56 protein-coding genes, 5 tRNA genes, 1 riboswitch and 1 other annotated feature (2 of these 63 only partly in view) are annotated in these 57,671 nt (G+C 37.3%); of the genes, 51 read left to right on the top strand and 10 right to left on the bottom strand.

Annotated elements, in window-relative coordinates; translation table 11 throughout:
- Nucleotides 1–147 precede the first annotated feature (147 nt).
- Nucleotides 148–846, bottom strand: a complete 699-nt coding sequence (locus tag T529_RS0103360) for a LytR/AlgR family response regulator transcription factor (RefSeq protein WP_033162212.1) — start codon at nucleotides 844–846, stop codon at nucleotides 148–150.
- 654 nt (nucleotides 847–1,500) lie between these two features.
- Between T529_RS0103360 and T529_RS0103365 the strand changes: the two genes are divergently transcribed.
- The 20 genes from T529_RS0103365 to T529_RS0103465 all read left to right on the top strand — a co-directional run bounded on the left by T529_RS0103365 (nucleotide 1,501) and on the right by T529_RS0103465 (nucleotide 24,169).
- Nucleotides 1,501–2,331, top strand: a complete 831-nt coding sequence (locus T529_RS0103365; protein WP_033162213.1) for a hypothetical protein — start codon at nucleotides 1,501–1,503, stop codon at nucleotides 2,329–2,331.
- Between the two features lie 638 nt (nucleotides 2,332–2,969).
- The gene (locus tag T529_RS0103375; RefSeq protein WP_033162215.1) at nucleotides 2,970–3,776 is read left to right on the top strand and encodes a hypothetical protein; all 807 of its coding nucleotides are present in this window, start codon (nucleotides 2,970–2,972) and stop codon (nucleotides 3,774–3,776) included.
- On the top strand, nucleotides 3,766–4,410 hold the full coding sequence (locus T529_RS0103380; RefSeq protein ID WP_033162216.1) for an ABC transporter ATP-binding protein: 645 nt from the start codon (nucleotides 3,766–3,768) through the stop codon (nucleotides 4,408–4,410). Before T529_RS0103375 ends, T529_RS0103380 begins: the two co-directional genes overlap by 11 nt.
- Entirely contained in the window at nucleotides 4,403–5,098 is a 696-nt protein-coding gene (locus T529_RS12465; RefSeq protein WP_051646830.1) for a hypothetical protein, read from the top strand. The genes T529_RS0103380 and T529_RS12465 overlap by 8 nt, the downstream gene beginning before the upstream one ends.
- Nucleotides 5,099–5,296: 198 nt before the next feature.
- Nucleotides 5,297–5,520, top strand: a binding site (T-box leader).
- Between the two features lie 68 nt (nucleotides 5,521–5,588).
- Complete coding sequence (locus tag T529_RS0103390) at nucleotides 5,589–6,620, top strand: bile acid:sodium symporter family protein (RefSeq protein ID WP_033162217.1); 1,032 nt, start codon at nucleotides 5,589–5,591, stop codon at nucleotides 6,618–6,620.
- A gap of 62 nt (nucleotides 6,621–6,682) precedes the next feature.
- Complete coding sequence (locus T529_RS0103395; protein WP_033162218.1) at nucleotides 6,683–7,468, top strand: carbon-nitrogen hydrolase family protein; 786 nt, start codon at nucleotides 6,683–6,685, stop codon at nucleotides 7,466–7,468.
- A gap of 79 nt (nucleotides 7,469–7,547) precedes the next feature.
- Nucleotides 7,548–8,696 carry an AI-2E family transporter gene (locus T529_RS0103400; RefSeq protein WP_051646831.1) on the top strand — a complete coding sequence of 383 codons (1,149 nt, stop codon included), beginning with the start codon at nucleotides 7,548–7,550 and terminating at the stop codon, nucleotides 8,694–8,696.
- Nucleotides 8,686–10,017 (top strand): MATE family efflux transporter, encoded by a 1,332-nt coding sequence (locus tag T529_RS0103405; protein WP_033162219.1) that lies wholly within the window; start codon nucleotides 8,686–8,688, stop codon nucleotides 10,015–10,017. The genes T529_RS0103400 and T529_RS0103405 overlap by 11 nt, the downstream gene beginning before the upstream one ends.
- 79 nt (nucleotides 10,018–10,096) lie before the next feature.
- Nucleotides 10,097–10,414 (top strand): thioredoxin, encoded by a 318-nt coding sequence (gene trxA / locus T529_RS0103410; protein ID WP_033162220.1) that lies wholly within the window; start codon nucleotides 10,097–10,099, stop codon nucleotides 10,412–10,414.
- A gap of 113 nt (nucleotides 10,415–10,527) precedes the next feature.
- Entirely contained in the window at nucleotides 10,528–11,073 is a 546-nt protein-coding gene (locus T529_RS0103415; RefSeq protein WP_033162221.1) for a glutathione peroxidase, read from the top strand.
- Between the two features lie 136 nt (nucleotides 11,074–11,209).
- Nucleotides 11,210–13,228: a polyphosphate kinase 1 gene (gene ppk1, locus T529_RS0103420; protein WP_033162222.1), complete on the top strand. Its 2,019-nt coding sequence runs from the start codon at nucleotides 11,210–11,212 to the stop codon at nucleotides 13,226–13,228.
- Nucleotides 13,229–13,243: 15 nt separating this feature from the next.
- Complete coding sequence (locus T529_RS0103425) at nucleotides 13,244–14,314, top strand: 6-phosphofructokinase (RefSeq protein ID WP_033162223.1); 1,071 nt, start codon at nucleotides 13,244–13,246, stop codon at nucleotides 14,312–14,314.
- A 73-nt stretch (nucleotides 14,315–14,387) separates the two neighbouring features.
- A complete protein-coding gene (locus T529_RS0103430; RefSeq protein ID WP_033162224.1) occupies nucleotides 14,388–15,647 on the top strand; it encodes an RNA-binding domain-containing protein in 1,260 nt (419 codons plus the stop codon).
- Nucleotides 15,648–15,692: 45 nt separating this feature from the next.
- Nucleotides 15,693–16,607 carry a patatin-like phospholipase family protein gene (locus T529_RS0103435; protein ID WP_238560776.1) on the top strand — a complete coding sequence of 305 codons (915 nt, stop codon included), beginning with the start codon at nucleotides 15,693–15,695 and terminating at the stop codon, nucleotides 16,605–16,607.
- Nucleotides 16,608–16,611: 4 nt separating this feature from the next.
- Entirely contained in the window at nucleotides 16,612–17,553 is a 942-nt protein-coding gene (locus T529_RS0103440; protein ID WP_033162226.1) for a calcium/sodium antiporter, read from the top strand.
- Nucleotides 17,554–17,650: 97 nt separating this feature from the next.
- A complete protein-coding gene (locus T529_RS0103445) occupies nucleotides 17,651–18,502 on the top strand; it encodes a MurR/RpiR family transcriptional regulator (protein WP_033162227.1) in 852 nt (283 codons plus the stop codon).
- Nucleotides 18,503–18,602: 100 nt separating this feature from the next.
- The gene (gene pfkB / locus T529_RS0103450; RefSeq protein WP_033162228.1) at nucleotides 18,603–19,517 is read left to right on the top strand and encodes a 1-phosphofructokinase; all 915 of its coding nucleotides are present in this window, start codon (nucleotides 18,603–18,605) and stop codon (nucleotides 19,515–19,517) included.
- Between the two features lies 1 nt (nucleotide 19,518).
- Nucleotides 19,519–21,426: a PTS fructose transporter subunit IIABC gene (locus tag T529_RS0103455; protein ID WP_033162229.1), complete on the top strand. Its 1,908-nt coding sequence runs from the start codon at nucleotides 19,519–19,521 to the stop codon at nucleotides 21,424–21,426.
- 80 nt (nucleotides 21,427–21,506) lie between these two features.
- Nucleotides 21,507–22,673, top strand: coding sequence for an MFS transporter (locus T529_RS0103460; protein ID WP_033162230.1), 1,167 nt, complete (start codon nucleotides 21,507–21,509; stop codon nucleotides 22,671–22,673).
- A 137-nt stretch (nucleotides 22,674–22,810) separates the two neighbouring features.
- On the top strand, nucleotides 22,811–24,169 hold the full coding sequence (locus tag T529_RS0103465) for a sodium-dependent transporter (RefSeq protein WP_033162231.1): 1,359 nt from the start codon (nucleotides 22,811–22,813) through the stop codon (nucleotides 24,167–24,169).
- Between the two features lie 28 nt (nucleotides 24,170–24,197).
- Here T529_RS0103465 and T529_RS0103470 read toward each other — a convergent pair whose 3' ends face one another.
- Nucleotides 24,198–24,752 (bottom strand): pentapeptide repeat-containing protein, encoded by a 555-nt coding sequence (locus T529_RS0103470; RefSeq protein ID WP_051646832.1) that lies wholly within the window; start codon nucleotides 24,750–24,752, stop codon nucleotides 24,198–24,200.
- Nucleotides 24,753–25,054: 302 nt separating this feature from the next.
- Here T529_RS0103470 and T529_RS0103475 point away from each other — a divergent pair.
- From T529_RS0103475 to T529_RS13045, 6 genes are all read left to right on the top strand, one after another.
- Nucleotides 25,055–25,131: transfer RNA gene (locus T529_RS0103475), tRNA-Ile, on the top strand.
- A gap of 15 nt (nucleotides 25,132–25,146) precedes the next feature.
- Nucleotides 25,147–25,222 (top strand) — tRNA-Ala (locus T529_RS0103480).
- Nucleotides 25,223–25,342: 120 nt separating this feature from the next.
- Nucleotides 25,343–25,419, top strand: a tRNA-Ile gene (locus T529_RS0103485).
- Nucleotides 25,420–25,437: 18 nt separating this feature from the next.
- Nucleotides 25,438–25,514, top strand: a tRNA-Ile gene (locus T529_RS0103490).
- A gap of 15 nt (nucleotides 25,515–25,529) precedes the next feature.
- Nucleotides 25,530–25,605 (top strand) — tRNA-Ala (locus T529_RS0103495).
- 55 nt (nucleotides 25,606–25,660) lie between these two features.
- Nucleotides 25,661–25,810, top strand: coding sequence for a hypothetical protein (locus T529_RS13045; protein ID WP_156032147.1), 150 nt, complete (start codon nucleotides 25,661–25,663; stop codon nucleotides 25,808–25,810).
- A 20-nt stretch (nucleotides 25,811–25,830) separates the two neighbouring features.
- On the opposite strand, the gene T529_RS0103500 is transcribed toward T529_RS13045, so the two are convergent.
- Complete coding sequence (locus T529_RS0103500; protein ID WP_033162232.1) at nucleotides 25,831–26,985, bottom strand: aminotransferase class I/II-fold pyridoxal phosphate-dependent enzyme; 1,155 nt, start codon at nucleotides 26,983–26,985, stop codon at nucleotides 25,831–25,833.
- Nucleotides 26,986–27,160: 175 nt separating this feature from the next.
- Here T529_RS0103500 and T529_RS0103505 point away from each other — a divergent pair, with 175 nt between their 5' ends.
- From T529_RS0103505 to T529_RS13050, 13 genes are all read left to right on the top strand, one after another.
- On the top strand, nucleotides 27,161–27,820 hold the full coding sequence (locus T529_RS0103505) for a LytTR family transcriptional regulator DNA-binding domain-containing protein (RefSeq protein ID WP_033162233.1): 660 nt from the start codon (nucleotides 27,161–27,163) through the stop codon (nucleotides 27,818–27,820).
- Nucleotides 27,821–27,852: 32 nt separating this feature from the next.
- Nucleotides 27,853–27,933, top strand: a riboswitch (ZMP/ZTP riboswitch).
- A gap of 95 nt (nucleotides 27,934–28,028) precedes the next feature.
- A complete protein-coding gene (locus T529_RS0103510) occupies nucleotides 28,029–29,699 on the top strand; it encodes a formate--tetrahydrofolate ligase (RefSeq protein ID WP_033162234.1) in 1,671 nt (556 codons plus the stop codon).
- Nucleotides 29,700–29,719: 20 nt separating this feature from the next.
- Entirely contained in the window at nucleotides 29,720–31,192 is a 1,473-nt protein-coding gene (locus T529_RS0103515) for a UDP-N-acetylmuramoyl-L-alanyl-D-glutamate--2,6-diaminopimelate ligase (protein ID WP_033162235.1), read from the top strand.
- 11 nt (nucleotides 31,193–31,203) lie between these two features.
- On the top strand, nucleotides 31,204–31,689 hold the full coding sequence (gene purE, locus T529_RS0103520) for a 5-(carboxyamino)imidazole ribonucleotide mutase (protein WP_033162236.1): 486 nt from the start codon (nucleotides 31,204–31,206) through the stop codon (nucleotides 31,687–31,689).
- A 32-nt stretch (nucleotides 31,690–31,721) separates the two neighbouring features.
- Nucleotides 31,722–32,432, top strand: coding sequence for a phosphoribosylaminoimidazolesuccinocarboxamide synthase (gene purC, locus T529_RS0103525; RefSeq protein WP_033162237.1), 711 nt, complete (start codon nucleotides 31,722–31,724; stop codon nucleotides 32,430–32,432).
- Between the two features lie 9 nt (nucleotides 32,433–32,441).
- Complete coding sequence (gene purM, locus T529_RS0103530; RefSeq protein WP_033162238.1) at nucleotides 32,442–33,467, top strand: phosphoribosylformylglycinamidine cyclo-ligase; 1,026 nt, start codon at nucleotides 32,442–32,444, stop codon at nucleotides 33,465–33,467.
- The gene (gene purN, locus T529_RS0103535; protein ID WP_033162239.1) at nucleotides 33,461–34,054 is read left to right on the top strand and encodes a phosphoribosylglycinamide formyltransferase; all 594 of its coding nucleotides are present in this window, start codon (nucleotides 33,461–33,463) and stop codon (nucleotides 34,052–34,054) included. Before purM ends, purN begins: the two co-directional genes overlap by 7 nt.
- Nucleotides 34,051–34,632: an IMP cyclohydrolase gene (locus tag T529_RS0103540; RefSeq protein WP_033162240.1), complete on the top strand. Its 582-nt coding sequence runs from the start codon at nucleotides 34,051–34,053 to the stop codon at nucleotides 34,630–34,632. Before purN ends, T529_RS0103540 begins: the two co-directional genes overlap by 4 nt.
- A gap of 8 nt (nucleotides 34,633–34,640) precedes the next feature.
- Nucleotides 34,641–35,894, top strand: a complete 1,254-nt coding sequence (purD, locus tag T529_RS0103545) for a phosphoribosylamine--glycine ligase (RefSeq protein WP_033162241.1) — start codon at nucleotides 34,641–34,643, stop codon at nucleotides 35,892–35,894.
- Nucleotides 35,895–35,905: 11 nt separating this feature from the next.
- The gene (locus tag T529_RS0103550; protein ID WP_033162242.1) at nucleotides 35,906–39,664 is read left to right on the top strand and encodes a phosphoribosylformylglycinamidine synthase; all 3,759 of its coding nucleotides are present in this window, start codon (nucleotides 35,906–35,908) and stop codon (nucleotides 39,662–39,664) included.
- A gap of 1 nt (nucleotide 39,665) precedes the next feature.
- Complete coding sequence (purB, locus tag T529_RS0103555) at nucleotides 39,666–41,048, top strand: adenylosuccinate lyase (protein ID WP_033162243.1); 1,383 nt, start codon at nucleotides 39,666–39,668, stop codon at nucleotides 41,046–41,048.
- An 85-nt stretch (nucleotides 41,049–41,133) separates the two neighbouring features.
- Nucleotides 41,134–41,676, top strand: coding sequence for a TetR/AcrR family transcriptional regulator C-terminal domain-containing protein (locus tag T529_RS0103560; protein WP_033162244.1), 543 nt, complete (start codon nucleotides 41,134–41,136; stop codon nucleotides 41,674–41,676).
- Between the two features lie 138 nt (nucleotides 41,677–41,814).
- Nucleotides 41,815–41,982, top strand: coding sequence for a hypothetical protein (locus T529_RS13050; RefSeq protein ID WP_156032149.1), 168 nt, complete (start codon nucleotides 41,815–41,817; stop codon nucleotides 41,980–41,982).
- A gap of 61 nt (nucleotides 41,983–42,043) precedes the next feature.
- Here the strand turns inward: T529_RS13050 and T529_RS0103565 are convergent, their stop codons facing one another.
- Nucleotides 42,044–42,307 (bottom strand): hypothetical protein, encoded by a 264-nt coding sequence (locus T529_RS0103565; protein ID WP_033162245.1) that lies wholly within the window; start codon nucleotides 42,305–42,307, stop codon nucleotides 42,044–42,046.
- A 148-nt stretch (nucleotides 42,308–42,455) separates the two neighbouring features.
- On the opposite strand from T529_RS0103565, the gene fucO reads away from it, so the two are divergent.
- The 11 genes from fucO (at nucleotide 42,456) to T529_RS0103620 (ending at nucleotide 52,174) form a co-directional block, all read left to right on the top strand.
- Entirely contained in the window at nucleotides 42,456–43,607 is a 1,152-nt protein-coding gene (gene fucO, locus T529_RS0103570; protein ID WP_033162246.1) for a lactaldehyde reductase, read from the top strand.
- A gap of 173 nt (nucleotides 43,608–43,780) precedes the next feature.
- Entirely contained in the window at nucleotides 43,781–45,067 is a 1,287-nt protein-coding gene (locus tag T529_RS0103575) for a hemolysin family protein (protein WP_033162247.1), read from the top strand.
- 87 nt (nucleotides 45,068–45,154) lie between these two features.
- Nucleotides 45,155–46,465, top strand: a complete 1,311-nt coding sequence (gene rlmD / locus T529_RS0103580; RefSeq protein WP_033162248.1) for a 23S rRNA (uracil(1939)-C(5))-methyltransferase RlmD — start codon at nucleotides 45,155–45,157, stop codon at nucleotides 46,463–46,465.
- 42 nt (nucleotides 46,466–46,507) lie between these two features.
- Nucleotides 46,508–47,443 carry a DNA recombination protein RmuC gene (gene rmuC / locus T529_RS0103585; protein WP_033162249.1) on the top strand — a complete coding sequence of 312 codons (936 nt, stop codon included), beginning with the start codon at nucleotides 46,508–46,510 and terminating at the stop codon, nucleotides 47,441–47,443.
- A gap of 100 nt (nucleotides 47,444–47,543) precedes the next feature.
- Complete coding sequence (locus T529_RS0103590; RefSeq protein WP_033162250.1) at nucleotides 47,544–48,848, top strand: RnfABCDGE type electron transport complex subunit C; 1,305 nt, start codon at nucleotides 47,544–47,546, stop codon at nucleotides 48,846–48,848.
- On the top strand, nucleotides 48,845–49,948 hold the full coding sequence (locus T529_RS0103595) for an RnfABCDGE type electron transport complex subunit D (RefSeq protein ID WP_051646833.1): 1,104 nt from the start codon (nucleotides 48,845–48,847) through the stop codon (nucleotides 49,946–49,948). The genes T529_RS0103590 and T529_RS0103595 overlap by 4 nt, the downstream gene beginning before the upstream one ends.
- A complete protein-coding gene (locus T529_RS0103600; RefSeq protein WP_033162251.1) occupies nucleotides 49,932–50,453 on the top strand; it encodes an RnfABCDGE type electron transport complex subunit G in 522 nt (173 codons plus the stop codon). Before T529_RS0103595 ends, T529_RS0103600 begins: the two co-directional genes overlap by 17 nt.
- Nucleotides 50,454–50,464: 11 nt before the next feature.
- A complete protein-coding gene (gene rsxE, locus T529_RS0103605) occupies nucleotides 50,465–51,133 on the top strand; it encodes an electron transport complex subunit RsxE (protein WP_033162252.1) in 669 nt (222 codons plus the stop codon).
- A complete protein-coding gene (locus T529_RS0103610; protein ID WP_033162260.1) occupies nucleotides 51,133–51,705 on the top strand; it encodes an electron transport complex protein RnfA in 573 nt (190 codons plus the stop codon). Before rsxE ends, T529_RS0103610 begins: the two co-directional genes overlap by 1 nt.
- Nucleotides 51,705–51,872, top strand: a complete 168-nt coding sequence (locus T529_RS12730) for a hypothetical protein (protein WP_162172986.1) — start codon at nucleotides 51,705–51,707, stop codon at nucleotides 51,870–51,872. The genes T529_RS0103610 and T529_RS12730 overlap by 1 nt, the downstream gene beginning before the upstream one ends.
- Nucleotides 51,869–52,174 carry a (Fe-S)-binding protein gene (locus T529_RS0103620; RefSeq protein WP_033162254.1) on the top strand — a complete coding sequence of 102 codons (306 nt, stop codon included), beginning with the start codon at nucleotides 51,869–51,871 and terminating at the stop codon, nucleotides 52,172–52,174. The genes T529_RS12730 and T529_RS0103620 overlap by 4 nt, the downstream gene beginning before the upstream one ends.
- A 71-nt stretch (nucleotides 52,175–52,245) precedes the next feature.
- Here the strand turns inward: T529_RS0103620 and T529_RS12470 are convergent, their stop codons facing one another.
- Both T529_RS12470 and T529_RS0103630 read right to left on the bottom strand, forming a co-directional pair.
- Nucleotides 52,246–53,430 (bottom strand): C40 family peptidase, encoded by a 1,185-nt coding sequence (locus tag T529_RS12470; protein WP_051646834.1) that lies wholly within the window; start codon nucleotides 53,428–53,430, stop codon nucleotides 52,246–52,248.
- Between the two features lie 98 nt (nucleotides 53,431–53,528).
- The gene (locus T529_RS0103630) at nucleotides 53,529–54,845 is read right to left on the bottom strand and encodes an RsmF rRNA methyltransferase first C-terminal domain-containing protein (protein ID WP_033162262.1); all 1,317 of its coding nucleotides are present in this window, start codon (nucleotides 54,843–54,845) and stop codon (nucleotides 53,529–53,531) included.
- A 157-nt stretch (nucleotides 54,846–55,002) separates the two neighbouring features.
- Between T529_RS0103630 and T529_RS0103635 the strand changes: the two genes are divergently transcribed.
- Nucleotides 55,003–56,310 (top strand): V-type ATP synthase subunit I, encoded by a 1,308-nt coding sequence (locus tag T529_RS0103635; RefSeq protein ID WP_033162255.1) that lies wholly within the window; start codon nucleotides 55,003–55,005, stop codon nucleotides 56,308–56,310.
- A 91-nt stretch (nucleotides 56,311–56,401) separates the two neighbouring features.
- On the opposite strand, the gene T529_RS13600 is transcribed toward T529_RS0103635, so the two are convergent.
- Nucleotides 56,402–57,061, bottom strand: coding sequence for a DDE-type integrase/transposase/recombinase (locus tag T529_RS13600; protein WP_081823051.1), 660 nt, complete (start codon nucleotides 57,059–57,061; stop codon nucleotides 56,402–56,404).
- On the bottom strand, nucleotides 56,968–57,225 hold the full coding sequence (locus T529_RS13720) for an IS3 family transposase (RefSeq protein WP_156032150.1): 258 nt from the start codon (nucleotides 57,223–57,225) through the stop codon (nucleotides 56,968–56,970). Before T529_RS13720 ends, T529_RS13600 begins: the two co-directional genes overlap by 94 nt.
- Nucleotides 57,226–57,398: 173 nt before the next feature.
- Nucleotides 57,399–57,671, bottom strand: the 3' portion of a protein-coding gene (locus T529_RS12480) for a helix-turn-helix domain-containing protein (RefSeq protein WP_051646836.1). It continues 9 nt past the right edge of the window; only the last 273 of its 282 coding nucleotides appear in the window; the start codon falls outside the window, past its right edge — the gene reads right to left on this strand; the stop codon is at nucleotides 57,399–57,401.
- Nucleotides 57,656–57,671: part of a transposase coding region (locus T529_RS13055; RefSeq protein ID WP_156032151.1), annotated on the bottom strand (this coding region is incomplete at its 5' end). The annotated region continues 314 nt past the right edge of the window; the window shows 16 of its 330 annotated nt. The genes T529_RS12480 and T529_RS13055, both read right to left, overlap by 25 nt.

The raw sequence follows: 57,671 nt of genomic DNA on the forward strand, positions 1-57,671 counted from the left end.
GAGAAATTGATAGATGCAGGAACGCTCATTTATGTTAATATGGTTATAGTTTATAGGCTTATCTCCATTCTATGTTTTTTTGGTCACTCACATAGTAGCATAGATAATTCCTATGAACTTTTCATGTGTTGCACTTGTTATGATAATTTATCTACAAATAAAATCATTATAGGTGTTTTGAAATTTTTTGGTTTGTCCACGTTGTATTGATACTTCTAAATTGTTTTTTAACGTGACCTTACCATTCTGGATCTTTTTAATTTCATTGAGATTAATGATATAGGAACGATTGACGCGATAGAAATAAAAGGCAAGATCTTTGATAACATGGTACATGCTTATTCTCGTTTTATATGGATCAGGACATCCCTTTGTATAGATATAGCAATAATGTTTAAATGACTCGATATAAATGATATCGCTTTGTTGGATTGTAATAGCATGTCCTTTATCACTTATGATCAGTTCCTTTTTGTTTAACTTTATTAAGTCAAGCAGATCATGTAAGCTATCATTGAGTTCAATATGCATATACTCTTTTCTTATGAAGCTATAGGGATGAACTTTAAAAGTATCAAATACAAGTTCATTATGTGTAGTTATAAAAATAACTTTAGAATTTGGATGCATTTTAAGGTATTCATTAGCAAAATCTATTCCGCTTTGTTCGGGTAAATCAATATCTAATAATAAAATATCAAAGTTATCTGTGGATAAATGAATCTGATTTGGTGAATAAAATGTTTGTATTTCTAAATGATCATTTAAATAATGATCTGATTTGATACATTCAACAATCTTATTTAAATCTTCATTATTATCTTCCAGTACACAACATCTCATCATCTTTCTTCTCTCCCTAAAATTACATCAGTTAAATATTGAACTATGTTTAAAGTAAACATAGTTCATTTTACTAGGAATACAAAATGCCATTGGTCAGACATAAGTCGTAATTCTTACTTTCGTATCTTAGCAATACATAGTCCACATTCCTATTTTCAATAAAGAAGTTCATGGAAATCAAAGGAAAATCGTTATCATGATTCTTTTATGGAGTATACTATATCACACATTGTAAATGATAAACAACTCGATTATTTGCACAGGAAGCAATCATCAAGAAGCTATTTATACGCTATTAAAAGAAGCGATTATCCTATTTGCCTATTTCAATATCCTAAAATGCACTTTATGCTCATTAAAATACATTTCAGGACATAGTTATTAAATGCATTGATGCATATGTTAGGATGTAAATGTAGCTAAAATATGGATATTGTTGTTTTGGGTATGAATAACTTATGAACTGCTTATAGCAAAAAAAGAAAATTGTTGAACGTCATGCAATTAATGAATGTGTAAAAATGCAAGTTAGTGTAGTAAATGTCATAGGATATTATGAATGCAAACACTATTAATAAAGGGAGAATACTTAAGAATCATGCAGCTATAGTACCAAACAGTTAGAATGAAATGGAGGATGAGTGTATTGAGATTATGATTAAACAAATTAAAATTGAAATAAAGAACTCAATAAATCAGATTGAGTTCAAATTTGTATTTGCAGCTATTCTTTTTGTAAGTTTAATGAGTATCATTCTGAATTGTTATCATGACTATGGTCAAAATATTTTATATATCAAATCATATATTGATAATTCTATGTATGTCAGTATTAAAGCTAGGGCAATTGTCAACATTTTTGAGTATTTATCGCCTCTTCTTGTGATGATTATTTATTCTTCAAACAAGTGGAAAGAAGAAAAAAATGGCATGCAAGCAATGGTCATCACACGAATAAGCAAGAAAGATTATTATTTATCTAAGTTTATTGCGAATTTTATTATCGTTTTTAGTGTTGTTTTGTTTTCAGGATTAGTTAATCTGTTGATTACTTATATTGTATATCCAACTGTTGGCTTTGATAATCGATGGGGTATACCTGTCTATGATCTTATTCAAAGATATGATAAAAAAATATTATTTGACTTTCTAAGAATTCAATATCCATTGCTCTATATATTGTCCAAAAATATACTCACTAGTCTTTTTCTAGCAACAATTTCCAATATTCCCTATGCTCTGAGTTTTATTAAACCATTTAAGAATATGGAATTTATTCAAATAGCTATTATGACATTTATTGGAATGGCAATTATTAGTATCATTGGCATCATTTTCAATATGAATTGGTTAAATTATATTTCCTATATGGGGATTGATGTAGATGTATCCCTCTTTAGTGTTTGTATGTCAATCCTATTATTAAATGTGGTAGAAATCTTTATTTTGATCAAGGGAATGAAGAAATATGAATCGATTCATTAATAAAAGTCAAATCAATAACTATTTGTTTATCGTAATAGTGGAATTAGTGATTTTATTTATGTTTAAAGGATCAGTCAATACGAATAATATCATGGTGAATACTTTTTCCATTATCATTATTGTTGTTTTTATTATTCCTGTAGTACTGTCATATTTTTCTACTGACATCTTACCAATATTTAATAATATGATTGTGCCGAGATTTCATACAAAGAAAAGACTTTTTTCTTTTATTATGGGAAAAATGATTTTGGACGCATTTACAATAACATGTGCATTATTGTTACCATTGCATGTTATTTCTGCCTTGATTTATCACATAGATTTCTTTCTGATCATGCGCTATTACCTTAGCTTCTTTATAACTATTATGATGATTTGCATGATATATATTATTGTACATATCAGAGTAAGAAATAAAACGATATCAATTATCATAACTTATTGCTTAAGTAACATTACTAATTTGTTAAGTGGCTTGTTGAGAGAAAGGCGCATTCCTAATTTAGTAGCACTTATGCTTTTCGAATATGAGAATAAGACTGTCCTCATTGTTTCTATATTATTATTCATCATGCTATTAACAGCTCTTTTATATAGAACTATTGATCAATTTGAAATGTTAGGAGAATCTAAGCATGTACTATAAATTCATCACAAAGAATAAAGGAATATTGATAAAAATCATCGCTCTCATAGCTTTGTCTTTTATACTGAAATATATCAGTCATAGAAATTTTCTACCTGATAGTCTATTGGGCACATATCAAATGTATATGGGAGGGACTTTTTTAGAAGAGAGTACATCCATTCTTCAAATCATTTCATTATTGTTGATATCTGTCTTGTTCATCTATTTCATACCCTATGAAATTGTTAAGGAAATAAAAGAAAATGAAATCTATATAAAATACAGATTTGAAAAAAATACGAAAATCCTTTTATTTTTTGCTATAAAGAATGTGTTTTACTCATTATTCTACCAGCTTATTCAAATACTCATCATTGCTTTTATAACATTCCAATTTCATCCTATTCAAATAATTGGAGGTGAATTGATTAAACTGCTTATAACATCAACTATGCAGCTATTAATTATATTATTCATAAGTGAATTCTTTCTTTATTACATGAAATTTGAAATTGGTATGGTTCTTTCATTACTCGTCATTGTAAGTCCAATTATTATAACAGGGATAGTCTTTCATAATTCTCCATCTTATTTAGAACTTTGTAAGTATATCCCGTTTAATCATGGTAACTACAATTACTATTATGTTTCTAAATATACCTTTTATGGTACGTCAATAACTTATTCTGTATTTCCTCATTATAAATATGTTTTTTCTTTTATATGTCAGATGATTGAGTTAGTGATAAGTGTTGTTGGATTAATGTGCATTATCAATAGAAAAGATTTATTAGGAGAAAATTATGAAAATTAGTGTAAAAGATGTTACTAGAGAAATCAAAGGAAATATCATTTTAAATAATATAAATTTAGAATTTGAAAGTGGGAAAATATATTGTCTATGTGGCCATAATGGATCAGGCAAGACTATGTTGTTGCGTGCAATCGCAGGATTGATTCGCATTGATCAAGGGGAAATTAGTATTGATCATAAAATATTACATAAAGATATGGATTATCCACCTGAAATGGGATTAATCATTGAAACACCTTCATTCTTTAAATACTATACGGGGATGGAAAATTTGCTGTATTTAGCAGAAATAAGAGATAAAATTTCCAAACAGGATATTATAGAGACATTAAAACGTGTAGGCTTAGATCCTCATGATCAAAGAACCGTGGCTAAATACTCACTTGGCATGAAGCAAAGATTAGCAATTGCACAAGCCATTATGGAGAAACCTGACCTCATATTACTAGATGAGCCAACAAATGCACTAGATCAAGATGCTATTATTCAATTCAAGAATATTATAACTGAAGAAAAGAGACGCAATGCTTGTATTATTATTGCTACTCATAATCAACAAGATATTGATGAGTTATTTGATGAAAAGATTTATTTGAATTCTGGAAAAGTAGAAAGAGTTGAGAAAAATGACTAGAAACACGAAAATATATTTTTTAACTCTTTTCATTTTCATAAGTGCAACTATTGGATATGCATTAGCAACAAAACATTCTTTTACTGGAGAATATCATTTACGTCAAATCAAAAAACAATACCATCTTGATCATTTCATATATTCTGATGATGAAGATAGCTTATACTTTGATGATTCAATAAATACTCTTGATGAATTAGAGAAACATAGTGATTTAATTGTTAAAGTTCGATCATTAAATAATAGTGAATTATTTCTTAATAGTGTAAAGACACCTGTTAAAATCCTCGATGTTTATAAGACAAAAAATCATTTAGAGAAAGGTGATCTGATCTATATTCAAGAACCAGTATCCATCTCTTATCAAAAAGGTATGGAAAATATGACTTCAATTAGAGGATATGTTTTGATGAATGATCATCAGGAATATTTATTATTTCTCAAACATCTAGATAAAGTGAAAGGATACAAATATAAGAAGAGTGAAGAAATGACTTATATTCCAGTGTCAACACGATTTAGTAAATACTGTAAAGAGGAGTTACCTCTATTTATTGAATCAAAGCGGATTGAGGAGGGAGAAATCCACTATCGTGACTTTAAAGATGCATCAGCGATTTTCATAAAAAGTGATGAGTTAAAACAATATCAATCCATTTCATTACTGGTTTATGATAAATATCAATAAAGTCAATTTTAAACATATTTTGATAACAAGAATCTTCATCATTCATCCTCTGATGATAAGTAAAGCGTTTTCTTTCTAAATAAAATAAGTGAAAATATATGATTAGGCTAAATTAATATATGACTAATTGTATTTTATCAAAAAATATGTTGACAATAGTGAATGTGCGTTCTATTATATGGTCGTTGAATAACTCAAGTAAATTCTTTGAAGGGAATAAGTTATTTGTGTAAGACAGGATAGAGAGCTAGCGGTTGGTGGAAGCTAGTTTGCAGCACAAACAATATCATCTCTGAGAAGCAGGCTGAAAGAAGTAAGCTGTGCCGGTTTTCTACCGTTAACAAGAAAGTGTATGATAGTACACGCTGAGTGCTAGGATAACTAGAATAAGGATGGTACCGCGATTGTAAGTCGTTCCTTGATAGGAGCGGCTTTTTTGTACTCATATACAATAGGGGTCAGAGTATTCAATAATAGGGGGTAAATATTTATGAAGTTCTTGCAAAAAGTATCAAAATTTCTAGCTGACTACACAGTCTGGGTTGTCATTGCGATTGCTGTATTCGCATTCTTCCTTCCTCAGATGATGGCATGGGTGAATTTATCTATGTTCTATGATTTTGTGGGTAATAAGTTTACTGTGCAGTCATTAATCATCGGTGTGATCATGTTCTCAATGGGTCTTTCTCTGACAACAGAAGACTTCAAGATTCTTGCTAAACGTCCATTTGATATCTGTATTGGTGCAGCAGCACAATATTTGATTATGCCATTTAGTGCTTATTTCTTCTCACGTCTTTTACATCTTTCACCAGCACTTTCTCTTGGCTTGATTCTTGTTGGCTGCTGTCCTGGTGGTGTTTCATCAAATGTCATGTCATACCTTTGTGGTGGTGATGTTGCTTTCTCAGTTGGTATGACAACTGCTTCAACAATTCTTTCACCAGTGATGACACCATTCATGGTAGCTTTGCTTGCCGGCGGGGCAACTATTAAGATTCAGGCTTTCCCAATGTTTGTTTCCATCATTGAAACAGTGCTCTTACCAGTTGCTGTTGGTTTCTTCTTAAATTATAAGCTTGGTAGAAACAAAGTATTCCAGGAAGTACAGAAAGTTATGCCAGGTGTTGCTGTTCTTGGCTTAGCAGCTGTTGTTGGTGGGGTTATGTCATCACAGGGTAAAGCTTTCATCACTTCTGGTGTTGTTGTCTTTGTCGCAGTCTTCTTACATAACTTTGTTGGTTATTGCTTAGGCTATCTTGCTGGCGTGCTTACAGGTATGAGTACACCTAAGAGAAGAACAATCTCTATTGAAGTTGGTATGCAGAATGCCGGCCTTGCTACAAACCTTGCGACTTCTACAGCACAGTTTGCGACAATGCCACAGGCAACAATCATTGCCGCTGTCTCATGTGTATGGCACTCTATCTCAGGTACGCTTATCGCTGCTTTCTTCGCTCATCTTGATAAAGCTAAAGAAGCTAAGGCTGAAAGTGAAGAAACAGTTGCTGCAAAAGCATAATTTATTAAAGGATATCCATCTGATTGCAGGGGTGGATACCCTTTTTTAAAGGGAGGATGGCTATGAAAATCGCAATGTACCAGATGTATAATGAAGGTAATATACATGACAATCTCAAAAAGAGCTTATCAGCTATTGAAGAAGCGGCAAATCATCAAGCTGATCTCATTCTCTTTCCTGAAGTATTCCTAACGGAATTCTTTCCCCAATATAAAGACAAAGATGTTACGCATTATGCATTAACCTTAGATTCACCCATTGTAAAAGCTTATTGTCAGGCGGCTAAAGAATATCATATCAGTGTTGTACCTAATATTTATCTTAAGGAAGATGCTGCATGTTATGATGCTAGTCTTTTTATTAATCAAGAGGGAGAAATACAAGGTGTACAAAAGATGGTCCATGTTGGTGATGCAAAGTGGTTTCATGAATCAGCCTATTACACACCATCAAATGATGGTTTTCATGTCTTTGAAACACCACTTGGCAAGATTGGGATTGTGGTATGTTTTGATCGGCATTTTCCTGAAAGCATCCGCACTGAAGCCTTAAAGGGAGCTAAGCTTATTCTTGTCCCAACAGTCAATACCAAGCAGGAAGATATGGAGCTTTTTGAGCAGGAAATGCGTGTGCAGGCTTTCCAGAATTCTGTCTTTATCGCAATGTGTAATAGAGTGGGTAAAGAAGATGCAATGGACTTTGCAGGTGAATCTCTTGTGGTTGATTACAAAGGTACAACCTTGATCAAAGGCAGTGATTATCAGGAACTTCTTTATTGCGATCTTGATCTGAATGCAATCAAGAAACAGGCTTATCTTAGTCTAAGAAGAACCTCTTTCTATCTTTAGATGATGAACTTTCATCATCTTTTTTTGTTTTCCTTGTCTTTTATCGACATTTCGGTAAACTGTAGTCGAGGTGTATGACATGCAAAAATATCAAAAATATATTCCTATGGCGATTGTTGGCTTTGTTTTCTATCTTGCTATACTCTATTGGAAGAGCTTTGTAGCGCTAGTAGGGTCTATTATAAAAGCATCGAGTGCGATGATCATTGGTTTGTTGATGGCTTATGTTGTCAATATCTTGATGATTCAATTTGAAAAGCTTTATCAATATATTTTTAAAAAGAAATATCAAAAAGCAAAAAGACCACTCTGTATCATTCTCTCATATCTAAGTGTTGTGCTACTTTTTGCTTTACTTGTATCTATTATTGTGCCACAGATTATTGATGCAACAGAACTTCTCTTGAAAAATAGTTTTAAGGCCTTATCGCCTTATCTCAACGACTTATCAAAATATCCCCAGCTCAAGAGCTTTATTACCCCAATTGAGACCTTCTTAAGCGACTTAAGCAAAGGTTCATTATCTTCGACAAGTACGGATATGTTGAAGCATCTCTTTACCGGAGCTTCAGGTTTGCTTTCCAATATGACGAAAGTATTGTCATCGATAGCTGGCATTGTGGCAACACTCTTTTTTGGCTTTATGTTTTCCCTTTATTTGCTTGGCTCAAAGGAAACACTTTTAGCTCAGCTTAATCGTGTCTTAAAAACCTATTTGCCTAAAGCTTATCCAACAATAAGTTATGTTGCCCATGTTTTTAATGAATCCATTAAGAATTTTGTGATTGGGCAAGTGACTGAAGCACTTATTATTGGGGTGCTTGCGGCATTGGGATGCACTATTCTGCGTTTCCCCTATGCCTTGATGGTTGGGGCCATTATTGGGACAACGGCACTCATTCCTGTCCTTGGCGCCTATCTAGGTGCACTTGTTTCAGCTTTTCTTATTTTTACTATTTCCCCAGTCAAAGCCATACAGTTCCTGATCTTTATTGTTATTCTTCAGCAGTTTGAAGACAATCTGATCTATCCAAGAGTTGTAGGAACATCGCTTGGCTTACCTGGTATCTGGGTGCTTGCTTCTATTACGGTATTTGGTGGTGTTTTTGGTTTTGGTGGTGTCATCTTTGGTGTCCCAATCACTAGCGCCCTTTATACATTGTTACGTAATGACTTACATAGACGCATGAAGCAGCGTCGTAAAGAGGTGATGACAAGTGAAGAATGATCTTATTGAAGGCCATGTTGGCAAATCTATTCTTTATTTCACAATCCCCTTATTAATAGGTAACTTCTTTCAGTTACTTTATAATACCGTTGATTCCTATGTTGTCGGAAATTATGTTTCACCCGATGCCCTGGCAGCCGTAGGGCAATCAACGCCCATTATTAATGTTATTGTCGGTGCATTTCTAGGTTTATCAACTGGGGCAGGTGTTGTCATTTCACAGTACTATGGTGCTAAAGATGACAAGCATATGAGCCTGGCTGTTCATTCTGCTGCTGCATTGACTTTAGTGCTTTGCATGATCTTTACGATTATCGGTATTCTTGTCGCAAGACCAATTCTTGAACTTATTCGTTCACCACAATCAATAATGCCCCTTGCAACACTGTATTTGAAAATCTATTTTTATGGTGTCAGCTTTGTATTGATCTATAATATGGGTTCAGGTATTCTGCGTGCTATTGGGGATTCTAAAAGACCACTTTATTATCTGGCTATCAGTTCACTCGCAAATGTCATTTTTGACTTTGTCTTTGTACTCTACTTACATCTTGGTGTTGCCGGTGTTGCCTATGGGACATTGATATCTCAAGGTCTAAGTGCTTTATTTGTCGTGGTGAGATTGTTAAGAGTAAAGGCGAATTATCGTATAAACGTCTCGCAAATACATTTCAATCGTCATATGACAAAGAGAATTATTCAAATAGGTGTACCAACAGCTATACAGAACTGTATTGTTTCCTTCTCCAATGTCTGGTCAACATCCTATATTAACCGCTTTGGGGCAAATGCCGTAGCCGGTTATGCCGCTTATACAAAGATTGATCAATTTGTGATTTTACCTGTTCAGTCATTCTCACTCGCCATTACGACATTTGTCGGTCAGAATGTTGGGGCAAAGAAGTATGAGCGTGTTAAGAAAGGTATTCGTCAAACTCTGATTATGAATGAAATAATAGCTTTCTTATTCATGGTTGTCCTCTTCTTCTTTGGGCATCGCATAATTGGCTTATTCACAAAACAGCCAGAAGTTATTGAGAGCGGCTTCTTAATGGCTAAGGTGATGTGTGCTGGCTATATTGTCATCCCAATCACAAATATTTTAGCCGGTGCATTAAGAGGTGTGGGTATTTCTAAGATTCCAATGTATACGATGGTTGGATGCTATGTCGTTATTCGTCAGATCTATCTGGCAATAGCTTATCACTTTGTTCATTCTATTGTTGTTGTGTATCTCGGCTGGCCACTAACATGGGTGATTTGTGCCATCTTGCTTGTTGTCTACTTTAAGAAAGCAAACTGGCTAGCTCACCATCAATAAATAGAAAGCATAATGATTGACCGCAATCTAATAAATTTCTATACTGTAGTTGTAAAAGAAAAAAGAGAGGTAAAAATATATGAGTAAAATTATTAATGCAAGCGAATTTCCAACAGAAGTACTTAATGCGAGTGTACCAGTATTAGTTGACTTCTATGCAGACTGGTGTGGTCCATGTAAGATGATGTCACCAGCTTTAGACAAGATTTCTGAAGAATATGCTGGTAAGGCAAAGGTCGTTAAAATCAATGTCGATGAAAACCCTGAAGTCGCACAGCAGTATGGTGTTATGTCTATTCCTAACTTTAAGTTCTTCAAGGGTGGACAGGTTGTTGATGAAGCACTTGGTGCTATGCCAGCAACAGCTCTTACAAATAAACTTGATCAGTTATTATAATGCAAGGGATATTGGTGAAAGCCAATATCTTTTTTGTTCATATAAATTGTACAAAACTAAGTTGACAACAATATAAATAGTGCTAAAATAATAAGTGAAATGGAGGTCATTATATGAGTCAATTCTATACATATTCAGTTCCAGCAGCTAATGGTGAAGAAAAATCAATGGAGGATTTTAAAGGTAAGGTCGTTCTTGTTGTCAACACAGCAACTGGCTGTGGCTTTACACCACAATATAAGGATCTTGAAAGCATCTATGAGACATATCATGATCAAGGTCTTGAGATTCTTGATATCCCTTGTAATCAGTTTGCCGGGCAGACACCAGGAACAGATGAAGAAATTCATGAATTCTGCACACTTAAATATAATACACAGTTCCCACAGATGAAAAAGAGTGATGTCAATGGTGAAAATGAATTATCACTCTATACCTATTTGAAAAGTCAGCAGGCATTTAAAGGCTTCGGTAATAGTGCAAAAGCTTTAGCTATGCGTGTTATGCTTAAGAAGATTGATAAGGATTATAAGAATAATCCTAATATTAAATGGAACTTCACTAAGTTCTTAGTCAATAGAGATGGTGAAGTTGTTGGTCGTTTTGAACCAACGGCTAACATGAAGAGTGTAGAAGAAGCTGTTGCTGCATTAATTTAACTCCCTAGGGAGTTTTTTCTTTTGCATTCTTCCCTAAAGGTATAACATAGTATATATAGATAAATCTTTACCGCAGGTTAATATAGATTTTACATTGATGTTGTAGAATGTGTTTACTATGGGAGGGATATTGATAATGAAAGAATATATGGATAACCGTGAGCTTTCCTGGCTCAAATTTAATGATCGTGTATTAAAACAGGCAAATGACAACATGGTGCCTTTAGCGGAGAAGATGAACTTTGTGTCTATCTACCAGACAAACTTGGATGAATTCTTTAGAGTACGTCTTGGTTTTCTTTATGACCAGATGCTGTTTTATCCAGCCATGATTGATAATAAGAGTGAGATGACAGCTGAAGAACAGCTGAAAGCTTGTTTCACAAAGATTAGACGTCTCAATCATAAGAAAGATAGCTATTATCAGAAAATTATGAATGAGCTCTTAGAATACAATGTTAAACTGGATACTTTTGATGAAATTGACAATAAGGATGATAAGCGCTTGCTAGAAAACTATTTTGATCGAGAAATCATGCCACTGCTTTCACCACTTGTTGTCTCTAAGCGTACGCCATTTCCATTTATGAATAATGGTGAACTTTTTATTGCAGCTCAGCTGACAAGCCATAAGGGGAAGAGAAAGCTAGGTATCGTTTCTCTTGCGAATGTGATGGATGAACGCTTAATGGAACTTCCAGTCACAAGAAGTCATTATATCTTAGTTGAAGAGCTTGTTGCTTCACAGCTATCAAAGCTCTTTAAGAAATATAAGGTGGAAAAATCATCCGTCATCAGATGTACAAGAAGTGCAGATATTGATGAAGATGATATCATTGAAGGCAATAGTTATCGTGAAATTATGGAGAAGCTGATTAAGGAAAGACGCCATCTTCATCCGGTTCGCTTAGAATATACAGAAGGACTTGAAGATATTGAAATCTCCATGATCACAAAATTCCTTGATCTTGATGAAAGACAGGCCTTTATCAGTGCTTCCCCACTTGATTTCTCTTTCTTTGGCAAATTGCGTGATGTTTTAAAGATTGCCCATCCAGAGCTCTTCTATACACCATTGCCACCAAAGAAATCACCACTTGTTAATGACAAGAAACCAATGCTTGAACAAGTGATGAATCATGATATTATGCTGGCTTATCCTTATAATTCAATGGATTCCTTCTTACGAATGCTTGATGAAGCAGCTGTTGATGAACGTGTTGTTTCTATTAAAATGACACTCTACCGTGTAGCGAAGAATTCAAGGGTTGTTAATGCCTTAATTAAAGCAGCAGAAAATGGCAAGGAAGTGATTGTGCTTGTTGAACTGCGTGCACGTTTTGATGAAGAGAATAATATTGGTCAATCAAAGGCCTTGGAGAAAGCTGGCTGTACGGTTATTTATGGGCTAGAGGGCTATAAAGTCCATAGTAAGCTATGCCTGATTACTCTAAAGGAAGACCATATTCAGTATATCAGTCAGATTGGTACAGGAAACTATAATGAAAAGACAAGTAAGTTCTATACGGATCTCTCTTTAATGACAGCACGTAATGAAATTGGTGAAGAAGTCAATGATATCTTTACCCATCTCCTACAAGGGGAAACTGAGCATCATACCAATTACTTATTTGTTTCACCACATTGTATGCTTGATCATATCTTTAAAAAGATTGATGAACAGATTGCCTTGGCAAAAGAAGGCAAGGATGCCTATGTTGGCTTTAAGTGCAATTCTGTGACAAGTAAGCCAATGATTGAAAAGCTTATTGAAGCAAGCCAGGCTGGTGTTCATATTGATATGGTTGTTAGAGGTATTTGTTGTATTGTGCCAGGTGTTAAGGACTATACGGATCATATTCGCGTGATTTCTATTGTCGGTCGTTATCTTGAACATTCTCGTATTTATATCTTTGGTCGTACAAGTCCTGATGTCTATATTTCTTCAGCTGACTTAATGACAAGAAACCTGGAACGTCGCGTGGAAGTGGCTGCACCTCTTCTTGATGAACGTATTCGCAATCAAGTCATTACAATGTTCAATGCTTACTTCAAAGACAATGTGAAAGCTTGTGAACTGTTAAGTGATCGTAGCTATAAACGTGTCAAAAATAAAGAACCTAAATTTAATGTGCAAGAATATTTTTTGAAATAATTGGAGGTGTGCTTTATGCGTGTAGGTATTCTTACAAGTGGAGGGGATTGTCAGGCTCTTAATGCTACAATGCGAGGTTTGGCAAAGACGCTCTATGCGAATGTGAAAGATTTGGAAATTATTGGTTTCAAGAATGGTTATAAGGGATTGATGTATGAAGATTATATCAAGATGAAACCAAGTGATTTCTCTGGTATCATTGCTCAGGGAGGCACAATTCTTGGCTCTTCTCGCTGTCCTTTTAAAATGATGCGTGTTGTTGAGGATGGTTTTGATAAGGTTAAGGCGATGAAACGTACTTATAAAAAACTCAATCTTGATGCACTCGCTGTACTAGGTGGTAATGGCTCACTCAAGACTGCCAATCTCTTGGCTCAGGAAGGTCTTAATGTTATTGGTTTACCTAAAACTATTGATAATGATACATATGGAACAGATTATACATTTGGTTTTTCTAGTGCTATTGAAGTAGCAACAAGATATCTTGATGAAATCCATACTACAGCTGCATCCCATGGCCGTGTCTTTATTGTTGAAGTTATGGGCCATAAGGTTGGTCATATTACACTTGCTGCCGGTCTAGCAACGGGCTGTGAAATCATTCTCTTACCAGAAATTCCTTACGATCTTAAGAATATTGAAAAGAAAATCAAACAGCGTAAAGCACAGGGCAAGAACTTTACCGTTATTGCCTGCTCAGAGGGCGCTTTGACAAAAGAAGAAGCGACACTTTCAAAGAAGAAATATAAGGCCTTGGTAGCAAGCCGTGAAGGTCGTTCTGTTGTTGAATATATTGCCAAAGACTTAGCAAAGGATATGCCTGAATTAGAAATCCGTACATCAGTTATAGGCCACTCACAGCGTGGTGGTGCACCAGATGCCTATGACCGTACGATTTCTACGCGGTTTGGTATCGAAGGCGCTCGTCTCATTATGAATCGTAGCTTTGGACAGCTTGTCGTCTTAAAGCAGGGAGAAGTGGGATCCATTCCACTAGAAGATACTGCAGGTAAACTGAAATATGTTGATCCAGCAGGAAAGCCTGTCCAGAATGCTAAACTGATGGGTGTATGTTTTGGTGATTAAGAGCGTATGATGCGCTCTTTTTCTTTGCCTGCTTTCTCTTTCTTTCTTATAATAGAGATAGGTGGTGAGAAAGATGGAAGAGAATACATATCTAGAATTCAAACGACAGTATACTGATAATATTAAAAAGGAAATTGTCTCATTTCTTAATGCTGGTGGGGGGAAGATTATTATTGGTGTTGATGATGAGGGAAGAGTTGTTGGCGTTGAAGATCTCGATGACTGCATGCTTCGTATTATCAATTCAGTCAGAGGCATATCCCCTGATGCGATGAGTTTTGTATCTGTTCAGCCGGTTGTCAAGGCAGGCAAGACATGCATTGAGGTCGTCATTGAAGTGGGAACAAATCGCCCTTATTATTTACGTAAAGCGGGCATGACATCACGTGGTGTCTATATGCGCATTGGTCCAAGCTGTCAGCCAATGAGTCAGGAAAGCATCATGAAGATGATTGAGGACTATGGTGTAGGTCACTTTGAAGAAAACCGCTCGCTAGAACAAAAGCTCACTTTTCATACTTTAAACAAGAAGATGGCTAAGATGAATATGCCTTTTGATCGTGATATCTTGTTGAATATGCGTATTCTTGATGATGTTGACCAGTATACCAATCTTGGTCTCTTATTAAGTGACCAAAATCCCTTTACGACAAAAGCTGTCTATATTCAATCATCATCCCAGACAGATCTTGATTCAAGACGTGAATTTACAGGATCCTTGTTGAAACAGTTAGATGATGCCTTTCAATATCTTTCTTCCTACAACAAAGATCATGCCTATCCTGATTTAGCTTTATGGGAAGTTTTAACTAATATGTTTATCCATCGTGATTATACAAAACGTGGCTCCAACTATATCTATATCTATAATGATCACATGGAATTTCGTAGCCGTGGTCAGCTAATTGATGGGATTTCCCTTGAAACGGTGCGGGTGGGCTTTAGTGAGAGTCGTAATCGCTATCTTGCCGAATTCTTCTATCATCTTCAACTAACTGATAGCTATGGGACAGGCATTCATAAGATTTTAGATGGATTTGATGATGACCACGAACCGCTCTTTGTGGAAGTGCCAGGAGAGTTTGTCGTAACGCTCTATAATATGCATTTTTCGCCAAATAAGAAAGGCCGAGAGGATAATGATAATGGTGAGGAAAAGTTGCTTGTTTATCTTAAGAAGCATCCATTTATTACGCGGCTGAAATGTGAACAGATCCTGGATTGTGGTCCAACGAAATCTTACCGTGTCCTTTCACGTCTGGTTGAAAAGGGAAAGGTCAAGAAAATAGGGAATGGCCGCAATACGAAATATGCCTTAAAAAATGAACGTTGAAAAGTTTACGCGTTCGTATTATGATAGCCAAAAGAGGTGATGAAGATGAAAGAAAAAGTCTATGCAAAAATCAACCAGTTACCTCGTGGCAAGGCATCTCAAAATATTACTGAGGGTTGTCTTGTTTTAGAAGGTGGTGCTTTTCGTGGTCTTTATACCCAGGGCGTGCTTGATGCTTTAATGGAAGCAGATATCAATATGCAATGTGTGATTGGTGTTTCAGCTGGAGCAATGAGTGGCTTAGGCTATTTGGCCGGTCAAATTGGCCGCTCTGCCCGCATTAATCTACGTAATCGCCATAATTCGGCTTATGTTGGCATTGAGGCCTATAAGAATAATGGAGGGATTATTGGCTTTGACTTTGTTCTGGATAAGGTTAATGATGTGGATCCCATTGACTTAGAAGCCCTGCGTGATGAAAGAAGACGTTTTGTCACTGTGGCAACCAATTGTAAGACAGGTAAGCCAACCTATTTTGAAAAGGGCAAAGTCAATTTAAATAAAGCAATTCAGGCTTCAGCATCCATGCCCTATGTCAGTCAAATGGTCTATATTGATGGGGAACCTTATTTAGATGGTGGCTGCTCAGATCATATTCCTTATAAATGGGCACTGAAGGAAGGCTATGAGAATATTATTGTCGTCAAGACAAGAACCCATGCCTATCGTAAAGATCTAACGGACCGTCATCCTCTTTATACACGCTTTGCCTACCGTCATTATCCAGCCTTTGCGAATACGCTTATTCAAAGCGATGCGGCATACAATGTTGATCTTGACCAGCTTGATCGTCTCGAAGAAGAGGGGAGAGTCTTTGTCTTTACCCCAAGCAAAGATCTAGGTGTATCACGAGTTGAAGGAGATATGGATAAGCTAGGCGAGATGTATTATCTTGGCTTGTTTGATGCCAAAAGGCGTATTGATGAGCTTAAGGCTTATTTACAGCGAAAGGAAAAGTAAATATATGGAAATCATTATAAATATTGGAATACTCGCCATCGGTTTTTTGATGCTGATTAAAGGAGCGGATTGGCTTGTCTCAGGCGCAAGTGGCATTGCCAACAAGCTTGGTATTCCTTCTCTTGTCATCGGATTAACAATCGTTGCCATGGGAACAAGTGCACCAGAAGCAGCGGTATCCATCACATCAGCCTTCAAGCATAGTGCGGATATTGCAATTGGTAATGTATTAGGTTCGAATATCCTGAATATTTTAGTTATCCTTGGCATTACTTCTATCATCACACCACTTGCCTTGAAGAAAAATACCATCAATTACGAAATACCATTTTTAATTGCTATTTCAATCATACTTCCTGTTTTAGGTTTAAGAAAACAGAAGCTGGTTCTCACTGATGGGATTATTCTGACTGTGCTATTCATCGCTTATTTAAGCTATCTCTTCTTTATGACAAAGAATGGCTTGATTGAGGAAGAGGATGAAGGGCCTATTCAGGAAAGAAATATTGCAGTGCTATTATTAATGACGGTTGTGGGTATTGCCGTTGTTGTGATTGGGAGTAACTTTGCGGTTGATGGAGCAAGCAATATTGCGAGAATACTTGGTGTAAGTGAACGTGTTATTGGCTTGACAATTGTTGCCCTTGGGACATCGCTACCTGAACTTGTCACATCTTTGACGGCTGCTAAGAAAGGTTCGGCGGATATTGCCATTGGTAATATTGTTGGTTCCAATATCTTCAATATTCTCTTTATTCTTGGCTTATCATCATTGATCACACCAATTGCCTATCAGCCTCAATTCTTTGTCGATTCAATCATGGCCATTGCAGCAACAGTAATATTAGCCTTACTTGTACTCAATAAGGATCATAAGCTGAAACGTTATGGTGGTATTGCCATGCTCGTTGTTTATAGTATTTATCTGATTTATTTATTGAAGTAGGTCATATCGACCTGCTTTTTTTCAATGTAAGTGCTTTTCTTTCGCTATATATCATGTTATCATTATTCATGAAAATAAATTTCGTGGAGGGATAAACATGAGTGATCAATTAACGGTAATGGATCATATTTCTGTCATGTATGACCAGTTTTTTGATTCAGAAAAGAAGATTGCGAAATATATACTGAATAATCATAAAAAAGTTGTTGATATGACTGTATCAGAACTTGCCAAAGAAAGTGATGTTTCAGAAGCGTCCGTTTCAAGATTCTGTAAGCGCATTGGTGTCAAGGGCTTTCATCAGCTGAAGATTGGACTTGCCAAAGAAATGGTAGAAACTTATGGCGAAGGCAATATCTCAAACGATATCAGCTGTGATAATATTGGCCAGTCTTTACAAAATATTCTGGCGAATAAAATAGAAGAACTCAAGCAGACAGTGAATATGATTGATCCAAAAGAGTTTGAATCATTGCTTAAGGCTATCTTACATGCAAGAGCTGTTCAAATTGTTGCGGTAGGCAATACTATTCCGGTTGCAATTGATGGTGCCTTTAAGCTTAATGAACTCGGTATACCAACAACAGCGGGCACGATTTGGGAAACGCAGCTTTCCTATACACATACCTTAGGTCAAAAAGATGTTCTGATTGCAATATCGAATTCTGGTGAATCGAATAAAGTTGTTGAAGCTGTTGAAATTGCGAATAAGAATGGCGCAACTACAATTGGCATTACCAATAATCCACATTCTGCTATTGGTGATCAGGTGACTTATCATATTACAACAGCATCACGTGAAAAACTCTTTCTTGATGAATTCTGTTTCAGTCGTGTTTCGGCAACGACTGTGATGGAAATTATTTTCTTGTTTTTAACTGTGATGATACCTGATTCACATAAGCGAATGGCCACATGTGAAGAAATGTTTGCGGTTGATAAACGTTAATCTTTCATTATATGAAAGTAATTTTCGTGAATATGATATTGACGAAAATATAACGTCGTTATAAAATGAAGATAGAATATAGCGGAAAGGAAAAAGAAAAATGATTTACACAGTTACTTTTAATCCTGCTTTAGACTATGTGATCAGTGTCGATCACTTTCAAACAGGTGTCGTGAATCGTGTCAACGAAGAACATATCTTCGTAGGGGGTAAGGGCATTAATGTGTCCTTTATCTTGAAAGAACTTGGTTACTCTACAAAGGCTTTAGGATTTACTGCGGGCTTTACTGGTGAAAAGGTTAAGGCTGGCGTGAAGGAAATGGGCGTTGATGGCGACTTCATTGATGTCGAAGAAGGCATGAGCAGAATTAATGTCAAGCTTAGAAGTGATGAAGAAACAGAAATCAATGGCATGGGGCCTAAAATTACTGAATCTGATCTTTATAAGCTCTTTGCGAAACTTGATAAGATGGGCAAGAGTGATGTGCTTGTTTTATCAGGATCTATTCCATCATGTGTACCTAACAATATCTATGAAACTATTTTAGAAAAACTTGCCAGCAAGAATATCTATGCGGTTGTGGATGCAACAGGACAGTTACTTGTGAATGTACTGAAGTATAAGCCATTCCTAATTAAGCCAAATAATTTCGAAATTGAAGATATCTTTAATGTGAAATTACAAGGTGAAGAAGATATCGTGAAATATGCGAAAAAGCTTCAGGAAATGGGCGCAAGAAATGTCCTTGTATCATTAGCTGGAGATGGTAGTCTTCTTGTTGATGAAAATGGTGAAACACATCGTATGGGTGTTTGCAAGGGTAAAGTAAAGAATTCCGTTGGTGCTGGTGATTCAATGGTAGCTGGCTTTATTGCCGGATACTTAAAGAATGGGGACTATGAAGAAGCACTTGAACTTGGTACTGCAAGTGGTGGTGCGACTGCATTTAGTGATTCACTCGCTACAAAAGATTTTATTTATGAAAATTTGAGAAATTTAAGGGGAAACAAATAATATGAAAATCACAGAACTATTGGATGTTCGTGCGATTGACTTAAATGTTTCAGTTGCTAGTAAAGATGAAGCAATTGATCACTTAGTTGATCTTATGGACAAGTCAGGTAAGATTTCAGATAAAGCTGCTTATAAGAAAGGTATTCTTGCCCGTGAAGCACAGACTTCAACAGGCATTGGTGAAGGCATTGCTATTCCACATGCTCAGGTTGCAGCAGTAAAAAAAGCTGGACTTGCTTCAATGACAGTACCTGCAGGTGTTGATTATGATTCTTTAGATGGTCAGCCTGCTAAATTATTCTTCATGATTGCTGCACCAGAAGGTGCTGGTAATGTGCATTTACAGGCACTTGCAAAGTTATCAATGCTTTTAATGAATGAAGAATTCAGAACAAGATTAATGGCTGCTAAAACACCTGAAGAATTCTTAAGCATCATTGATGATGAAGAAAGCAAGAGAGATGCTGAAGAAGCAGCAGAGAAGGCTAAAGAAGCCAAGCAGGCAACAGGCTATAAGGTCTTAGCTGTCACAGCATGTCCTACAGGTATTGCTCATACATTCATGGCGGCTGAAAATTTAACAAAAGCTGGGGAAGCTATGGGTTATCCACTTAAGGCTGAAACAAATGGCTCTGAAGGTGTTGGCAATGCTTTAACAGCTGAAGAAATTGCTGCAGCTGATGGTATTATTATTGCAGCTGACAAGAATGTCGAAATGGCACGTTTTGACGGTAAGCCTTTAATTTCCGTACCTGTTACTGAAGGAATCAGACATCCTGAAGAATTAATCAACAAGATCAGAAATGGTCAGGCTCCAATCTATCATGCTGAAGAAGGTGCAAGTGCCTCAACAGGTTCTTCTACAGCTCAGGGCTTCTATAAGCACTTAATGAATGGTGTATCACATATGCTTCCATTCGTTGTTGCTGGTGGTATATTAATTGCCATTGCCTTCTTAGTTGATGATAAGAATGCTGGTGCAAACTTCGGTTCATCTACACCGTTAGCTGCCTGGTTCAAGGCTATTGGTGGTGTTGCCTTTGATATGATGTTACCAATCTTATCTGGTTTTATTGCAATGTCTATCGCTGATAGACCAGGTCTTGCAGTTGGTTTCGTTGGTGGCTTACTTGCGAAGAGCGGTGCCACATTTGCTGATCCATTCGCTACAAAGATTTCTGCTACTCCAGGTTTCTTGGGTGCACTTCTTTATGGCTTTGTTGCTGGCTGGATTATTCTCTTATTAAAGAAAGCTTTAAAAGGCTTACCTAAGTCACTTGAAGGCGTTAAGCCAATCCTTCTCTATCCATTATTGGGTGTTGCCTTAATGGGTGTATTTGCTTCAGCTGTTAACCCAATTATGGGTATCATCAATGGTGGTTTAACATCATTCTTAAATGGTTTAGGTCAGTATGGTATTATTCTTGGTATTGTTGCTGGTGGTATGATGTCTATTGATATGGGTGGTCCTTTCAACAAGGCTGCTTATGTTACAGCTACAGGCTTACTTGCTTCAGGCAACTATACATTAATGGCATCAGTTATGGCTGGTGGTATGGTTCCACCTCTTGTTATCGCTTTATCAACAACATTCTTTAAAGATAAATGGACTGAAGAAGAACGTAATGCTGGTTTAGTAAACTATGTTATGGGCTTATCATTCATTTCAGAAGGCGCTATTCCATTTGCGGCTAATGACCCAGTTCATGTTATTCCTTCATGTGTTCTTGGTTCAGCAATTGCTGGTGGTTTATCAATGGCTTTCAATTGTACATTAAGAGCACCACATGGTGGTATCTTCGTTATTGCTACAATTGGTAACTGGCCAATGTATCTTGCATCTATCGCTATTGGTTCAATCGTTGGTGCAGTTGTTCTTTCATTCTGGAAGAAACCTTTAGAAAAATAATCATGAGAAGTGTCTTCGGGCACTTCTTTTTTTCTAGACAAGTTCTATGAAATCTATACAATAAGCCTAGGGAGGGACTTATGCATAAACATACATATCGTAATAGCTATCTGGCTTATTTTCTAGTTTATAATTTTTATTATCTTTCATGGGCGATGTTTTCATGCCTGATTTCGGTTTATTTAATGGGGAAGGGCTATAAGGCAGCTGATGTTTCATTGGTTGTATCGATTTCTTATTTGACTTCACTTATTGCCCAGCCATTTGTGGGAGAGCTGAGTGACCGTTATTCAGTGAAGAAGGTCAATGTCATATCATTAATTCTCGCCATGATTGGTTCAGCACTCTTTGTCTTTTCGCAAAACCTGATCCTTATTACCATTAACTACGCTCTTGTTTTAACGGTTATGAACAGTATTTGCCCGGCAATGGAGAAGATTGCAACAGCTTCACCTTATCGCTATGGCAAGATTCGTATATGGGGAACAATCGGCTATGCGATTGGTACCCAGATGGCTGGCTTGCTTTATGATTTCATTGCCCCTAGTGCCATCTTCGTGGCTTGTATCATCACGATTGCTTTAGCCATTGTTGGCTTACTTGGAACACATCCTCATATTGATACGGTTGCTAATGCGGATCATGATGTACGTACGAGGGATTTATTTGTTAATAAGAAATATCTTATCTATCTTATTATTACGGGCTTGTTCTTTGGGGTAAGCTCACTTGGTAATACTTATATTCCATCAATGCTGACACATGATGGACTTTCGACATCCTTTGCTTCGACATTGTTAAGCGTAGCGGTTGTCTGTGAAGCACCATTAGTATTCTTCTCATATACATTTATGGACAAGCTTTCCAACAAGACGCTGATTGTCATAGCCTATATCATGATGCTGATGCAATATGGCATCTACGCCTTTGACACAACATTATCATTAAAAGTCATTGCCACATTTATTGGCAAGCATCCAGCGGGAATGTTATTAACAATGATTAATCTTAAGGTTGTCTTTACCATTGTTGATAAGCACCAGCAAATCACAGCCCTGGCTTTTATTCAGACAATGCGCAATCTCTCATCAATTGTCTTTACGAATATTGGTGGTCATCTTCTTGATGCTACAAGCTATACCACAATGTATCGTGTTTGCTTAATGATATTAATCATTGGAATGATTATTGTCATCTTTTATCGTATTCCTAGTGGAAAAAACACAAGACTCTTTAGAAAGGTATAAAGCAATCTTTATACCTTTTTCTTATGGATAATGAGAAAAAGAGTTGTAATTTTGTTGAAAAAGCCTATAATAAATAGGCATTTATTATTGTATGAACATTAATACAATAATGAAAAAATTTGTTTAGGAGTTTATTTATGAAAGAAAGAAGTAAATTTTCCGGGAAGCTTGGATTTGTCTTAGCAGCTGCAGGGAGTGCTGTTGGCCTAGGGAATATCTGGCGCTTTCCTTATCTTGCTGCCAAGTATGGTGGAGGTATTTTCTTGTTGATTTATCTCATTCTTGTCTCAACGTTTGGCTATGCAATGATTATGAGTGAATCAGCCATTGGTCGTATGACAAGGAAATCACCTGTTGGTGCCTTCCAGTTCTTTGGCAAAAGCCTGCCCTTAAAATTTGGTGGCTGGATTAATGCCATTATTCCAATGCTGATTGTGCCTTACTATTCTGTTATTGGGGGCTGGGTCTGTAAGTATCTCTATGAATATGCTGTAGGGCATGTTCATCAGGTGGCAAGTGATACTTATTTTTCTACATTTATTAAAGATGGCTGGAATGTTGAATTATTCTTTATCATCTTCTGTTTGATCACATTAGTGATTATCTTTGGTGGTGTACAGAATGGTATTGAGAAAGTGTCTAAGATCATGATGCCCGTTCTTGTATTGTTAGCTGTTATTGTTGCTGTCTATTCCGTTACGCGTCCTGGAGCATTAGCCGGTGTGAAGTACTTTTTGATTCCTAATTTTAAGAACTTTTCACTCATGACGCTTGTTACAGCAATGGGACAGATGTTCTATTCCTTATCCATTGCGATGGGTATTTTGATTACTTTTGGTAGCTATATGAAAAAGGAATTTGATATTGAATCAGCAACATCCAATGTGGAAGTCTTTGATACAGTCATTGCGATTCTTGCCGGCTTAATGATTATTCCTGCAGTCTTTGCCTTCTCGAATGGAAATGCCAAGGCATTAGGGGCAGGTCCTTCGCTCATGTTTATTACCTTGCCAAAAGTCTTTGACTCCATGGGAGCAGGAGGATTCGCTGGTGTCGCATTCTTCTTACTTGTCTTGCTTGCTGCCTTGACGTCTTCAATTGCCTTGACGGAGTCTGCTGTATCCACATTTGAAGATGAATTAGGCTGGGACCGTAAGAAATCAACAGTCTTAATGGGTGTCATTATGATCGCTTTAGGTACGCTTTCATCACTTGGCTTTGGTCCATTGCATTTTATCAGTATTCTTGGTATGGATTTCTTAGATTTCTTTGACTTCCTGACGAATTCTGTGATGATGCCTATAGCTGCATTATCTATATGCTTCTTGGTGACAAGAGTTATTGGTATTGAAAAGATCAGTGCTGAAATAGAACACTCATCAAAGTTTAAGAGAAAGAAGATTTATGTCTTGATGATGAAATATATTGCGCCTATCTTTATTATCGTTATTTTGATTAGTTCAGTATTAAATGTCTTAGGTATAATTTCAATGTAAAAAGTATGGCTTAACAACCATACTTTTTCTATTCTTTCATATGTACTCCAAGTAATCCAACTAGAAGAACAGCCTGCTCTTCATTAATGATTGCACCGCGTAGATCCTGCAGGTTAATACGAATACCTTCAATCGCACAGCTTGACACATCAATATCGTTAAGTGAAGAATGAAGAAATTCACTTCTTCTTAATTGACAATCTGAGAATTCTGTATTTTTGAAAGTGCATTCGCTTAGATAGGCTTCGGATAGATCACATGCTTCAAAGCTCACAGTGCGCAGCTGTGTTCTTGCAAGATTCATATAATTTTCTTTACAGTTCTCAAAGGCTACATATTCTAGTAAGCAGTTGTCAAAAGCTGTACCAATCATCTTACAATCAATAAATGTACAACGCCTTAATAGCGTATTGTCAAAGGATATATTGGAGAGATCACAATTGACAAAGACAACTTCAATAAAATGACAATTGTGAAACTGATCATTGCTGAGATTCATCTTAGTAAGAATACAATGGGTAAAATCAGTTGCATCTATTTCCAGGTAATCAAAGTCATCATCGTCAAAAGCAACATTTTGCATAGTCTCCTGGCTTTTAAAGAGACTATAGGAAGGTGTGAGTTTTTCGGTAATCAAATATTTGTTCATAAACTTATTATAATATAGTCAGAAAGAGATGAAAATAGTGATTATTAAGTTTGACATGACTAACATTTTGTGGTATATTCTAATCAGTTAGTAAATGCTAACTATAACCTCTCATAAAATTACACATACACTTGAATGAATAGAGCTACCCTGGCTCTGTTTTTTCTTTTACCACAAGAAAAAAGGTGTTGACGTGAATAGGTGAAAATGGTATATTATACGAGCAGTCAGTTGATGGGCCTGTAGCTCAGTTGGTTAGAGCGCACCCCTGATAAGGGTGAGGTCGATGGTTCAAATCCATTCAGGCCCACCATTTCTTTTATAACATGGGGCTTTAGCTCAGCTGGGAGAGCGCCTGCTTTGCACGCAGGAGGTCAGCGGTTCGATCCCGCTAAGCTCCACCATAAAGAATGTGAGGAAGTACGAAGTGCTTCTTTTTTTATTATTTATGGGATTAAAAAACTTATATTTCTTATTGACGGATGAATGTCCTGGTGGTATATTATACGAGCAGTCTTAAAGACGGGCCTGTAGCTCAGTTGGTTAGAGCGCACCCCTGATAAGGGTGAGGTCGATGGTTCAAATCCATTCAGGCCCACCATTAATTGATGCGAGAAATGGGCCTGTAGCTCAGTTGGTTAGAGCGCACCCCTGATAAGGGTGAGGTCGATGGTTCAAATCCATTCAGGCCCACCATTTCTTTTATAACATGGGGCTTTAGCTCAGCTGGGAGAGCGCCTGCTTTGCACGCAGGAGGTCAGCGGTTCGATCCCGCTAAGCTCCACCATAAAGAATGTGAGGAAGTACGAAGTGCTTCTTTTTTTAATATCTGGAGGTGGCTTATGATTTTTGTGTCATTATTCTTATTCTTTGTCTTTTTGAGCTTATTGTTTGCACTCGTAAAAGGCATTATTCGTATTACTCTTGGCTTGCTTTTCTCACCTCTATTGTTGTTATTTGTAATCTTTATTATCTATGCATTAGTTTCATAAAAAGGCTTAGGATTTTTTTCCTAAGCCTTTTTAAATAGATCTGTTTGTCCCATTAGTTCACTTGCATGAGCAATGCAATCATCATTTTGGACAAGAGCCATTCTGACAAATCCTTTGCCATGTTTTCCAAATGCTGAGCCTGGGACGACAAGTACACCCGTCTTGTTGAAGAGATCATAGGTAAATTGTTCATCATCTTGATGATAATGGTCAGGTATTTTTGCCCAGACAAACATGGATCCCTTAGGAACATCAATATCCCAGCCGATTTCCTTGAATCTTTCAAGCAAGAAGTCACGGCGATGACGATAGGCTTCTCTTGTTGTTTCAACGCATGACTGATCGCTTGTGATAGCAGTGATTGCTGCTTTTTGAATAGGAATGAACATGCCGTAATCGAGATTGGATTTGAGTGTTTTAATGAGGCTGATAATCTCTGCATTACCAATCGCAAAGCCCACTCGTGCTCCAGCCATGCCATAAGTCTTTGATAATGAGTTGAATTCAATACCAATATCCTTAGCACCTTCATATTCTAGAAAACTATGACCAACCCCTTCAAACAATAATTCACTATAGGCATTATCATGAAGAACGAGAATATCATACTTTTTCGCAAAGGCAATAAGCTTGTGATAAAAGTCTTCATTAGCAATTGCACATGTTGGGTTATTAGGATAGGAAACAATCATGAGCTTAGCTTTTTTGGCATCATCAGGATTGATGGCATCAAAGTCAATGAGATAGTCGTTTTCTTTAAGCAAAGGCATGTAGACAACTTTTGCGCCTGCTAAGAGCGGTCCATCTCTGAAAATAGGATAACATGGATCTGGTACGAGAATGACATCACCATCATCAACAAGCGTCATAGCCAGATGGGATAAGCCTTCCTGTGAGCCGAGTAAGCTTGTCATTTCACTTTTACCATCGATGTCAACGTGATAACGACGTTTATACCATTGTTGTACGGCATCCTGTAATTCAGGCAAGTCAGTAATCGCATAGATATAGTTTTTGGGATTGCTTGCTTCCTTACTTAAGGTATCTAGAATGGCCTGGTGAGGTGGGATGTTTGGAGCCCCGATGCTTAGATCAATGACCTCTTTACCTTCTTTTAGTCTTTTAGTACGCATATGAGCGAGTGTGGTGAAAATACTTTCACCAAATAGATTCATTCGATTTGATTTATACACACATTTCACTTCCTCTTCTTTTATTTCATTATTATCTTGCAATTATCATAAAAAAGCAAAATAAAATTTATTAAATAATTCGGATAATGGTATTTTTATTGGAAACAATTTAAGAATTTGATAAAATTTATGTATCTATTTTTAAGGAGGACATGTTATGCGTGTATTAATAGTTTCATCAAATAGCCATCTTCAATCGCATCTCACACAAGAAATAAAAGTCTTCCTCCCTGAAACAGTCGTTGATTGTTTCAGTCACTTATCATCCTATCAAAGAAGTGAAATGAACTACCACCTTGCATTTCTTGATTTAGCGGATGATGAAGAACTCTTCTTTGCCTGCCGATTATTGAAAGTAGGCGGGACAAAGAGCGTTATTATAAGAAAAGGATGTTTCTCCAATCTCTATCGGACATGGGAAGCCGATTATTTTCTTAATCCTGACCTTGATCTTTATGAATTGCGTCATATTCTTGCTGCAGTCAATAACAAGCTGTTGCATGCTGTTCCTTTATCTACAGCCCTAGGTAAAGTGAAGATTAATCCGCGAAGCATTATTGAGATTGTGAAACATGATGGCCAATCTACTTTCTATACTACAAATAACCATCTAGATGTCAGTACCCATCACTTAAATAAATTCTTACAGACCAATCCCTGTATTGTATTGCGTGTTAATCGCAGTCAATATATTAATTTGCATTATATTGAAAGAAGAAAGGGGAGAACGCTTTATCTCTATAATGGACATATTGCGAAAATTTCCAACAAGTTTATTCAAGAAAACATATTCTTTTTAGATGTGTATAAGAATTGACATTGTCAAAAGCCATATTACATGGTAATATACTCGTGTCATACGACTGACGGAAGTGGAGTTTACCACAGGGAGTATTGATTGTTGAAGAGCCGACCGTCTGGGCCACCCCCAGGACGATTGAGCTCTTTTTTTGGTTTTAACGAAAGTGTTTAGTCGTTCTATAGAATTGTATTATAATGGGAATGAAAAAAGGATAGGTGAGATTATGTTAACAGATGTTGAAATTGCACAAAGTACAGAAATGGAAAACATTAAAGATGTCGCAAGTCGTATTGGTCTTAGTGAAGATGACTTAGAACTCTATGGTAAGTATAAAGCTAAGATTTCCCTGGATACTATTAAAAAAGTTGAAAATAATAAAGATGGTAAACTGATTCTTGTGACAGCAATTAATCCAACACCTGCTGGTGAAGGTAAGACAACAACAATGATTGGTTTATCACAGGCCATGCATTTACTCAACAAGAAGTCAATTGTTGCCATGCGTGAGCCTAGCTTAGGTCCTTGCTTTGGTATTAAAGGTGGGGCAGCTGGGGGAGGATATGCCCAGGTTGTACCAATGGAAGATATCAATTTGCACTTTACTGGTGATATTCATGCCATTACGACAGCTAATAACTTAATTGCCGCGATGCTTGATAATTCTATCCAGCAAGGCAATCTCCTCAATATTGATACAAGACAGATTGTCTGGAAACGTTGTGTGGATTTAAATGACCGTGCTTTAAGACATATTGTTGTTGGTCTGGGTGGTAAGGCTAATGGTGTTCCTCGTGAAGATGGTTTCGATATCTCTGTTGCCAGTGAAGTCATGGGTGTGCTCTGTCTTGCAACAAGCCTTCATGATTTAAAGAGCCGTATTGCCCGCATGATTGTGGCTTATAATATGGATGGTGAACCAGTCACTGTTGATGACTTACATGCTACAGGTGCTGTTACACTGTTATTAAAAGATGCCATCAAGCCAAATCTTGTTCAGACTCTTGATCATACGCCAGTCTTTGTCCATGGTGGTCCATTCGCTAATATTGCTCATGGCTGTAATTCCGTCATGGCTACAAAGCTCGCTTTAAAGCTAGGTGATTATGCGATTACTGAAGCTGGTTTTGGGGCTGACTTAGGGGCTGAAAAATTCCTTGATATTAAGTGCCGTCAAGCTTCACTTCATCCTGATGCGGTTGTCATTGTTGCAACAATCAGAGCCTTAAAGATGCATGGTGGTGTGAATAAGAAGGACTTAGCTGAGGAAAATCTTGAAGCACTAGAAAAAGGTATTGAAAATTTAAAGAAACACATTGAAAACATTGGTAAGTTTGGTTTACCATCAGTAGTAGCCATCAATGCTTTCCCAACAGATACACATGCTGAACTAGAACTGTTGAAGCAGAAGGTTGAAGAAATGGGTGTTGAGGTTGCTATTTCAGAAGTATGGGCTAAAGGTGGAGAAGGCGGCATTGATCTTGCCAACAAGCTCTTAAACCTTCTTGAAACAAAAGAATCACATTATCATCCTATTTATGAACTTGACTGTTCCATTGAAGATAAACTGAGAACAATTGCACAGGAAATCTATGGGGCTGATGATATCATTCTGACAAAGAAAGTCATTAATAAAATCAAGAAATATACAGCCCAGGGTTTAGATCATTTACCAATCTGTATTGCCAAAACACAATACTCACTTTCTGATGATCCAACATTGCTTGGAAGACCTCATGGCTTTAAAGTCACAATTTCTGATCTTATTCCAAATACTGGTTCAGGTTTCTTAGTTGCGATTGCTGGTAGTATCATGCGTATGCCTGGTTTACCAAAGCAGCCAGCAGCTAATAATATGGATATTGATGAGAATGGAAAGATTGTTGGGCTATTCTAATCTGAAAGGACTTACGTTTTATGAAAGTAATTGATTTACTTGAAGGGCTGAATTATACGCTTGTTCAAGGATCACTTGATGGGGATGTTGAAGATATTGTCTTCGATTCCCGCAAAGCAAACAATACCAATCTCTTTATTGCCATGAAGGGGGCTAATGTCGATAGTCATCAATTTATCCCACAAGTTATTGAACAGGGCTGTAAAGTGATTGTTGTAGAAGAAGATGTAGATGTCACAAAGGATGTCACACTCATTAAGGTGGAAGCCTCACGCCAGGCGCTAGCCTATATGTCAGCTGCGCTCTTCCATCATCCTGCACGCGAAATGTGCGTCATTGGTATTACAGGTACAAAAGGTAAAACAACGACAGCACATATGATTTCTGCCATTCTTGAAGCAGCAGGAAAGCGTGTTGGAGTGATTGGGACAAGTGGCATTGAATATGCCGGTAAGGTTGAAAAGACTAATAATACAACACCAGAATCCTATGAATTACAACAGACATTTAGAAAAATGGTAGATGCTGGGGTTAAATATCTGGTGATGGAATGTTCTTCCCAGGGCTTTAAGATGCATCGTACTGATGGCATTGTATTTGATTATGGTTTATTCACAAATATTGAACCCGATCATATTGGTCCTCATGAACATAAAGACTTTAATGAATATAAATATTATAAGAGCCGTATCTTTGCCCAAAGCAAACAGGGCCTCATCAATATGGATGCTGATTATGCGGATGAGTTAAAGGATGGTGCAGCTTGCCCAATGACAACCTTTGCGATTGATCGTGATGCAACATATCGTGCAAGCAATATGCATTATGTGCGTGAAGCGGACTTTGTTGGAGTAGAATTCAATGTCACAGGACAATGCCATCTAGATGTCAAGCTTGCCCTGCCTGGCAAATACAATGTCTATAATGCGCTATGTGCCATTGCCTTATGTGACATGCTGGGAATTGATGAAAATGCGATTCTTGAAGCATTGAAGAAAGTGGCAGTTGCTGGACGTATGGAAATTGCCTTTAGTAATAAAGACATGACTGTTATTGTCGACTATGCCCATAATGCCTTAGCGATGGAATCACTTCTTGATACACTCAGACAATATCAGCCTCATCGACTTGTGGTTGTCTTTGGCTGTGGTGGCAATCGTTCAAAAGAGAGACGTTATGGCATGGGAGAAGTGGCAGCTAAGAAGGCTGATTTTTCCATCCTGACTGCCGATAACTCACGTTTTGAAAAAACGACAGATATTATTCAAGATATCAAGAGTACGTTAGTACCTCTTGGTGGGCAATATATGGAAATTGATGATCGCTTAGAAGCGATTGAATATGCATTAAGTCATCATGAAAAAGGTGACATGATTGCGATTATTGGTAAGGGTAATGAAGATTATAACGATGTAAATGGTGTCAAAACACACTTTTCAGATAGAGAAGCTGTTGACGAAGCTGTCAAGAAATATCACTTGGAAAATTCATAGGGGGTAAACGAATGAAAGCTGCAGTGATTATGGGATCTGCAAGTGATGCATCCAAGGTAGAAGGATGTATCCAGATTCTCAAAGATTTTGGTGTTGAAGTCAGTGTGAGAGCACTATCAGCACATCGTGCTCATGAGGCATTAAGCCAGTTTGTAGAAGAATGCAATAATGACGGTACAGAAGTCATTATAACTGCCGCAGGTATGGCAGCAGCCCTGCCAGGGGTTGTCGCAAGCCAGACAGTATTGCCTGTTATTGGTGTGCCAATTGCAGGAAGCAATTTAGATGGGATGGATGCTTTATTATCAATTGTTCAGATGCCAAGCGGTATCCCTGTGGCAACAGTTGCGATTAATGGTGGTAAGAATGCAGCTTATTTAGCTTTACAGATTATGGCGAATAAGCATGCAAGCCTTAAAGAACAATTGTTGGCACATCGCAAACAGATGAATGAAGCTTGTCTTAAGACAAATGAAGAAATTTCTAAAAAGTATTAATTTAACCAGGAGCCAAAAGGAGAGAGAAGACAATGGAAAAAGGTAAATTATTATATGATGGAAAAGCTAAACAGGTTTATGCGACTGACAAAGATGATGAAATCATCATGCACTACAAAGATGATGCAACTGCAGGTAATGGAGTAAAACATGATCAGTTTGCAGGCAAGGGTGTCTTAAACCATACCATTTCAGGTATTATCTTTGATATGTTGACTGAAGCTGGTATTAAGACACACTTAATCAAGAAGCTTGATGATCGTGATGACTTAGTCAAGAAAGTAGAAATCTTCCCATTAGAAGTTATTGTTCGTAATATTACAACAGGTTCTTTCTGTAAGCGTACAGGCTGCAAAGAAGGCTTAGTTTTAGATAAACCAATCTTTGAAATCTCATATAAGAATGATGAATATGGTGATCCATTAATCAATGAAGATCATGCACGTGCAATGGGCTTATGTACAGAAGAAGAATATGAAGAAATTAAGAAAGAAACATTAAAGATTAACGAACTCTTAAAAGAATTCTTCCTTTCATTAAATTTAAAGCTTGTTGACTTCAAGATTGAATTTGGTAAGGACAAGGATGGCAATATCTTATTAGCTGATGAAATTTCACCAGATTCATGCCGTTTATGGGATGTTAATACAAATCAGAAATATGACAAAGATGTCTTCAGACAGGATATTGGTGATCTTATTGAAACATATAAAGCAGTTTTAGCGAGAATGCAGAATAAATAGGAGAGACACATGGATTACAAAAAAGCAGGTGTTGATATTGAAGCTGGTTATCAATCAGTGGAATTAATGAAAAAATATGTCAAAGAAACAATGCGTCCAGAAGTCTTAGGTGGACTTGGTGGTTTTGCTGGTGCTTTTGATTTAAGCGCAATTAAAAACTACAAGAATCCTGTTCTTCTTTCTGGTACGGATGGCTGTGGAACAAAGGTTAAGTTAGCGTTCGTGATGGACAAGCATGATACAATTGGTATTGATGCAGTGGCTATGTGTGTCAACGATATTGCATGTGCTGGTGGTGAACCACTTTTCTTCCTCGACTACATTGCTTGTGGAAAGAATTATCCAGAAAAGATTGCCACAATTGTCAAGGGTGTTGCAGAAGGATGCAAACAGTCTGAATGTGCACTTATTGGTGGTGAAACAGCTGAACATCCAGGCTTAATGCCAGAAAATGATTATGATTTAGCTGGTTTTGCGGTTGGTGTTGTGGAAAAGGATGAAATCATTGATGGTTCAACTATTACTGAAGGGGATGTTCTTCTTGGCATTGCTTCAACAGGTGTACATTCTAATGGCTTCTCACTTGTCAGAAAAGTGTTTGATATGAGCGAGGAATCATTAAATACGTATTATGATGAACTTGGCAAGACACTTGGTGAAGCCTTATTAGCTCCAACACGCATTTATGTAAAAGGCTTAAAGGCTTTAAAGAACAATGGTATCAAGGTGAAGGGCTGCTCACATATTACGGGTGGTGGATTCTTTGAAAATGTTCCAAGAATGCTTCCTGAACATGCGCATGCCTACATTCATAAGGGCAGCTATGAAGTGCCTGCAATCTTTAAACTGATTGCGAAAAACGGTCAGGTTGAAGAAAACATGATGTACAATACTTTCAATATGGGTATTGGGATGGTGCTTGCTTTAAAGAAGGAAGATGTAGAAAAAGCACAGCAACTATTAGCACAAACGGGTGATCAGAGCTTTGTGATTGGAGAAATCAAACAGGGTGACAAGGGAGTCACTTTATGCTAAATATTGCGGTCTGTATCTCTGGAGGGGGTACAGACCTTCAAAGCGTCATTGATGCCTGTGAGAGAGGGGAAATCAATGGGGCGATTAAGCTTGTCATTTCCAATCGTAAAAATGCTTATGGTTTAACGCGTGCGAGAAATCATGGGATTAAAGCTGAAGTGATCCGTGATGAAGATGCTATCTTAGAAAGATTTGCCCAGGAGAAAATTGATCTCATTGTTTTAGCTGGCTATCTTGCTATTGTTGGGGAAAAAACCATTCAGACATATCGTAATCGCATTATCAATATTCATCCATCGCTTATTCCAAGTTTCTGTGGTCCGGGCATGTATGGCATGCATGTTCATAATGCTGTCTATAAGCGTGGGGTAAGATATTCTGGCTGTACGGTGCATTTTGTCACCGAAGATGTGGATGCAGGTCCAATCATTTTACAGCAGGCTGTTGATATTTATGATGTGAAGTCTCCTGAAGAAATTCAGGAAAGAGTTTTAGAAGAAGAACATAAGATTTTACCAAAAGCAGTGCAGTTATTCTGTGATGGTAAATTAAAAGTTGTTGATGAAAGGGTGGAAATCGAAGAATGAAACGTGCATTAGTCTCAGTAACTGATAAAACAGGGGTCGTTGATTTTGCGAAAGGATTAGAAGCATTGGGCTTTGAAGTTGTTTCAACAGGAGGCACATTGAAGGCGCTTAAAGATGGTGGTGTAAAGGCTATTGGTATTGAAGAAGTGACTGGTTTTCCAGAAATTCTTGATGGCAGAGTTAAAACACTGCATCCAAAAGTTCATGGCGGCTTGCTTTATAAACGTGATAATCCTGAACATGTCAAGACAATTGAAGAAATGGATATCCATCCTATTGATTTAGTATGTTGTAATCTTTATGCCTTTGATAAGGCTTTAGAGAAGGGTGCTGACTTACCTGAAATGGTTGAGAATATTGATATTGGTGGTCCTTCTATGATTCGTTCAGCAGCTAAGAATTTTAAGGATGTCTTGATTGTGACAGAACCAAATGATTATCAAGCAGTCTTAGATGCCATTAAGAATCACAATGATGATTTTAAATTGAGAATGTGTCTTGCCTATAAGGCATATAGTAAGACAGCTGCATATGATACAATGATTTCTCATTACTTTGAGACACAATTAGAAAAGTAGGTGACGATATGAAAGTACTTGTCATTGGTAGCGGGGGAAGAGAACATGCCATCGCATGGTCCCTTGTCAAAAGCGATAAAGTAGATCAACTCTATGCATGGCCAGGCAATCCTGGCATTGCCCAAATTGGTGAATGTGTTGAAGGGAGCGTAGAAGACCTAGATGGCATTCTTGCTTTCGTTGAAGCACATGATATTGATTTGACTGTCATTGGTCCTGAAGTGCCTCTTTGCATGGGCTTGGCTGATAAGCTGGAAAATGCCGGTCATAAGGTTTTTGGACCACGTCAGAAAGCAGCCACACTGGAAGGCTCAAAAGCTTTCTCTAAAGACTTCATGGCGCGTCACAATATTCCTACAGCTAAGTATGAAGAAGTGACTGAGCTAAGCGATGCTTATGAAAAGCTTAGTGAATTTAGCTATCCAGTTGTTATTAAGGCGGATGGTCTAGCAGCTGGCAAGGGTGTTGTCATTGCGGAAAATGAAACTGTTGCCAAGGAAACACTCAAAGAAATGCTTTCGGGAGAAATTCTTGGTGGTGCTGGTAAGAAGGTTGTGATTGAGGAATTCTTGAAGGGCTTTGAATGTTCGCTCTTATGCTTTACAGATGGACAGACCATTGTCCCAATGGTTTCAGCCAAGGATCATAAGCAGATCTATGATAATAATAAGGGACCTAATACAGGTGGTATGGGTAGTGTTTCACCAAATCCATTCCTTCAAGAAGAAGTTGAAGCCACTTTTAGAAAAGATATTCTTGATCCTTTCATGAAGGGCTTAGCAGAAGATCAGATGGATTATCGTGGTGTTGTTTTTATCGGCTTGATGGTTGATCAAGGCAAGGCGAAAGTCCTTGAATTCAATGTCCGTTTTGGTGATCCAGAAACACAGGCCATCTTAATGCGCTTAGATAGTGACCTCTTTGATATTATGTGGGCTTGTGCTAATAAGAAGCTTAAGGATGTCGAAGTTAAGTGGAGCAATGATACTGTCACTTGTGTTGTTCTTGCAAGCGGTGGCTATCCAGGAAGCTATGAAAAGGGCAAAGTGATTACCGGCCTAGATCAGTTAGATGATGATATTGTTGTCTTCCATGCTGGAACAGCATTGAAAGATGGTCAGCTTGTGACAAATGGTGGACGTGTTCTCAATATCTGTAATAAAGGTAAAGATTTAACGTCGACAAGAGAAAAAGTTTATCAGGCAATTGAAAAGATTCATTTTGATGGTATGTACTGTCGAAAAGATATTGGTTTACATTAGAGGAGGACAGTATGAATAAAGTCTATCGTGTCTATGTTGTCAAAAGAAAAGAAAATGCGGTTGAAGCGAAAGAAATCAGACATAATCTTCGTCATCAGTTAATGATGGAGAATGTTGATGATGTTATTGTGGTGAATCGCTATGATCTTCAGGGCATTAGTGAAGAAGTTTTAAAGAAGGGGATTCATACCATTTTATCAGAACCAATGGTTGATGATGTCTATTTAGAAGATTATCCAGTCCCTGATGATTATCATGTCTTCGCCATTGAATATTTACCAGGACAGTATGATGTTCGTGCAGACTTCGCAGAACAATGCTTCCAGCTCTTAACGGAAGAAAAGGGTGTTAAGGTCAGATGTGCGCGCTTATATGTGGTTAAGGGTGTTAGCGATGAAGATATTCCAGCGATTGAAAATTATCTGATTAACCCAGTTGATTCACGTCTTGCATCGCTTGCTAAGCCTGAGAGTCTTGATGATGCCAATATTGACATCAAGCCAGTCCCTATTATTGAAGGCTTTACCAACTTCTCAAAGGAAGAGCTAGAACACTACTTAGCACAAAATGGTATGGCGATGAACTATGATGATTTAAAGGTCACACAGGATTATTTCAAGGATGAAGAAAAACGTGATCCAACGGAAACAGAACTTAAGGTTCTTGATACATACTGGTCTGATCATTGTCGTCATACAACATTCTCAACAGTTATCACTGATATTGACATTGAGAATGGCACATTCAAGGAAATATTAGAAAAAGATATTGAAAATTATAAGGCAAGTCGTCATCTTGTTTATGGTATTCATACTGATCGTCCTTTGACATTAATGGATTTAGGTACAATTGGCATGAAGGAATTACGTAAACGTGGTTATCTTGATGACATGGAAGTATCTGAAGAAATTAATGCCTGCTCGGTTGAACTAACTGTGCATACGGATGAAGGCTATGAGGATTGGTTATTGATGTTTAAGAATGAAACACATAACCATCCTACTGAAATTGAACCATTTGGTGGTGCAGCGACATGTCTTGGCGGCTGTATTCGTGACCCACTTTCAGGTCGTGCCTATGTTTATCAGTCAATGCGTATTACGGGTGCCGGTGATCCACGTACACCTATTCGTGATACTATGCCAGGCAAGCTTCCACAGCGCAAGATCTGTCGTGAAGCAGCAGCCGGTTTTTCAAGCTACGGTAACCAGATTGGCTTAACAACAGGCTATGTTCATGAAATCTATGATGAAGGCTATCTTGCGAAACGTATGGAACTTGGTGCCGTTGTGGCGGCTGCACCTAAGAAACAGGTCAAGCGCCTTGAACCTCAGCCAGGTCAGATTGTCCTTTTGATAGGTGGACGTACTGGCCGTGATGGTATCGGTGGGGCAACAGGTTCTTCTAAGAAACATGAACTTAAAACAACAGAAACAGCAGGCGCGGAAGTCCAAAAAGGTAATCCAGTTGAAGAGCGCAAGATTCAGCGCTTATTCAGAAATCCTGAATTCTCTGAAAAGATTGTCAGATGTAATGACTTTGGTGCTGGTGGTGTCTCTGTCGCTATTGGTGAATTAGCTGATGGTCTGAATATCCATCTTGATGCGGTATTGAAGAAATATGAAGGCTTGACAGGTACGGAGCTTGCAATTTCTGAATCTCAGGAACGTATGGCCATTGTCATCAATAAAGAAGATCAGGCCTATATGATGCAAGCTTGCAAGGATGAGAACTTGGAAGTTGTGGAAGTGGCAGAAGTGACAAAAGAACCACGTCTTGTCATGCACTATATGGGCAAGACAATTGTTGATATCAGTCGTGCTTTCCTCAACAAGAATGGCGCAAAGCGTTATCAGGCTATTCATGTGGCATCTCCTGACTTTGAAAACTTGCCATTCTATCCTGAAGCCGCTAAGAACTTTAGAGAAACCGTTGCGGATGATTTAAGCTCATTATCAGTTGCCTCACAAAAAGGCTTGGTTGAACGTTTTGACTCATCCATTGGCAATGGCACAGTTCTTTCACCATATGGTGGTAAGACACTTAGAACAGAAACAGAAGGGATGGCTGGTCTGATCCCTGTCTTAAATAAAGAAACAACAACATGTTCACTCTTTGCCTATGGTTATAATCCAAAGATTACGGAATGGTCTCCATACCATGGTGCCATTCATGCAGTTGTTGAATCGGTTGCGAAGATTGTTGCCATGGGTGGTAACTGGCATAAGATTCGTTTCAGTTTCCAGGAATTCTTTGAAAGACTTGGCAATGATCCTAAGCGCTGGGGCAAGCCATTTGCGGCTCTTCTTGGGGCATATCGTGCTCAGGAAGAATTATTATTGCCTTCGATTGGTGGTAAGGATTCCATGTCAGGTTCATTTGAAGACTTAGATGTGCCTCCTACATTTGTATCCTTTGCGATTACTGGCGCGGATACAAGTGATGTGATCACTCCTGAATTAAAAGCAGGCAATCATGTCTTAGCAGAATTCATGCTGCCAAAAGATGCATATCATGTTTATGATTTTGTCGCTTTAAGAAAGACATATGATACGATTCATGCCTTAATGCAAGAAGGCAAGATTAAAGCTGCTTATACGATCAAGGATGGTGGCTTGATTGAGGCCATCTTCAAGAGTGCCTTTGGTAATGAAATTGGCGTTGAGATTAATGAAGAATTAACCCTTAATGACTTACTCGCTAAGAATTATGGTCATATTCTTGTGGAAGTTGAAGATGAAGATGTTATTAAGCCATTTAATAATGTCCGCCTTATCGGTAAGACAAATGAGAGTGCCCAGGTAAACTATAGAGGTGAAAGTGTAAGCTTGAATGAAGCTTATGAATGGAATACAAAACCTCTTGATGATGTCTATCCAACAACAGCCAAAGCACCAACACAGGATATCAAGGTTGCCAATTGTCATGAACGCACAAAGCTTCATGCCGATAAGCAATATGATGAAGTTAAGGTTGTCATTCCAACATTCCCAGGAACAAACTGTGAATATGATTCAGCTCGTGCCTTTAGAAGAGCAGGGGCTACACCTCGCATAGTGCTTATTCGCAATAAGACCGAAGAAGATATCAAGAAGAGTGTTGCAGAACTTGTAGAAGCTATTCATGAAAGTCAGATCATCATGTTCCCTGGTGGTTTCTCAGCATCTGATGAACCTGAAGGATCAGGTAAATTCATTGCGACCGTCTTACGTAATCCTCAAGTCAAAGAAGCCATTGATGATTTAATGGATCATCGTGAAGGCTTGATTATAGGTATCTGTAATGGATTCCAGGCCCTGATTAAGACTGGCTTACTGCCTACTGGCCATATTCGTGATATGGATGAAAATGATGCGACACTGACATTCAACACAATTCATCGTCACGTCTCACAAATGGTTCATACAAGAATTGGCAGTGTGAAGTCACCTTGGTTAAGATATGTTGAAGTAGGTGATGAACATGTGATTCCAGTATCCCATGGGGAAGGACGCTTTGTCGCTCCAAAGGAAGTATTGGATGAATTAATCGCTAATGGTCAGGTTGCCTTCCAGTATGTGGATGAAAAAGGTGAAGTTACAATGGAATTTCCATATAATCCAAATGGTTCAATGTATGCGATTGAAGGTATTGTTTCTAAAGATGGTCGTGTACTTGGTAAGATGGGGCATTCTGAACGTCAGGGTGAAAATCGTAACTTAAACATCTATGGCGAAATGGATCAGAAATTATTTGAAGCTGGTGTAGCTTATTTTAAGAAGGAGCAATAGAATGGAAAAGCTAGAATTTGAAAGCAAGACGCTAAGCCCACTTGATGGCCGTTATGGTCAAATCAAGGATGCTTTAGGCGATTATTTCTCTGAATATGCATTGGTGAAGTATCGTGTACATGTAGAAATACAATGGCTCAAGTATTTAAGAGACCATATTGATACAAAAGTCATGCAAGAAGCGAAAAAGAGAGACTGGAGCGGGGTGTTGGCTATCGATACTGACTTCAGTGAAGACTCTTATAAACGCATCAAGGAAATTGAAGCCACAACAAGACATGATGTTAAGGCTGTTGAATATTTCATTGATGAAAAGCTGAGGGAACTAGGCTTTGAACATCTTGAATCCTTTGTCCATATTGGCTGTACATCAGAAGATATCAACAATACATCCTATGGCTGTATGATTCGTGATGGCTTGAAGAATGTCTGGTTGCCAGCTGCCAAAGCTTTTGCGAAACATATTGATGAAATAGCCATCAAGGATGCCGATATTCCAATGCTTGCCCATACCCATGGTCAGCCAGCCACACCTACAACAGTGGGTAAGGAATTCAAAGTCTATGCTTATCGTTTCAAGAGCTCTATTGAAAATATCGAAAACATCCAGATCAAGGCTAAATTCAATGGGGCAACAGGTAACTATTCTGCTATCTCTGTACCATTCCCAGAAATCAACTGGGAAGAAGAAAACAAGGACTTTGTTGAAAACTATCTTGGTCTGACATTCAATCCATTTACAACCCAGATTGAATCCCATGACTATACTTGTCATATTCTTGATGGTATTCGACATTTCAATAATGTCTTAATGGATTTAGATGTGGATATGTGGCTATATATCTCAATGGAATACTTCAAGCAGATTACCGTTGCTGGAGAAGTAGGCTCATCAACAATGCCTCATAAAGTCAATCCAATCAGATTTGAGAATTCCGAAGCAAATGCCGATTTCTCAAATAATATCTGTGTTGCCTTAAGCAACAAGCTCCCTAAATCAAGAATGCAGAGAGACCTCTCTGATTCTTCTAGCCAGCGTAATCTTGGCTTAGCTTTTGGCTATAGCTTGCAGGCTATTAATGAAACAACAGCTGGTCTTGCAAAATGCGTAGTCAATGAGACTAAGTTAGCAGAAGATCTCAATGAAAAATGGGAAGTCTTAGCTGAACCTATCCAGACAATGCTTAGAAAATATGGTATTGCGGATGCCTATGATCAGTTAAAGGCCTTAACACGTGGCAAGAATATTTCTAAGGAAGCTATTTTGGAATTTGCGCAGTCACTTGAAGTATTAAGTGATGAAGATCGTGCGACACTTGTCAATATGACACCAGCAAGCTATATTGGCTATGCATCTCAAATTGCCAAGAAACCATTATATTAAAAATAGGCTCATGGATGACCATGAGCTTTTTTGGTGGCTTGTGTTTTATAAGACTTTCGATATATAATAGAACAAGGTGATTTTGATGGATGATACAAGATATATATTTGCACAGGCAATTAAGGAATTATTAAAAACACAGGAACTTGATAAAATTACAGTTACTGATATTGTTAAGAAAGCTGGTATGACAAGACAGACGTTCTATCGTCATTTCAGTGATAAATATGATTTAGTGAACTGGTATTTTGAAAGACTTGCGGATAAGAGTTTCTATCAGATTGGGGCACAGGAGACGCTCTTTGAAGGTTTGACAAAGAAGTTTGAATTCATTTTAAATGATCAGACATTTTTTGCCGCAGCATTCAAGAGTAAGGATTATAACAATGTCGAAAACTATGATTATCATTGTATTCTTGCCTTCTACAAAGATATTTTGAAAAAGAAACTGCAAGGTCCAATTCCTGAAGACTTGGAATTCTTGCTTGAAATGTATTGTCATGCCTCAATCACAATGACAGTCGAATGGGCGATTAGTGGCATGAAGATGGCACCAAAAGAGTTAGCAGCACTACTAATAGAAGCATTACCACCTAAGCTAGAATACTATCTCCAGCATCTCAAATAACATCTTCTCACATATTTACATGTAACCTCTTTACATTAACAAGATTATGTTAATATTATTAATGAATATTCCCATTCTCTTTACAAGCATAAGGCAAATGTGTATAGTATGGGTGTATTCAATAAGGAGGTTATTTCAATGTTGAACTACAAAGAAATCGTTAGAAAATCAAATGAATCTTACAATAAATTTTTCAAGGACTTACAGTCTAAACCAAGCGTAAAGGATTATAATGATATCGAAATTGATGTTGCAAATATGCAGGATATCATTGCTGAAAAAGCAAAAAATTATCATAAACGCTAAAAGCGGAGCTGTCTTAATGACAGCTCTTTTTTTAACAATTGTACATTAAAAAACTCAGGATTTATTGATCCTGAGGATGGAAATCAAGATAGTAGGCATAGTCTACAAGCCACATATTATCACCATAGCCCATACCTACTGGTATCGCATGATGTGGTACATCATAAGCCATATGTTCATAAATCTTTTCAAGATTGAAGTGTCCATTGGAGAGATGGTCATAATCTATGACATAGACAAAGAAGTCCTCATAATAACACTCAACCATATCATATTTGATATCATTATCATCATAATATACACTTTGTACAACACGTTTTTCCATTTTCATCACCCTTAACTAGTTTAATACAAAGAAGCAAATATGAAAAGAATAATGCGAAAGTGACACTTCGTAAAATGTGTAACTTCAAGTTAAAATGTGAGAATGTTATAATATTCACATAAGAAAGATAGAAAAAAGGAGAAAGAAAATGGCAAACAGAATTGTATTAAACACTGTATCTTATCACGGAAAAGGTGCTATTGAAGAAATCCCAAATATCATAAAAACAGCGGGATATAAGAAAATTTTTGTATCAACAGATAGTGGCTTAGTAAAAGCTGGTGTATCATCTTTAGTAACTGATTTACTTGAAAAGAATGATATTCCTTATGCATTATTCTCAGATGTAAAACCTAACCCAACAATTGAAAACGTTCAGGCAGGGGTTAAGGCATTCAAGGAATCTGGTGCTGATGCGATTGTCGCAATTGGTGGTGGATCTGCTCAGGATACTGCAAAAGCTATCGGTATTATTATTACTAACCCTGAATTTGCGGACGTTAAGTCTCTTGAAGGTGTAGCTCCTACAAAGAACCATGCTGTACCTACTATCGCTGTTCCTACAACAGCTGGTACTGCTGCTGAAGTTACTATTAACTATGTCATTACTGATACAGAAAAAGAAAGAAAGTTCGTCTGTGTCGATGAACATGATATTCCAATGTATGCAGTTGTTGACCCACAGATGATGATGAGCATGCCTGAAGCATTAACTGCTTCTACAGGTATGGATGCCTTAACACATGCGATTGAAGGTTATACAACTAAAGCTGCCTGGGAAATGACAGATATGTTCCATCTTGAAGCTATCAAGCTTATTGCAGAAAACTTACGTGGCGCTGTTAAGAAAGATCCTAAGGCGAAGGAAAATATGGCTTTAGCACAATATGTTGCAGGTATGGGCTTCTCAAATGTTGGCTTAGGTATTGCCCATTCTATCGCGCATACATTCTCAGCACACTATGACACACCTCATGGTGTAGCATGTGCCGTTATGCTTCCGGTTGTTATGGAGTTCAACAAAGAATATACTGGTGAAAAATTCAGAGAAATTGCCCGTGCGATGGGTGTTAAGGGCGTTGATGAAATGAGTCAGGAAGAATATCGTCAGGCCGCTATCGATGCTGTTAAACAGCTTGGTAAAGATGTTGGTATTCCAGATTATATCAATGGCTTAAAAGAAGAAGATGTTGAGCAGCTCGCTAAGGATTCAGCAGCTGATGCATGCGCACCAGGCAATCCAAGAGATGCAACAATGGATGACTTTAGAGCATTAATTAGAAAAGTTATGCCTCGTTAATGACAAACAATAGGACTAGCAGATTGCTAGTCTTTTTGTATGCAGGTAAGTCAAATGGAATTTTATGAAAATATTAAGAAATGGTGAACTCGCTTTCTCTATTTTACACATAAAGGGATATTTGCTATAATTGTGGAGAAAAAGAATTTTAAATAAAGGAGATATATTTTATTTTGGACTCGAGTCAAATATCAATGTTAGTGCTTTTCATTATTTTAATAGGCTTATCTGCATTCTATTCATCTGCTGAGACGGCTTTTATGTCTGTCAGCAAGATTAGAATCAAAACAAGAGCAGAAGATGACAGTGATCCTAAACAGGCACGTGCTCAGATTGTGGATGAGCTCTTACAAGATTCTGATAAGCTTTTAAGCACGATTCTTGTTGGTAACAATATTGTCAATACAGCAGCTTCAGCTTTGACAACATCATTTGTGATTAGCTTCTTAGGTAATCAGGGAATCGGTGTGGCTATTGCGACAGGTGTTGTAACATTAGTTATTCTTGTTTTTGGGGAAATTACACCGAAAACAATGGCAAGCAATTCGGCTGAGTCCATTTCTCTTGCAACATGTAAGATTTTACGTGCGAATCGCCTATTATTTACACCTGTTGTAGTCCTTCTTACAGCTATATCAAGAGGGATTATCAAGCTCTTAGGTGATCAAAAAGATCAAGGACCAACAATGACTGAAGATGATTTAAAAACAATTGTGAATGTCAGCCATGAAGAAGGTGTTCTTGAGGATGAAGAAAAAGAAATGTTGCATAATGTCTTTGAATTTGGTGATACAGAAATCAGAGAAATCATGACACCACGTATAAAAGTAACATTTGTTGAAGATGATGTGACTTATGATGAATTAATGAACGTCCTTAGAATAAACCAGTTTTCACGTATTCCTGTTCATTCTGATGATTTGGATAGATTTATTGGTGTCCTGAACGTTAAGGATTTATTGATGGCTTTAGGTGTTGATCGTGAGAACTTTAGAATTAAAAGCTATATGCGTCAGCCTTTCTTTGTTTATGAGTTTAATCCTATTAATGATGTCTTTGCTAAAATGCGTAAAGAACATGTCTCACTCGCTATTGTTCTTGATGAATATGGCATTATGAGCGGTATTGTCTCAATGGAGGATATTGTTGAGGAAATCGTTGGGGAAATTGATGATGAATATGATGAGGATTCATCAAAGGTTATTCATGAAATTGGTGATCATAAGTATATACTGGATGGTTCGGTAGACATAGATGAAGTCAATGAAACATGTGGGACAAACTTTGTGACAGAAGACTTTGAATCGATTGGTGGCTTAGTGCTCGGTGAAGTCAATGGAACACCTCAGGCTGGAGAAAAGGTTACCATTGATCATTGTGAATTCACAATACGTAAAGTAGCCAATAACCGTATTACAGAGTTAGTATTAGAAATTCAGCAAGAGAAGGACGAAGAATAGTTCTTCTTTTGTTTTTCATAAAATATTTCTTTATGATGAAAAAATGTGGTATAGTCATGAAGGAAAAGAACGTTATAGGAGGAAGTTATGCGTATCGAAAGAGTGACAATAAAAGGATTAGGTATTAATGGAGAAGGTATCTGCTATATCAGAAAGAAGATCTGTTTCGTCAATCAGGGGCTTGTAGGTGATGAGGTGGATATACAGATTGACAAGGAAGAAAGACGTTATATGCTTGGTCATATTGTCAAATTCTATAAGAAGTCATCTCAGCGCATTCCTTCACCTTGCCGTGAATCTCGAAACTGCCAGGGCTGTGCCTTTATGCATATGCGCTATAATGATCAATTAAATTATAAGCGAGAGATGATTAAAGAATCGCTTATGAAATATACGGATATTGATCTTGATACAATCAATCTAAAGCCTGTCATTGAGTCAAGTGAACCAACTGGCTATCGCCATGAAATTGGATTCCCAATTGGCTATTATAAGGGCAAGCTTGCCATTGGGGTTTATCAGCGTGGTAATCGCTATTTTACATTTATGAATCATTGCTTCTTACAGACAGATATCATCAACAACACCTTAGTTGCAATAGAAGATATTTTAAATAAATATAACTGTCATGATTACAATGACCGTATGCAAAGAGGTCTACGTTTTATCATGGTTAAGCAAGTAGAAGACTCATTATCAATTGTCTTTATAACAGGTACGGATGGTATTAAGCAGCTTGTAACGGATGAGATTGAGAAACTCCCATATGTATCAAGTGTCTATTATAGTATCAATACAGCAAAATATCAGGAATTTGAAGAAAAAGGCTATAAGCGTATTTATGGCGAGCATTTACAGACATATCATTTTAAAGAACATGAATACAGCTTATCAATCAAGAGTGATATATTAGAAAACCCTGTCATGGACTTAAAGCTTTTGGAAGTTCTCAAGCGCTTGATAAAAAAAGAGGATTTATTGCTTTCATTATATGCGGGTAATGGCATTATTGAGTCTGAACTTGATAATGATACCATCGCTCTTGAGGTTGAGAGCTGGCATGTAGAAGATGCCAATAGAAATGCCCTTCAGAATGGCATGATGAATAAGATGTTTGCGAAGGGGGATGTTGTTGAAGAATTCACTTATCAAAGCAAGAAGAATGACTTTGACACATTGCTCATTCATTTAAATAAAGAAGTTCTTGATGAAGATTTACAAGAATCCATCATCAAATCACTTATTCCTTCAATTATCTTTATTAGTGACAATGTTGCTTCTGCCGCTAAAACAATAACAGCATTATCAAAGCGCTATAAGCTTGATGAATATGTAGCTCTTGATAGTGAACCTTATACAGCAAGAGTAAGATCTGTTGTAAAACTTGTCAGAAAGTAGTACCGGTAGCGTAAGCTATCGGTTTTTGTTGGGAGGGATTTTATGACGAATGTATTAATAGTGATTGGCTTTGCGATTGTGATTGTATTATTAATTATGAATCTCATGAAAAAAGATCACACCCGAGAACTCTCAAGAATCGAAAAGGGGATTGAAGACAATACCCGTACTTTACTTGAAGATAAAGCCAATAAAGAAGCTTATGAAAAAAGTTTTGCAATGATTTTGTCGGAAACAATGAAAACCAGGGAATATCTTGGTGTTTCTGATGCTAAACTTAGTCGTATTGCAACGAGCGTTAATGCAATGAATAATATTATGGTTAATAATAAAAAGCGTGGGAATTTTGGTGAATATACGCTTTATCATTTATTATCCATCTATTTAGGTGAAAGTGATGCAATCTATGAAACACAATTTCGCTTTAACAATGGTAAAATTGCTGATGCAGTGCTGCATATTCCAGGTAGCGACAGAGTGCTTGCAATTGATAGCAAGTTTCCGGTTGAAAACTATGCCCGTCTAGATGATGCACAAAATCATGATGCTAAAGGGGCATTTCGTAGAGATGTAAAGAAGCATATACATGATATTGCTTCAAAATACATTGGGGAAGAGACGCTAGAAGAAGCCATTATGTTTATTCCTAGTGAAGCTATCTACCTCTATATTTGTCAGGAAGAGAGTTCTCTTATCGATGAAGCCTATAAAGCACATGTACTGATAACCTCACCTTCTACTTTGATGGGAGTCGCTTTTACATTAATCAATATTACAAAGGATTTCAAACGTTCACAAAATCTTCAACGTGTTGAAAAAGAAATTGTTGCTTTAAAAGAAAATAGCGATCGAATGCGTGATCGCTATGAGCGAGTTGAAAATACGTTGCAGACATTATTAAAACAGTATCGTGAATTAGGTATTTCGGTGCATAAGATTGATGAACGTATTGGTCAGATTTATGATGGAGAAGATTAGCTTCTCCTTTTTCATTGTGAAAAATATATCTTTATGAAAACCCTTACAATTAACAATTTCAATGCTATAATAATATTTGTAGTGTAAAGGAGGGGGTTGTATGGGATTGTTTACCGGCAAGGGACGAGCACATCTTGCAGGCCATAAAGACTTGACTATGCATGGTGAAATTGCCCAATGTCCTGTTGGTGATACGATTGCCATTCCATTAGTAAATGGAACTGCGACCGATTTTGAAGTACTTGTAAAAGAAGGAGATCATGTAAAGATTGGCAGCCTTTTAGCTGTACGCAAGAGCATGTATGTTCCACTCTATGCATCTGTTTCAGGTGTTGTCAAAGGGGTGGAGAAACGCATGCACGCAACTAAGCGTCAGCAGAACCATATCATCATAGCTAATGATCATCTAGATGAGAAAATAAAAGTTATTGATATCAAAGATCCAGATCACATGACACAAGAAAATATTGTTGATGCAATCAAGCAGCTTGGTATTGTCGGTATGGGTGGTTCTGGGTTTCCAACCTATAAGAAATATGAAGGGGTCAAAGATGTTGATACCATTATTATTAATGGTGTTGAATGCGAACCTTATATTACTAGTGATTACCATGAAATGATGCTTCAAACAAAAGCTTTATTTGATGGTGCTGAATTTTTTAGAAAAGCAGCTAGTGCTAAGTGTGCAATTATTGCGATTAAGGTTGGCAAACCAGAATTGTATGCTCGATTGCAAGCAATGGCGAAAAGTTATGAACATATTTCAGTTACACAAGTACCTGATGTCTATCCGATGGGATGGGAACGCCTGTTGATTGAAACAGTTACAAAACGTACTTATGACCGCTTACCAAGTGAAGCCCATGTCATTGTTGATAATGCCGCCAGTGCAATCAGCTTGAGTAATGGTATTCGTAGTGGTATGCCAGTGATTGAGCGACTTGTTACAGTAAGTGGTAACGGTATTAAATATCCAACAAATATTAGAGTAAGAGTTGGAACACCAGTTCATGAGATTATTGAAGCTATTGGTGGCTATATTGCCGATGGTGAGGGTTATGTGCTTGCTGGTGGACCGATGATGGGGCGTTCAATTACCAATGATCAGTTCGTTATTTCTGAATATATGAATGCGATTACGGTTCTTAAAAAGCAGGAAGAACATACTTTTGCATGCTTAAAATGTGGTGAGTGCACTTTGCATTGTCCAATGCATCTCCAGCCTGTGCGTATAATGCAGGCAGAAAAGGCAAATGATAGTGATTTATTAGGAAAACTTGATGTCATGCGCTGTGTTGAGTGTGGCATGTGTTCTTATATCTGCCCAAGCAAAATCGAAGTCACAGACTTTGTTGCTAAAGGGAAACGTCGTTATGGTCTGACATTAAGGAGGAAAAAAGCATGATTATTAAAATGAAACGAACAACACCTGCCTATCGTCAGCCACAATCTACGACTACAATCATGCGTGATTTGCTGATTGCAGAAGTAACACTTGCGATTGCTTCTATTCTTATGCAGGTTTATCGTCATAATATTAACTATGGCCTCAAAGCATTTGGAATGTACATTATGGCCATCTTGACAGCTCTTATAACAGAAGGCGTCTGGGCATGGATTCATCAAAAGCCTATGAAAAGCATTATCACTGATTCTTTCTGCCTTAATACGCCCATCATTTTTACCCTTACCTTACCAATTGGGACACCATATTATGTGGTTGTGATCGGGGCTTTTATTGCTACATTCTTTGGTAAGCTTGTCTATGGGGGATTTGGCCAGAACATCTTTAATCCGGCTCTTGTCGGACGTGTTGTCGTACATCTTTCATTTGCTTCAAAGCTGACAAATAGTCTTTCTCTTATTGATGCTTCAACATCACCAACACCAGCAACTGCGCTTGCTAAAACGAATTGGTTTGGCACATCAGCATTCCCTTATTCACTTAAGGATTTACTACTTGGCATGCATGATGGGGCATTGGGTGAGGGCTTAATCATCCTTTTGGTTATTATTGGTGTCATATTAGCACTGCGCCATGTCTATGATCCACGTATTACTCTTGGCTATCTTGGCAGTGTTGCTTTATTTGCCTTGGTAAGTGGGCTTGTATTAGGCATTAATCCATTTGTGAATTGTGCACGTCATCTTATGCTTGGTGGTCTGATGATCGGGGCAATCTTGATGGCGACCGATCCTGTTACTTCCCCAAGTTCACCACTTGGCAAAATCATTTATGGTATTTCTTTAGGCTTCTTAACTTTGCTTATTCGCTTGAAAGCCAATTATCCTGAAGGTGTTCTTTTTTCAATCTTGATTATGAATATGCTGACACCTTGGATTGATTCACTTATCCTTGGTAGAACAAGTGAACATCATTCAAAACAAATCGCAATCATTCTTATTATGTTATGTATTGGCATGGGGACTATTGGTGGCATCAGCACTACCCTTCAGCCACAAAAACAAAGTGAAGTAGGTGAGTTCTATGAAGCTCATTGTTAAACTGACAATCTTTCTTGCCTTAGTTGCTGGCTTATCAGCTGGGGCTATGAGTTATGTCTTTAATCTTACAAATCCAATCATTACAAATGCCCAAAAAGAAGCTGAAACAAAGCAGCTCAATGCAATTTATAAAGAAAGTACATTCAAATCTATATCATTCAATCATAAAACTTATAATCTCATTGAAAATATCTATGAAGCTAAAAAAGGTGAGCAGCTAGAAGGATATGTCTATAAGATTTCTACACCTGGATATGGTGGCAATATTGTTTATCTTGTTGCACTTGATCAAAGTGGGAAGTATTTAGGCTATTCACCTATTGATGTTACAACGGAAACAAGTGGCTTTGGCAGCCGTGTTGGTACGAAGGAAATGGCTGATCACATCGATAAGAAAAAGATTGGTGCTGGGATTGATACACTTTCTGGAGCAACGATCTCTTCTAAAGCAGTCGTCAAGGGCATCAATCAGGCCACAGCTCATTATCAAAAGAATTATCAGTAAGGAGGGAGAACATGAAAAAGCTTAAAATATTAACTAATGGCATTTGTAAAGAAAATCCTATCTTTGTCATGATGCTAGGAATGTGTTCTTCTCTTGCCATATCAACCTCATTAACTAATGCGATTGGAATGGGAATGGCAGTAACAGCTGTATTAGTTGCCAGCAATTTCATTATTTCATTATTGCGTAAAATCATCCCTGATGAGATCCGTATACCTGTCTTTATCATTATTATTGCCACGCTTGTAAAATGCGTGCAGCTCTTAATGAATGCCTATACACCTTCACTTTATACAAGTCTTGGTGTCTTTATCCCTTTGATTGTTGTCAATTGTATTATTCTTGGTCGTGCAGAAAGCTTTGCGAGTAAGAATAAGCCACTTGATTCAGTTCTTGATGGACTAGGCATGGGGATTGGCTATACGTTAGCAGTATTCATTATTGCTTTCTTTAGACAAATTATTGGTACGGGTGGCTTGTCCTTCTATAATCCGTTTAATAGTACACAGGTTTTCTTTGATCTCCATTTGTTTGATGAATATGCTATATCTTTATTTAAGTTGCCTGCAGGAGCTTTCTTAACACTTGGCTGTATTCTTGCTTTTATTAATAATCGCAAGATGAAAAAGGCCCTGAAAGTTGATCAGCAACTTGATAAGAAGGGAAGTGTGAAAAAATGATGAAGCTATTTGGACTTTTTATCGCCTTGACATTTGTTAATAATGTTGTCTTATCAAAGTTCTATGCAATCTGCCCGCTCATGGGCTTATCAAAGAATCCTAAGAATGCACTGAATATGGGCATTGCTGTTATCTTTGTCATTTTCCTATCTTCAATTATTACTTGGTTGCTCTATTATTATGTTCTTGTGCCATTAAAGATTACTTATATGGACCTAATTACATTTATTCTTGTCATTGCATCATTAGTACAATTTCTTGAAATGTTCTTAAAGAAAACGAGTCCTGATATCTATAAATCAATGGGTGTCTATCTTCCTTTAATTACCACGAACTGTGCTGTATTAGGTGTAGCGTTGGATAATATTACTGCTAACTATAATCTGATAGAAGCAGCTGTGGCAGGCATTGCTGTGCCATTAGGCTTCTTGATTGTCATTTATATCTTTGCGACGATTCGTCAGAGACTTGAGATAGCTGATGTCCCTACATCATTCAAAGGAGCACCAATTGCTCTTATTACTGCCGGTATCATGGCTTGTGCAATTATGGGAATTGCAGGTGTTGTCTGATGGTATATGCAATAATCTGGTTTGCGATTCTTGTTTGTGTCTATATCGGTACATATTTATTAAATAGACATACAAAAAAGCCTGATGACTGTAAGACGGATTTTACTGCCTGTCAGGGGTGTGCAAATATTGCTTGTGGACATTATAAAGAAGGTGAAATGAAATGAATGCAGTGATTGCTTTAATGATCATAGGTGGCGTACTAGGCATGATGCTTGGCATTGCCCATAAATATCTTAAGGTTGAAGTTGATCAGCGAATTGATGTTGTAACTGATAAATTGCCTGGTGTCAACTGTGGTGGATGTGGTTATCCTGGATGTCATGGATTGGCTGAAGCGCTCGTAGAAGGGGAGGTGCAAACACCTAATAAATGTGTGGTAGCATCTTCGATTGCTAAGAAAGAGATTGCTGACTACTTAAATACAACACCGGGTCCTGATGGCAAATGCCTTCAAATTAAATGTTAGTAGAAAAGAGGATGTCAAAACATCCTCTTTTAAAATAGAAAAAAGGATTTGGTTACCCAAATCCTTAAGAATTACCATAATCTTCTAGCGTTATGATAGTTTTTGCTATAATAACCAGTTAATGAAGAAACCTGTACAGGCTTACCAGTAGATGGAGCATGAACGAACTGATTACCACCAATATAGATACCAACGTGATGTACTGGTGAACCAAATGTAATAATATCACCTGGCTGTAACTGGCTTCTATCAACAGCTCTACCAGCTGATGCAAAAGCACCTGATGTTAAACGTCCAACATTAACGCCAGCATTATTTAATGCCCAGCTTACTAAACCAGAACAGTCAAAACGGTTAGGTCCAGCTGCGCCCCATAAATACATGCAGCCCTGTTTGCTTAAAGCAAGTGAGACAACTTTCGCGCCAACAGAACTATTTCCACTTAAGGCAACAGTTGTTTTCTGTACTTCAGACTTGCTGACAGTAGCTTTTGTAGTTGCTTCCTGAATGGCAGCCATATTGCTTGCGATTAATGTGATTGAGTCTGTATTTGACTGTAAAGCTTTCTTGCTTTCTTCAAGTGATGTCTTAGCACCACTGATCTTCTGATAAAGAACAGCTTTATCATTTTCAGCAGTAGTCTTAGAAGTTTCTAAGGCTTTCTTAGATGTTGTAAGTGTTTCTTGCTGTGTCTTTAACTGTGCTTCTTTTGTCTTGATCTGATTAATTAAATCTTCATCAGATTCTTTAATGTCAGCTAGGGCAGAAACTCTTGAGAAGAAATCTGTCATGCTCTTAGCACCAAAGATATAACTTACGTTAACTTTTGAATTAACGTTGGACTGGTTGGCATAGATTCTTTCTTTGAGTTTTTCTTTGCTTGCTTCAATATCTTTTTGTGTCTGTTCGATTGAAGCAGTGACATCCTTGATTTGTGTTTCATAGCTTGCAATCTGTTTGTCTAAATCGTCAATCTTTTTAACGATTGCATTAATGCTATCTTCACTTGATGAAATTGTATTACTTGCAGCATCAATATTCTTTTTGAGATCTGCATTTTTGTTTTTTAAATAGGCATTAAATTCTTTACAAGTTTTCTTGTTAGCTACTGTTAATGAGCTAGATGAACATAATGTATAATATTGTTTTTCTTTACCACTAAAATTTTCTGCTTTTGCTTCTTTTACTGAACCTGCGGCTAAAGGGAATACCATTGCTGAGGCTAGAACTAGACCAATAATTTTATTCTTCTTCAAACATATCAACTCCTTACGCGCTTCATTATAACATAAATCTTAAGAAAATTAAGAAATTTCTTAAGATTTTAAGATTTCACATAATTCACATAATCATGCTATCTTCTAAGACCTTTAGGAAAGAGGTTTTTAATGGCATTACTTTCTTTATAAAAGGAAAGGGGATATCCATCTACAAGTATGCCTCCAAAACCTTTACCATTACATGCTGGCAATGCTTCACCATGAATCCATTTTTTGATTTCTTCACTGTCATTTGGAAAATCATAATAGTGTTTGAAATCCTCTTTCTTAAGGCTGAGGGCAAGCGAGTAGCTTGGAATGAAGTAGTTTTTACGCACTTCACCTAAATAAAGACCACGACGTAATATTTGAATTTTGCCTAGATCAGGGAATTGGGGCATGATCTTATAAATATGGCCATTATTTTCATAGAGATGATCAGGGACATTGACATTAAGGTTATCTTGATAGAACTTAGTAACTATATTTAATGCCTCATGACTTATTTTTGGCTTGATTGATTTATATTTATGTTTGTCCTCATCATCACACTTTTTCAGTAAAGCCATAAACTGACCTTCACCTTGATAACGATGTGGATAACAACGAATAGCTTCAGGCATATCTACTCCCTCACTCATGCCACCTTGATGATCAAGAGGCATTAATTCCATAGGATAATGCTCTAAGGCATAGCGTACATTATCTTCATTTTCTTCAATAGAATAAGTGCAGGTAGAATACATTAACAGTCCACCGGGCTTTAATAGCTTATAAGCAGTATCAATAAGTCTTTTTTGAATCAAGGCACATTCTTTTACTTTTTCAAGACTCCAAGTCTCTTTTGCAAGGTCTTTTGATCGAAACATGCCTTCACCTGAGCATGGTGCATCAAGAATGATCTTGTCAAAAAAGCCAGGAAGAATCTTTTCAAATCTTTTAGGATCTGTTGAAGTCACAATGGCTTGTTCTATGGCAAAGCGTTCGATATTTTCACTCAAGACTTTAGCACGGGATAAATTGATATCATTCGCTATTAATAAGCCTTGCTTACCAAGCTTATTTGCAACCATGCAGCTTTTTCCACCAGGAGCAGCACACATATCTAAGACATAATCGTTTTCTTCAATAGGTAGTTTTTCGGCAACAAGCATGGCACTTGGTTCCTGGATATAGTAGAGCCCAGCTAGAAAATAGGGTGAACGTCCTGGATGATAGTGCTTCTCATCATAATAATAACCTGCTGATACATAGGGATGCTTTGTAATAAATTGTTGATTGAGGATGTTCTTGGCATTCTCTTTTCTAAGATTTAGATATAATGCTTTAACATCATCTTTTTTTAATGCTTCGGCAAAGTTTTCATAATCATCTTTTAAAAGCATTTGCATTCTTTCTTGAAATTCTCTCATATTATCACCGTCATCATTATACATATTTTCTTTCATATGCCAAATAAATATATTAGTAAAATATGATAGATATATATCTAATGTATTTACGATATTTACGCTTGACTAATGAAATAATGAGGAGTTAAATAATTACGTTTAGAAGGAAGGTAGACATATGGCAGTTATCGAAACGAAGATTCTTAACCTTGTCTTCCCTAAGGAAAACCTTATGGAAGTCTTAGATATTTTGGATCATTCAGAGTTTTATCATCCTATCCCTTCAAGTCAGCTTGCACATGAACTTAAGGATGTTCATACCCTTACACCTACAAGAGACTATGAAGATTTGCAAAGGGAAGTTGTTGATAGTGCAAAAAGATTACATCTAGACTTAAATGCAGAATTAAGTCCTGATATTTCAGTGGACTTAGAAGCGACAAAAAAATATTTAAATGATATCAATGCACAGATTGATGAAATAGATAAGATCAAAGAAAACATTCTTCATGATTTAAATGAGAATAAAGAAGTTATTGAATTCTTAAACAAATGTACAACAAAGAATATCAATGTTGAAGATCTGATGAATGCAAATTATCTTACTGTACGCTTTGGTTCTTTAGACAATAGTCAGATGGATAATCTCAAGTATTATTTAGAACGACCTTTTGTTTATGATTTCTTAAAGAAAGGTGCAAAAGAGACTTGGCTCTATTATATTGCGACAAATAAAGATATTGGTGAAATCGATAATATCTTTGGTGCATTGAATTTTAAAAAGATTGAAATGCCTAAGATTGTCCATGGCACAAATACAGATGCACTTAATGCACTAAATGAACAAAAGAATGCAATGGATGAATATATCATTCATATGGATGGCAAACTTGATCTTATCAAAGATAAAGAAACATTAAAATTACAGAAGCTTTATGCGACAGCTTTACATTTAGATAAGCTTGAACAGGAAAAAGAGTATGTCTTAGATTTGTTGACAAAGTATTCTTTATCGGGATTTATCACAACAAATCATATTCCAGCATTCAAGCAGTTATTTAAGAATATTAATGACATGAACTTTACAGAATTGCCAACAGATGCAATTACTGACCAGAAGCTTGAAGTGCCTACAGAAACAAATAACGCAGGTGTGCTCAAAGATTTCGAAGCTCTTTCACATCCGGAAGCAGGAAAGCGTGATGTAACACTTGGTTACGCTATTCTCTGTAATGCAGTCTTTGCTTTATGCTTTGGTGATTTTGGCTTAGCTCTTGTGCTTCTTGCTCTTGCCTTGAAAAAGAACAATAAGATGCTTTTATCACTTGCGATTGCAAGCTTTGTAGGAGCATTCTTATATGGAAAGGTGTTCTATTACTGGTCATTTACACCAACAATTATTCCTATACATGTAGTTGTACGTCTATTTGCGGGATTAGTTGTACTTGTTGTTGGCAAGTTTGTTCTTGATGCATGTAAACGTTAAACGGTGGATATGATATGATCCCTATCAAGTAGACAGAGAAAATATCCAAAACAACTACCAAGCAAGGTCAATTAGATTTGGCCTTGTTTTTTTATTGTTGTGCTTGCGCCTGATGTTTTGCTTTGCTCTTCTCAATCCCTTCCCAGAATCGTTCTATTCTTCTGTTTGGTGCAATTGGATACTGTTCTGGTGTAACTGCAGTCAGTGCTTCCTGTCTTACCTGATTTGCAGTCTTCCCATGAAAACGTTTCTGTGGATATCTATAGATATAGTATTCATATGTCCTGTAAATGATATCTGCAGCTTCTTCATACGCAAATAGAACCCTGGCCATATCCTTGATGAATCCCTGAAAGGATTCTACTGGTCCGTCATCGATACAATGGCCAACCCGTGACATGGATTGTGTCAGTCCGTCATTCTCAAGCATCCTGGAAAATACCTTGCGTGTGTATTGAAATCCTCTGTCGCTGTGCAGGAGCGGAGTAGCTCCCTGATTCAAGGTGATGGCCATGAAGTATGTATCATTGACCAGTTTGGTATCGTTTCTTCTGCTGACGACAACGCCAACCGGATATCGGTCATACAGGTCAAGGATCGTGCTGACATATAATTTATCACCAGCGTATTTCAGTTCGGTTATGTCGGTACCCCATCTCAGATTCGTTGCTTCGGCATTGAAATCCCAATCCAGTACGTTATCCTTTGTTTCCTGTAATTGGAATGACGCCGGCCAATGCGGAAATGAGATTCTATGCCATTGACGGCCATGATGCGATAGATACGCTTGCGATTATACTTCACATCACTGTTATTATTGAGCGCATAGGTCATCTTCTGATAGCCAAACAGGCTGTTGTTTTCATCGGCAATGGCCCGCATGAGGGGAAGTATCCTTGCATCTTCTATGTCCACTCTGGATGGCTTGCGATGGATCCATTTATAATAGGATGCCCTGGATATTCCAGCCAGCTGACACAGATACTGTATGGAACACTGTTCGTCACTGCTCGTTGTTTGAATTGATTCATAAATCCATGTCTTTATCTTATGCCGCAGTGCTGGCTGAGCAATCTTCGGCGCATTCTCTATCGCCCCCTCCCTAATTCGCTGAGTTTTTTTAAGAACATGACCTCTATTTCTTTTCGTCTCAGTTCTTCCTTCAGTCGTTTGTTTTCCCTTTCCAGTCTTTCCATGTCAGTAAGGTCTTCCTCTGCCTTGCGATGTCCGCGGTTGTCATTCAGGCCATCTGTTCCCTGCCTGTCATATTTGCGTACCCATGAATAGACCTGGGAATAGCTGCAGCCATATTTTGCGGCTGTTTCTTTATAATTGCAATCATGATTTATGCAGTACTGAAC

The sequence above is a fragment of the Sharpea azabuensis DSM 18934 genome (assembly GCF_000702165.1).
In the GTDB taxonomy this organism is placed as follows: domain Bacteria; phylum Bacillota_I; class Bacilli_A; order Erysipelotrichales; family Coprobacillaceae; genus Sharpea; species Sharpea azabuensis.

Coding starts and splice junctions, on each gene's coding strand:
- T529_RS0103360 (WP_033162212.1), bottom strand. CDS start 846: ATGATGAGATGTTGTGTACTGGAAGATAATAATGAAGATTTAAATAAG.
- T529_RS0103365 (WP_033162213.1), top strand. CDS start 1,501: ATGATTAAACAAATTAAAATTGAAATAAAGAACTCAATAAATCAGATT.
- T529_RS0103375 (WP_033162215.1), top strand. CDS start 2,970: ATGTACTATAAATTCATCACAAAGAATAAAGGAATATTGATAAAAATC.
- T529_RS0103380 (WP_033162216.1), top strand. CDS start 3,766: ATGAAAATTAGTGTAAAAGATGTTACTAGAGAAATCAAAGGAAATATC.
- T529_RS12465 (WP_051646830.1), top strand. CDS start 4,403: ATGACTAGAAACACGAAAATATATTTTTTAACTCTTTTCATTTTCATA.
- T529_RS0103390 (WP_033162217.1), top strand. CDS start 5,589: ATGAAGTTCTTGCAAAAAGTATCAAAATTTCTAGCTGACTACACAGTC.
- T529_RS0103395 (WP_033162218.1), top strand. CDS start 6,683: ATGAAAATCGCAATGTACCAGATGTATAATGAAGGTAATATACATGAC.
- T529_RS0103400 (WP_051646831.1), top strand. CDS start 7,548: ATGCAAAAATATCAAAAATATATTCCTATGGCGATTGTTGGCTTTGTT.
- trxA (WP_033162220.1), top strand. CDS start 10,097: ATGAGTAAAATTATTAATGCAAGCGAATTTCCAACAGAAGTACTTAAT.
- T529_RS0103415 (WP_033162221.1), top strand. CDS start 10,528: ATGAGTCAATTCTATACATATTCAGTTCCAGCAGCTAATGGTGAAGAA.
- ppk1 (WP_033162222.1), top strand. CDS start 11,210: ATGAAAGAATATATGGATAACCGTGAGCTTTCCTGGCTCAAATTTAAT.
- T529_RS0103425 (WP_033162223.1), top strand. CDS start 13,244: ATGCGTGTAGGTATTCTTACAAGTGGAGGGGATTGTCAGGCTCTTAAT.
- T529_RS0103430 (WP_033162224.1), top strand. CDS start 14,388: ATGGAAGAGAATACATATCTAGAATTCAAACGACAGTATACTGATAAT.
- T529_RS0103435 (WP_238560776.1), top strand. CDS start 15,693: ATGAAAGAAAAAGTCTATGCAAAAATCAACCAGTTACCTCGTGGCAAG.
- T529_RS0103440 (WP_033162226.1), top strand. CDS start 16,612: ATGGAAATCATTATAAATATTGGAATACTCGCCATCGGTTTTTTGATG.
- T529_RS0103445 (WP_033162227.1), top strand. CDS start 17,651: ATGAGTGATCAATTAACGGTAATGGATCATATTTCTGTCATGTATGAC.
- pfkB (WP_033162228.1), top strand. CDS start 18,603: ATGATTTACACAGTTACTTTTAATCCTGCTTTAGACTATGTGATCAGT.
- T529_RS0103455 (WP_033162229.1), top strand. CDS start 19,519: ATGAAAATCACAGAACTATTGGATGTTCGTGCGATTGACTTAAATGTT.
- T529_RS0103460 (WP_033162230.1), top strand. CDS start 21,507: ATGCATAAACATACATATCGTAATAGCTATCTGGCTTATTTTCTAGTT.
- T529_RS0103465 (WP_033162231.1), top strand. CDS start 22,811: ATGAAAGAAAGAAGTAAATTTTCCGGGAAGCTTGGATTTGTCTTAGCA.
- T529_RS0103470 (WP_051646832.1), bottom strand. CDS start 24,752: ATGCAAAATGTTGCTTTTGACGATGATGACTTTGATTACCTGGAAATA.
- T529_RS13045 (WP_156032147.1), top strand. CDS start 25,661: ATGATTTTTGTGTCATTATTCTTATTCTTTGTCTTTTTGAGCTTATTG.
- T529_RS0103500 (WP_033162232.1), bottom strand. CDS start 26,985: ATGAATCTATTTGGTGAAAGTATTTTCACCACACTCGCTCATATGCGT.
- T529_RS0103505 (WP_033162233.1), top strand. CDS start 27,161: ATGCGTGTATTAATAGTTTCATCAAATAGCCATCTTCAATCGCATCTC.
- T529_RS0103510 (WP_033162234.1), top strand. CDS start 28,029: ATGTTAACAGATGTTGAAATTGCACAAAGTACAGAAATGGAAAACATT.
- T529_RS0103515 (WP_033162235.1), top strand. CDS start 29,720: ATGAAAGTAATTGATTTACTTGAAGGGCTGAATTATACGCTTGTTCAA.
- purE (WP_033162236.1), top strand. CDS start 31,204: ATGAAAGCTGCAGTGATTATGGGATCTGCAAGTGATGCATCCAAGGTA.
- purC (WP_033162237.1), top strand. CDS start 31,722: ATGGAAAAAGGTAAATTATTATATGATGGAAAAGCTAAACAGGTTTAT.
- purM (WP_033162238.1), top strand. CDS start 32,442: ATGGATTACAAAAAAGCAGGTGTTGATATTGAAGCTGGTTATCAATCA.
- purN (WP_033162239.1), top strand. CDS start 33,461: ATGCTAAATATTGCGGTCTGTATCTCTGGAGGGGGTACAGACCTTCAA.
- T529_RS0103540 (WP_033162240.1), top strand. CDS start 34,051: ATGAAACGTGCATTAGTCTCAGTAACTGATAAAACAGGGGTCGTTGAT.
- purD (WP_033162241.1), top strand. CDS start 34,641: ATGAAAGTACTTGTCATTGGTAGCGGGGGAAGAGAACATGCCATCGCA.
- T529_RS0103550 (WP_033162242.1), top strand. CDS start 35,906: ATGAATAAAGTCTATCGTGTCTATGTTGTCAAAAGAAAAGAAAATGCG.
- purB (WP_033162243.1), top strand. CDS start 39,666: ATGGAAAAGCTAGAATTTGAAAGCAAGACGCTAAGCCCACTTGATGGC.
- T529_RS0103560 (WP_033162244.1), top strand. CDS start 41,134: ATGGATGATACAAGATATATATTTGCACAGGCAATTAAGGAATTATTA.
- T529_RS13050 (WP_156032149.1), top strand. CDS start 41,815: ATGTTGAACTACAAAGAAATCGTTAGAAAATCAAATGAATCTTACAAT.
- T529_RS0103565 (WP_033162245.1), bottom strand. CDS start 42,307: ATGGAAAAACGTGTTGTACAAAGTGTATATTATGATGATAATGATATC.
- fucO (WP_033162246.1), top strand. CDS start 42,456: ATGGCAAACAGAATTGTATTAAACACTGTATCTTATCACGGAAAAGGT.
- rlmD (WP_033162248.1), top strand. CDS start 45,155: ATGCGTATCGAAAGAGTGACAATAAAAGGATTAGGTATTAATGGAGAA.
- rmuC (WP_033162249.1), top strand. CDS start 46,508: ATGACGAATGTATTAATAGTGATTGGCTTTGCGATTGTGATTGTATTA.
- T529_RS0103590 (WP_033162250.1), top strand. CDS start 47,544: ATGGGATTGTTTACCGGCAAGGGACGAGCACATCTTGCAGGCCATAAA.
- T529_RS0103595 (WP_051646833.1), top strand. CDS start 48,845: ATGATTATTAAAATGAAACGAACAACACCTGCCTATCGTCAGCCACAA.
- T529_RS0103600 (WP_033162251.1), top strand. CDS start 49,932: ATGAAGCTCATTGTTAAACTGACAATCTTTCTTGCCTTAGTTGCTGGC.
- rsxE (WP_033162252.1), top strand. CDS start 50,465: ATGAAAAAGCTTAAAATATTAACTAATGGCATTTGTAAAGAAAATCCT.
- T529_RS0103610 (WP_033162260.1), top strand. CDS start 51,133: ATGAAGCTATTTGGACTTTTTATCGCCTTGACATTTGTTAATAATGTT.
- T529_RS12730 (WP_162172986.1), top strand. CDS start 51,705: ATGGTATATGCAATAATCTGGTTTGCGATTCTTGTTTGTGTCTATATC.
- T529_RS0103620 (WP_033162254.1), top strand. CDS start 51,869: ATGAATGCAGTGATTGCTTTAATGATCATAGGTGGCGTACTAGGCATG.
- T529_RS0103630 (WP_033162262.1), bottom strand. CDS start 54,845: ATGAGAGAATTTCAAGAAAGAATGCAAATGCTTTTAAAAGATGATTAT.
- T529_RS0103635 (WP_033162255.1), top strand. CDS start 55,003: ATGGCAGTTATCGAAACGAAGATTCTTAACCTTGTCTTCCCTAAGGAA.